59 protein-coding genes (1 of these 59 cut by a window edge) are annotated in these 57671 nt (G+C 49.3%); 26 read left to right on the top strand and 33 right to left on the bottom strand.

Translation table 11 applies throughout. From position 1 onward, the window contains the following. Positions 1–24: 24 nt before the first annotated feature. Genes K3G39_RS07850 through K3G39_RS07840 form a run of 3 tightly spaced genes read right to left on the bottom strand, consistent with a single transcriptional unit; the run spans position 25 to position 3324 of the window. Positions 25–660, bottom strand: a complete 636-nt coding sequence (locus K3G39_RS07850) for a NeuD/PglB/VioB family sugar acetyltransferase (protein ID WP_220625637.1) — start codon at positions 658–660, stop codon at positions 25–27. 40 nt (positions 661–700) lie between these two features. Further along, positions 701–2038, bottom strand: a complete 1338-nt coding sequence (locus K3G39_RS07845) for a hypothetical protein (RefSeq protein WP_220625636.1) — start codon at positions 2036–2038, stop codon at positions 701–703. Between the two features lie 17 nt (positions 2039–2055). Continuing rightward, positions 2056–3324 carry a DUF2851 family protein gene (locus tag K3G39_RS07840; RefSeq protein ID WP_220625635.1) on the bottom strand — a complete coding sequence of 423 codons (1269 nt, stop codon included), beginning with the start codon at positions 3322–3324 and terminating at the stop codon, positions 2056–2058. Positions 3325–3411: 87 nt separating this feature from the next. Between K3G39_RS07840 and K3G39_RS07835 the strand changes: the two genes are divergently transcribed. After that, on the top strand, positions 3412–5055 hold the full coding sequence (locus K3G39_RS07835; RefSeq protein ID WP_220625634.1) for an ABC-F family ATP-binding cassette domain-containing protein: 1644 nt from the start codon (positions 3412–3414) through the stop codon (positions 5053–5055). A gap of 123 nt (positions 5056–5178) precedes the next feature. Here K3G39_RS07835 and K3G39_RS07830 read toward each other — a convergent pair whose 3' ends face one another. Together K3G39_RS07830 and K3G39_RS07825 are read right to left on the bottom strand one after the other, a co-directional pair. Further along, positions 5179–5568, bottom strand: coding sequence for a hypothetical protein (locus tag K3G39_RS07830; RefSeq protein ID WP_220625633.1), 390 nt, complete (start codon positions 5566–5568; stop codon positions 5179–5181). A 78-nt stretch (positions 5569–5646) separates the two neighbouring features. Continuing rightward, positions 5647–6282 carry a bifunctional 2-polyprenyl-6-hydroxyphenol methylase/3-demethylubiquinol 3-O-methyltransferase UbiG gene (locus K3G39_RS07825; RefSeq protein ID WP_220625632.1) on the bottom strand — a complete coding sequence of 212 codons (636 nt, stop codon included), beginning with the start codon at positions 6280–6282 and terminating at the stop codon, positions 5647–5649. Between the two features lie 309 nt (positions 6283–6591). Between K3G39_RS07825 and K3G39_RS07820 the strand changes: the two genes are divergently transcribed. Continuing rightward, on the top strand, positions 6592–7086 hold the full coding sequence (locus tag K3G39_RS07820) for a transposase (RefSeq protein ID WP_220625631.1): 495 nt from the start codon (positions 6592–6594) through the stop codon (positions 7084–7086). A 90-nt stretch (positions 7087–7176) separates the two neighbouring features. Beyond that, positions 7177–7650, top strand: a complete 474-nt coding sequence (locus K3G39_RS07815) for a transposase (protein ID WP_220625630.1) — start codon at positions 7177–7179, stop codon at positions 7648–7650. A 255-nt stretch (positions 7651–7905) separates the two neighbouring features. Here the strand turns inward: K3G39_RS07815 and K3G39_RS07810 are convergent, their stop codons facing one another. Then, positions 7906–8700, bottom strand: coding sequence for an IS5 family transposase (locus tag K3G39_RS07810; RefSeq protein WP_220625629.1), 795 nt, complete (start codon positions 8698–8700; stop codon positions 7906–7908). Positions 8701–9304: 604 nt separating this feature from the next. Further along, positions 9305–10135: an orotidine-5'-phosphate decarboxylase gene (gene pyrF / locus K3G39_RS07805; RefSeq protein WP_220625628.1), complete on the bottom strand. Its 831-nt coding sequence runs from the start codon at positions 10133–10135 to the stop codon at positions 9305–9307. Between the two features lie 172 nt (positions 10136–10307). Between pyrF and K3G39_RS07800 the strand changes: the two genes are divergently transcribed. Next, entirely contained in the window at positions 10308–10706 is a 399-nt protein-coding gene (locus K3G39_RS07800) for a hypothetical protein (RefSeq protein ID WP_220625627.1), read from the top strand. Between the two features lie 77 nt (positions 10707–10783). On the opposite strand, the gene K3G39_RS07795 is transcribed toward K3G39_RS07800, so the two are convergent. The 7 genes from K3G39_RS07795 to xerD form a co-directional block, all read right to left on the bottom strand. Continuing rightward, complete coding sequence (locus K3G39_RS07795; RefSeq protein WP_220625626.1) at positions 10784–11428, bottom strand: outer membrane lipoprotein carrier protein LolA; 645 nt, start codon at positions 11426–11428, stop codon at positions 10784–10786. 30 nt (positions 11429–11458) lie between these two features. Further along, a complete protein-coding gene (locus K3G39_RS07790; RefSeq protein WP_220625625.1) occupies positions 11459–14071 on the bottom strand; it encodes a DNA translocase FtsK in 2613 nt (870 codons plus the stop codon). A gap of 580 nt (positions 14072–14651) precedes the next feature. Continuing rightward, complete coding sequence (locus K3G39_RS07785; protein WP_220625624.1) at positions 14652–15686, bottom strand: quinone-dependent dihydroorotate dehydrogenase; 1035 nt, start codon at positions 15684–15686, stop codon at positions 14652–14654. Positions 15687–15906: 220 nt separating this feature from the next. Then, positions 15907–16932: a M48 family metallopeptidase gene (locus K3G39_RS07780; RefSeq protein WP_220625623.1), complete on the bottom strand. Its 1026-nt coding sequence runs from the start codon at positions 16930–16932 to the stop codon at positions 15907–15909. Positions 16933–16978: 46 nt separating this feature from the next. Beyond that, positions 16979–17953, bottom strand: coding sequence for a YjgN family protein (locus K3G39_RS07775; RefSeq protein WP_220625622.1), 975 nt, complete (start codon positions 17951–17953; stop codon positions 16979–16981). 148 nt (positions 17954–18101) lie between these two features. Further along, the gene (locus K3G39_RS07770; protein ID WP_220625621.1) at positions 18102–19754 is read right to left on the bottom strand and encodes a beta-N-acetylhexosaminidase; all 1653 of its coding nucleotides are present in this window, start codon (positions 19752–19754) and stop codon (positions 18102–18104) included. A gap of 165 nt (positions 19755–19919) precedes the next feature. Then, positions 19920–20819, bottom strand: coding sequence for a site-specific tyrosine recombinase XerD (gene xerD / locus K3G39_RS07765; protein WP_220625620.1), 900 nt, complete (start codon positions 20817–20819; stop codon positions 19920–19922). Positions 20820–20945: 126 nt separating this feature from the next. Here xerD and aroQ point away from each other — a divergent pair, with 126 nt between their 5' ends. From aroQ to K3G39_RS07740, 5 genes are all read left to right on the top strand, one after another. After that, a complete protein-coding gene (gene aroQ / locus K3G39_RS07760) occupies positions 20946–21398 on the top strand; it encodes a type II 3-dehydroquinate dehydratase (RefSeq protein ID WP_220625619.1) in 453 nt (150 codons plus the stop codon). 81 nt (positions 21399–21479) lie between these two features. Continuing rightward, on the top strand, positions 21480–22541 hold the full coding sequence (locus K3G39_RS07755) for an aminotransferase class V-fold PLP-dependent enzyme (protein ID WP_220625618.1): 1062 nt from the start codon (positions 21480–21482) through the stop codon (positions 22539–22541). Positions 22542–22654: 113 nt separating this feature from the next. Further along, the gene (locus K3G39_RS07750; RefSeq protein WP_220625617.1) at positions 22655–23221 is read left to right on the top strand and encodes a MarC family protein; all 567 of its coding nucleotides are present in this window, start codon (positions 22655–22657) and stop codon (positions 23219–23221) included. Positions 23222–23373: 152 nt separating this feature from the next. Beyond that, on the top strand, positions 23374–23838 hold the full coding sequence (gene rnhA / locus K3G39_RS07745) for a ribonuclease HI (RefSeq protein ID WP_188502868.1): 465 nt from the start codon (positions 23374–23376) through the stop codon (positions 23836–23838). Between the two features lie 440 nt (positions 23839–24278). Continuing rightward, positions 24279–24938, top strand: a complete 660-nt coding sequence (locus K3G39_RS07740) for a tRNA1(Val) (adenine(37)-N6)-methyltransferase (RefSeq protein ID WP_255594113.1) — start codon at positions 24279–24281, stop codon at positions 24936–24938. A gap of 35 nt (positions 24939–24973) precedes the next feature. Here K3G39_RS07740 and K3G39_RS07735 read toward each other — a convergent pair whose 3' ends face one another. After that, positions 24974–26308, bottom strand: coding sequence for a saccharopine dehydrogenase family protein (locus K3G39_RS07735; RefSeq protein WP_220625615.1), 1335 nt, complete (start codon positions 26306–26308; stop codon positions 24974–24976). A gap of 127 nt (positions 26309–26435) precedes the next feature. Between K3G39_RS07735 and cdd the strand changes: the two genes are divergently transcribed. The 3 genes from cdd to K3G39_RS07720 all read left to right on the top strand — a co-directional run bounded on the left by cdd (position 26436) and on the right by K3G39_RS07720 (position 29220). Beyond that, positions 26436–26918, top strand: a complete 483-nt coding sequence (cdd, locus tag K3G39_RS07730) for a cytidine deaminase (protein ID WP_220625614.1) — start codon at positions 26436–26438, stop codon at positions 26916–26918. A gap of 97 nt (positions 26919–27015) precedes the next feature. Next, complete coding sequence (locus K3G39_RS07725) at positions 27016–27651, top strand: alpha/beta hydrolase (RefSeq protein WP_220625613.1); 636 nt, start codon at positions 27016–27018, stop codon at positions 27649–27651. Between the two features lie 228 nt (positions 27652–27879). Next, on the top strand, positions 27880–29220 hold the full coding sequence (locus K3G39_RS07720; protein WP_220625612.1) for a hypothetical protein: 1341 nt from the start codon (positions 27880–27882) through the stop codon (positions 29218–29220). 84 nt (positions 29221–29304) lie between these two features. Here the strand turns inward: K3G39_RS07720 and K3G39_RS07715 are convergent, their stop codons facing one another. After that, positions 29305–29700 carry a VOC family protein gene (locus tag K3G39_RS07715; protein ID WP_220625611.1) on the bottom strand — a complete coding sequence of 132 codons (396 nt, stop codon included), beginning with the start codon at positions 29698–29700 and terminating at the stop codon, positions 29305–29307. A gap of 123 nt (positions 29701–29823) precedes the next feature. Here K3G39_RS07715 and K3G39_RS07710 point away from each other — a divergent pair, with 123 nt between their 5' ends. Further along, positions 29824–30669, top strand: a complete 846-nt coding sequence (locus K3G39_RS07710; protein WP_255594112.1) for a hypothetical protein — start codon at positions 29824–29826, stop codon at positions 30667–30669. Positions 30670–30735: 66 nt separating this feature from the next. Here K3G39_RS07710 and lgt read toward each other — a convergent pair whose 3' ends face one another. From lgt to K3G39_RS07685, 5 genes are all read right to left on the bottom strand, one after another. Further along, positions 30736–31578: a prolipoprotein diacylglyceryl transferase gene (gene lgt, locus K3G39_RS07705; protein WP_220625609.1), complete on the bottom strand. Its 843-nt coding sequence runs from the start codon at positions 31576–31578 to the stop codon at positions 30736–30738. Positions 31579–31750: 172 nt separating this feature from the next. After that, complete coding sequence (gene nadE, locus K3G39_RS07700) at positions 31751–33631, bottom strand: NAD(+) synthase (RefSeq protein WP_220625608.1); 1881 nt, start codon at positions 33629–33631, stop codon at positions 31751–31753. Between the two features lie 177 nt (positions 33632–33808). Next, a complete protein-coding gene (gene rnc, locus K3G39_RS07695) occupies positions 33809–34486 on the bottom strand; it encodes a ribonuclease III (RefSeq protein ID WP_370627215.1) in 678 nt (225 codons plus the stop codon). A gap of 66 nt (positions 34487–34552) precedes the next feature. After that, on the bottom strand, positions 34553–35806 hold the full coding sequence (gene fabF, locus K3G39_RS07690) for a beta-ketoacyl-ACP synthase II (RefSeq protein WP_220625606.1): 1254 nt from the start codon (positions 35804–35806) through the stop codon (positions 34553–34555). A 62-nt stretch (positions 35807–35868) separates the two neighbouring features. After that, positions 35869–36105: an acyl carrier protein gene (locus tag K3G39_RS07685; protein WP_007659745.1), complete on the bottom strand. Its 237-nt coding sequence runs from the start codon at positions 36103–36105 to the stop codon at positions 35869–35871. Positions 36106–36264: 159 nt separating this feature from the next. Here K3G39_RS07685 and K3G39_RS07680 point away from each other — a divergent pair, with 159 nt between their 5' ends. Both K3G39_RS07680 and pyk read left to right on the top strand, forming a co-directional pair. After that, positions 36265–36696, top strand: coding sequence for an IPExxxVDY family protein (locus K3G39_RS07680; protein WP_220625605.1), 432 nt, complete (start codon positions 36265–36267; stop codon positions 36694–36696). 3 nt (positions 36697–36699) lie between these two features. Beyond that, positions 36700–38127, top strand: coding sequence for a pyruvate kinase (gene pyk, locus K3G39_RS07675; protein ID WP_220625604.1), 1428 nt, complete (start codon positions 36700–36702; stop codon positions 38125–38127). A gap of 98 nt (positions 38128–38225) precedes the next feature. Here the strand turns inward: pyk and K3G39_RS07670 are convergent, their stop codons facing one another. Together K3G39_RS07670 and rpsT are read right to left on the bottom strand one after the other, a co-directional pair. Beyond that, positions 38226–38417: a hypothetical protein gene (locus K3G39_RS07670; RefSeq protein ID WP_220625603.1), complete on the bottom strand. Its 192-nt coding sequence runs from the start codon at positions 38415–38417 to the stop codon at positions 38226–38228. 564 nt (positions 38418–38981) lie between these two features. Next, positions 38982–39242: a 30S ribosomal protein S20 gene (rpsT, locus tag K3G39_RS07665; RefSeq protein ID WP_220625602.1), complete on the bottom strand. Its 261-nt coding sequence runs from the start codon at positions 39240–39242 to the stop codon at positions 38982–38984. A gap of 193 nt (positions 39243–39435) precedes the next feature. On the opposite strand from rpsT, the gene K3G39_RS07660 reads away from it, so the two are divergent. Genes K3G39_RS07660 through K3G39_RS07650 form a run of 3 tightly spaced genes read left to right on the top strand, consistent with a single transcriptional unit; the run spans position 39436 to position 42367 of the window. Next, positions 39436–40539: a cytochrome-c peroxidase gene (locus tag K3G39_RS07660; protein ID WP_220625601.1), complete on the top strand. Its 1104-nt coding sequence runs from the start codon at positions 39436–39438 to the stop codon at positions 40537–40539. A 5-nt stretch (positions 40540–40544) separates the two neighbouring features. Continuing rightward, positions 40545–41291 (top strand): MbnP family protein, encoded by a 747-nt coding sequence (locus K3G39_RS07655; RefSeq protein WP_220625600.1) that lies wholly within the window; start codon positions 40545–40547, stop codon positions 41289–41291. A gap of 32 nt (positions 41292–41323) precedes the next feature. Beyond that, positions 41324–42367 (top strand): cytochrome-c peroxidase, encoded by a 1044-nt coding sequence (locus K3G39_RS07650; RefSeq protein WP_220625599.1) that lies wholly within the window; start codon positions 41324–41326, stop codon positions 42365–42367. A 63-nt stretch (positions 42368–42430) separates the two neighbouring features. On the opposite strand, the gene K3G39_RS07645 is transcribed toward K3G39_RS07650, so the two are convergent. Both K3G39_RS07645 and K3G39_RS07640 read right to left on the bottom strand, forming a co-directional pair. After that, positions 42431–42841, bottom strand: a complete 411-nt coding sequence (locus K3G39_RS07645) for a hypothetical protein (RefSeq protein ID WP_220625598.1) — start codon at positions 42839–42841, stop codon at positions 42431–42433. Positions 42842–42962: 121 nt separating this feature from the next. After that, positions 42963–43319 (bottom strand): hypothetical protein, encoded by a 357-nt coding sequence (locus K3G39_RS07640; RefSeq protein ID WP_255594109.1) that lies wholly within the window; start codon positions 43317–43319, stop codon positions 42963–42965. Positions 43320–43454: 135 nt separating this feature from the next. Between K3G39_RS07640 and K3G39_RS07635 the strand changes: the two genes are divergently transcribed. Further along, a complete protein-coding gene (locus K3G39_RS07635) occupies positions 43455–44408 on the top strand; it encodes a YheT family hydrolase (RefSeq protein ID WP_220625596.1) in 954 nt (317 codons plus the stop codon). Positions 44409–44411: 3 nt separating this feature from the next. On the opposite strand, the gene rsmG is transcribed toward K3G39_RS07635, so the two are convergent. From rsmG to K3G39_RS07615, 4 genes are all read right to left on the bottom strand, one after another. Further along, positions 44412–45044 (bottom strand): 16S rRNA (guanine(527)-N(7))-methyltransferase RsmG, encoded by a 633-nt coding sequence (rsmG, locus tag K3G39_RS07630; protein ID WP_220625595.1) that lies wholly within the window; start codon positions 45042–45044, stop codon positions 44412–44414. Between the two features lie 78 nt (positions 45045–45122). Then, positions 45123–45335, bottom strand: coding sequence for a hypothetical protein (locus K3G39_RS07625; protein ID WP_220625594.1), 213 nt, complete (start codon positions 45333–45335; stop codon positions 45123–45125). A gap of 245 nt (positions 45336–45580) precedes the next feature. Continuing rightward, entirely contained in the window at positions 45581–46189 is a 609-nt protein-coding gene (locus tag K3G39_RS07620; RefSeq protein ID WP_007659731.1) for an RNA polymerase sigma factor, read from the bottom strand. After that, positions 46180–47283: a glycosyltransferase gene (locus tag K3G39_RS07615; RefSeq protein WP_220625593.1), complete on the bottom strand. Its 1104-nt coding sequence runs from the start codon at positions 47281–47283 to the stop codon at positions 46180–46182. The genes K3G39_RS07620 and K3G39_RS07615 overlap by 10 nt, the downstream gene beginning before the upstream one ends. Positions 47284–47556: 273 nt before the next feature. Here K3G39_RS07615 and tgt point away from each other — a divergent pair, with 273 nt between their 5' ends. The 3 genes from tgt to K3G39_RS07600 all read left to right on the top strand — a co-directional run bounded on the left by tgt (position 47557) and on the right by K3G39_RS07600 (position 50814). Continuing rightward, positions 47557–48687 (top strand): tRNA guanosine(34) transglycosylase Tgt, encoded by a 1131-nt coding sequence (gene tgt / locus K3G39_RS07610; RefSeq protein ID WP_220625592.1) that lies wholly within the window; start codon positions 47557–47559, stop codon positions 48685–48687. A gap of 109 nt (positions 48688–48796) precedes the next feature. Beyond that, the gene (locus K3G39_RS07605) at positions 48797–49873 is read left to right on the top strand and encodes an LptF/LptG family permease (RefSeq protein ID WP_220625591.1); all 1077 of its coding nucleotides are present in this window, start codon (positions 48797–48799) and stop codon (positions 49871–49873) included. Further along, positions 49873–50814: a DMT family transporter gene (locus tag K3G39_RS07600; protein ID WP_220625590.1), complete on the top strand. Its 942-nt coding sequence runs from the start codon at positions 49873–49875 to the stop codon at positions 50812–50814. Before K3G39_RS07605 ends, K3G39_RS07600 begins: the two co-directional genes overlap by 1 nt. Here K3G39_RS07600 and ispE read toward each other — a convergent pair. Both ispE and K3G39_RS07590 read right to left on the bottom strand, forming a co-directional pair. Beyond that, complete coding sequence (gene ispE / locus K3G39_RS07595; RefSeq protein ID WP_220625589.1) at positions 50770–51576, bottom strand: 4-(cytidine 5'-diphospho)-2-C-methyl-D-erythritol kinase; 807 nt, start codon at positions 51574–51576, stop codon at positions 50770–50772. The genes K3G39_RS07600 and ispE overlap by 45 nt on opposite strands. Before the next feature lie 184 nt (positions 51577–51760). After that, positions 51761–52891: a PLP-dependent aspartate aminotransferase family protein gene (locus K3G39_RS07590; RefSeq protein WP_220625588.1), complete on the bottom strand. Its 1131-nt coding sequence runs from the start codon at positions 52889–52891 to the stop codon at positions 51761–51763. A 143-nt stretch (positions 52892–53034) separates the two neighbouring features. Here K3G39_RS07590 and K3G39_RS07585 point away from each other — a divergent pair, with 143 nt between their 5' ends. The 4 genes from K3G39_RS07585 (at position 53035) to K3G39_RS07570 (ending at position 56820) form a co-directional block, all read left to right on the top strand. Next, positions 53035–54102 (top strand): flavin reductase family protein, encoded by a 1068-nt coding sequence (locus tag K3G39_RS07585; RefSeq protein WP_220625587.1) that lies wholly within the window; start codon positions 53035–53037, stop codon positions 54100–54102. Between the two features lie 182 nt (positions 54103–54284). Then, positions 54285–54617, top strand: a complete 333-nt coding sequence (locus K3G39_RS07580) for a hypothetical protein (protein ID WP_220625586.1) — start codon at positions 54285–54287, stop codon at positions 54615–54617. A 22-nt stretch (positions 54618–54639) separates the two neighbouring features. Beyond that, positions 54640–56247: a serine hydrolase gene (locus K3G39_RS07575; RefSeq protein WP_255594108.1), complete on the top strand. Its 1608-nt coding sequence runs from the start codon at positions 54640–54642 to the stop codon at positions 56245–56247. 30 nt (positions 56248–56277) lie between these two features. Further along, positions 56278–56820: a hypothetical protein gene (locus K3G39_RS07570; RefSeq protein WP_220625584.1), complete on the top strand. Its 543-nt coding sequence runs from the start codon at positions 56278–56280 to the stop codon at positions 56818–56820. A gap of 93 nt (positions 56821–56913) precedes the next feature. Here the strand turns inward: K3G39_RS07570 and atpC are convergent, their stop codons facing one another. Then, a complete protein-coding gene (atpC, locus tag K3G39_RS07565) occupies positions 56914–57159 on the bottom strand; it encodes an ATP synthase F1 subunit epsilon (protein WP_220625583.1) in 246 nt (81 codons plus the stop codon). A 92-nt stretch (positions 57160–57251) separates the two neighbouring features. Continuing rightward, positions 57252–57671, bottom strand: partial view of a F0F1 ATP synthase subunit beta gene (atpD, locus tag K3G39_RS07560; protein ID WP_220625582.1) — the final stretch only. Its footprint extends 1086 nt past the window's final position; 420 of the gene's 1506 nt are visible here — the last part of the coding sequence; its start codon lies beyond the right edge, outside the window; the stop codon is at positions 57252–57254.

The raw sequence follows: 57671 nt of genomic DNA, 5'->3' as shown, positions 1-57671 counted from the left end.
TTGGAAAACAGGACAGGTATAAAATTACTTAATCGGAGCTGCCGGGTTGCCGAACACAGTGGCTTTGGCAGGCACGTTGGCTACCACCACAGAGCCGGCACCTATGCGGGCATTTTTACCCACTTTCACACCTGACACGATCACAGCACCTGTACCAATAAAGACACCGTCTTCTACCACCACTTCGGAGTTGATAATGGCACCTGCACCAATCTGCACATTATCCCCGATTTCGGCTTTGGTATCAACCAGCGCACGGGATTCGATGACGTTGTTGTTGCCGATTTTGGCGTTGTTGTTCACGATCGCACCTGCGCCAATCATGTTGCCGTGGCCTAACCAGGCAAATTCTGATACGGCGCTGAATTTATGAATCGCATTGACAGGTACCACTTTGTACTCGTCTTTGAGCATCTTGACAAGTCCTTTGCGTGCGGCTGAGTCCTCTACGGCCACAAACACATCGCATTTTTTGCCAATCAGTTTCAGGAATTCGCCGTCTTCAGTGCCGCTCATCACCGACACATTGTTCAGTTCCTGCTGCTGCAGATCTTTGCTGTCGTCGAGAAAGCAGTACACCACCACGTTGTTGCTGTTGAAAATATCGAGAGCTGCCGTACCCAGTTTCTGGGCACCAAGTATAATTACCGGATTTTGCATAGCCTATGTCAAATAAGGTGCAAAGGTACGAAGATTAGCGCTAATCTGCAGCGATTTGTGCGGGTTCGTCTTCCTCAGGTTGATGCTGACGAACGAGAAACAAGTAGCTGAGCAGGTCGCTGTTGGTTTTGCAGAGCAGCAGCAGGTATACCACAAAAGGCACCACCACCACTCTATACCTGCTCAGCGTACCCAGGTTAGGCATGCTGTAAGCCAGCAGAACGCCCATCGCAAACAGGTATACCAGCACCGCTAACAGCAGGTAACCATAGCGCCACTTTATACGGCCCGCCTCAAAGAGATCGCGTAATAAACCAAAGGCCAGTACCAGCAGCAAGGTATTCTCAAACGCTGCTGCAAAGGTGCGAATGTTGTATGCCTCCCAAATAAAGGGCCGGAACAGCATACCGATGAAAGCCAGTTGCGAGTGTAGTGCAAAGCTCAGGTAGGTGGGTTCCAGAAACGGAAAATCGATGCGTGGCTTGCCCTGCGATGCGATTAAGCTCACCTGATAGTTTTGATAAACCACATCGGGCAGGGCTTCCAGGTGCAGGTTGGGGTTGAGTTGTGTGCCGAGCCAGGCTATACCTGAAAACAAGAACAGAAGCGCCATTCCCTTTAATAACCAATGGATGTGCGCTAGTTTCGCGCTGTAAAAAATCACCCGCACTAACAGGGCCAGGGCTACCAGTAGCACCAGTGCCACCGCCACAAAGTACTTCACGAGCCAGATCAGGTATAGCCCCACTACAGCCAGCAGCAGGTATAGCAACGGTTTGGATTTCCCAAACAGCAGGTATAGACTACTCCCCAGCAGCAGCCCCATCCCGCCCAGCACTACACTTTCTTTAAGCACCCCCGATGACCAGAATACGACCGACGGAAAAAGCAGAAAAGCCACTACGGCAGGTATAGCGGTGTTGGCAAAATAGCGGGCAATCGCATTCACAAAAAAACAAAGCCCCGCAAAACTGAACAGCGACAGGTATAGCGAACTGATATAATAGTTACCGTTGGTGAGCAGCATGGGCACACTCAGCAAACGCGGCATGTTCCAGGCACTTTCATAAAAAGGCTTTTGCAGCGCTTGCAGCGGTGTGCCCGTTGGATCATTAAAAAAAAGATAATGCAGATAGGTGCCTATACCTTGGTCGCGTGCCAGGTCAGTTATCAGGAGGGCGCGTTGGTAGTAGAGTTGCGTATCGCCCTTGTCATACACATAAAAGCTGAGCACCCCGATTAGCAGTCCGCAGGCGAGCTTAAAGAGCAGGGTTGGGAAGAAGAACGGACGTAGTTTTTCATTCCAGTTCTGCTTCCAAAGCCACCACACCAGCCCGACCAACACCAGCAGGTTCAGGCCGTAAATTAGTATACTCACGAAGTTGGTATATTTTGCTACATAATCTTGTTGCCGATGGCGCAGCGCAGGCGGTTTACCAGCTGGCAATAGCGTTTGTAGAGTCCGAGGGCAGCCTGATTGTCGGCGGCCGAGTCGGCTTTCCAGCCCAGCTCCTCGTACTGCCGCGTGATGCGGTTGCTGGCTTCTTTCACCTTTTCGAGCAGGTCTACCGCTTTATCCAGATGCTCCAGTTGACCGGTATGCACAGCATAAGCTGCTAACAAGGGTGCTGCCACATTGTTGGTCAGGTTCTGCGCACTGGACTTGCCTAGTTGCACCTGCACCGCCTTCGACTCTGCCCCAAAGGTATAATGTTTTTGCCAATAAGCCGATACCGGCGTCTGCCACAGCGCATCGTACTGTCTGGCTCCCTCGGTCTGGATGATGGAGGCAAACAGGCTTTTGTGCTTGTGCAGCAGCAGAGCCAGTTGAGCCAGCGGCACGGTCGGGAAATTGGCTGGCCGCATGCGCAGAAAATTCCAGTGATGGCGCTGCATGGCCAAATCCTGCAGGCTGTATTTGCGACTCAGATAAGTATACTCTTTAGCCAATGTGGTACTATAATCGTCTGCAGGTTCAGCCAGAAAGCCAGCCTGTCCAAACAGCAAAGCCTCTAACTGAAACAAGTTGCGCTGATGTTTCCGCACCACCTGCACAGGCAGTGCTCTGGCCAGCCGCTCAAAAGGCTCCTGATTGATCTTGAAGCCAAAGCCTTTGCACAACACATGAAAAGTGGCGGCCTCCCAGTCGTTGCCGAGCTGGCGACATACCTGTAACACTTCTTCTCCTTTCAGTTCGAGCCGTTCGGTCAGGGTTCGACCCAGCATCATGGTTTTGGTGATATCGGGGACGTGTGGCCAGAAGCTGGCGCAAGGTATAGCAAAAGGTGCCCGTCGCAATTGTTCATAGGTATAGAGCAGAGCCGTGTTTACGCGGTTTTTTAACTCGATTGTAGGTATAGCCGTGCCATCAGTCTGCTTCACAGGTTCATCGGCTTCCCAAACCACATGCAGCACCACCTGGTTATACTTAAAGTCGAGCTGATGCTGGTGCCGCCGCCAGTCCGAGCCGCGCAGGTGTATCTCCACACTACCCGACCAATCCACCTCACCTACCCTAATGATGGCCTCTTTAAAGTCTGGTCCGGCATCGGTGTTGTACATACCTACCCGCAGTACCTGCGCCAGCTCCCCCTCTACTGTATACAAATCCGATTTGTCGAAATACTGATGCTGCCAGATGTAGTGCAGGAACTCTTCTTTCATGCGCCTTAGTTGTGGTTGGGAAAGTTTACGAATGCAGAATTGGAGAGTTAAACTTTTGTATCTTTGCCCCCTTAAAATTAAACGATTATGATTTCAGTTGACGCGGTGAGCGTGGAGTTCAATGGTGCGGCCCTTTTCAGCAATGTTTCTTTCAACATCAACGAAAATGACCGCATTGCCCTCATGGGGAAAAATGGAGCAGGTAAGTCTACGCTGCTCAAAATTATAGCGGGTGCCAGCAAACCGACCCGTGGCAAGGTATCGGCACCGAAAGAAGCCGTGATTGCCTACCTGCCGCAGCACCTACTCACCGAAGACAACTGCACCGTGTTCGAGGAAGCTTCCAAAGCTTTTGCCAAAGTGCTCGACATGAAAAAGCAGATGGATGCCCTCAATGCCGAACTGGAAACCCGCACAGACTACGACTCTGACGACTACTACAAGATCATTGAGCAGGTATCGGAGCTGGGCGAAAAATACTATTCCATCGAAGAGATCAATTTTGACGCTGAGGTAGAGGTTACGCTCAAAGGACTTGGCTTTAGCCGTGAAGATTTCACGCGGTCTACCAGCGAGTTTAGCGGTGGTTGGCGCATGCGCATCGAACTGGCCAAAATTCTGCTTCAAAAGCCGGATCTCATCCTACTCGACGAACCGACCAACCACCTTGACATTGAGTCCATCCAATGGCTGGAAGATTTCCTGGTGAACAATGCCAAAGCTGTCATCGTGATCTCGCACGATAAGACTTTTGTGGATAACATCACCAACCGCACCATTGAGGTGACGATGGGTCGTATTTACGATTACAAGGTTACTTACAGCCAATACCTGCAGTTGCGCAAAGAGCGTCGCGAGCAGCAACAGAAGCAGTTCGAGGACCAGCAGAAAGAGATCGCTGATATCCAGACCTTCATTGATCGCTTCAAGGGTACTTACTCGAAAACATTACAGGTACAGTCGCGGGTAAAGATGCTGGAGAAGATGGAGATCGTGGAAGTGGACGAAGTGGATACCTCTGCGCTAAACATCAAATTCCCACCTGCTCCGCGTTCAGGCAATTACCCGGTTATAGTAGATGGCCTCACCAAAAAGTACGGTGATTACACTGTGTTCAAAGACGCTTCCATGACCATCAACCGGGGCGAAAAAGTAGCATTTGTGGGCAAAAACGGCGAAGGTAAGTCCACCATGATCAAGGCCATTATGGGCGAGATCGATTTTGAGGGCAAGCTGCAATTGGGCCACAACTGCATGATCGGTTACTTTGCCCAGAACCAGGCCTCCCTGCTCGATGAAAGCCTGACTGTTTTCCAGACCATCGACGAGATTGCCGTAGGCGATGCCCGTACACGCGTAAAGGACTTGCTGGGTGCCTTCATGTTCAGCGGCGACACCATCGAGAAGAAGGTAAAAGTGCTCTCAGGAGGCGAGAAGACCCGATTGGCCATGATCAAGCTGTTGCTACAGCCCGTGAACTTGCTCATCCTCGACGAACCTACCAACCACCTCGATATCAAAACCAAGGACATCCTGAAAGATGCGCTCAAGGCTTTCGATGGCACCATCATCCTCGTATCGCACGACCGCGACTTCCTCGACGGACTAGCTGATAAGGTGTTTGAGTTTGGAAACAAGCGCGTACGCGAGCACTTCGAGGACATCAACGGCTTCCTCAAAAACAAGAAAATGGAGAACCTGCGGGAGATTGAAAGGTCTGCAGCAAAGTAACAACAGACTATATTGCTAAGTACGAAGAGGGCTACACCTGCAGGTATAGCCCTCTTTATTTTACAGAAAGATAAATAGGCTGATCTTAATACAAAAGCTACTTCTTATTGACTTAGGTTTCACCTATTCGTGTATTCGGTAATAGCCTGATTCTTCCCCCTCGTCTACCGTGCTTACCTGTACTTTGGTAAGTTCGTCGAAGGCTTTCTGTTTCGCCTGTGCGTTAATACCGGGAATAACTAAGGCTGATACCGGGAATTTGAGCTTGTCCATGTGCAGGAGATTATACTCTTGCAGGTGGTATAGTAAAATCCTTGCATCCTCACCCGGGGTTTTATCTTCTTCGATATACCAAATAAAGTCTTGCCGCTCATCGGGGTTCGTGGGGTCATATACAACTGTACCAGCAATGCAGGCCTCATCCTGAAAAATCCATAGAATCTCATATGCACCCAAAGCGCTAAAGAAAGCCTCTAAAAAGATTTGCCTGTTATTAGTCTTTGATTTTTTCAAATTATTGGGGTTTATGCTAATGGCCTCGTGTAAGCGGTGGCAAAGTCTGCGTTTACTCAATATGAGAAACCAGCATTTTTATTCTTCTTGCTTTCTGCAGGTTATCAGCCAGAATTTTTGTGAGCGTCTGTTTCCCATATTCTTGGCAGGTTCAGCTATCTCCTTTGATTCGATTATTCCATACTTGCCAAATTCATTTTCTACAGCATCAGAATCATAGAAGAATAGCTTCACACCGTGCTTCGTTTCAAATCTATCCTTGCTTACTTCTTTTCCATCCCCATACATAGCATCATTTTTTGAAATGGCCACAAAAACCATATACCCATTAGGCTTCAGTTGCGTGTAACAATCACTGGTCAGTTTAATCCGCTCTTTTTCATTTAACAAGTGGATTAAAGCGTAACAAAAAATCCCATCGTATAATTCGTAGTCAAACGGCATCGCACTAACAGAACCGTGATGTACTTTTACATCATCTCCATAGTGCTTATGAGCAAGTTCAATGGCAGTTTCTGAAATCTCTATTCCTGTTACCTTGAAGCCGGCATCGGTAAAGATCTTTGCATTTCGGCCGTAACCAAACCCAGGTATTAAGATTTTATGAAGCCTGTTTACTCTAAATAAGTTTAGAGTTGCAATGGCAGAGTCTGCAGGTTCAAACCCCCACATCGTTTGTTTATCTCTAAAACTTGATTCCCAGAATTCTGCCATACTATTTTCTATAAATTCAAAATGAGAAGATATTTCTCTTTGCGTGCACTTAACGTGCTGGGCTCGTATGTTAGCGGCTGTTTCTTAATTTAGGTATAGGTAAAAGATAGATAAATTATTGATAACTATAAAACCAGGTAGAAGGGATAAAGTGTGCTGGGCCAGACACACATTGATGATGTCGTAGCATAGAATTACTACCCTTTTGCCGACTTTCTTAGAGCTTGAACAGTACCTGGATCCATTTGACGAGATCGAATCAAAAGCGAGCAAAGGCGAAAAGTAAGTCAGGTTTAAAAAAGCATGCCTATGGAACTACAAGTACTAAAGCAGGCGCTGGGAATAGACGTGGCCAAAGACACCCTTTCTCTCTGCCTGGGAACCCTAAATCTAGATCTGGAAAAAGAGTTTACCGCCAGTGCCGATGTAACTAACGATGCAAAGGGTTACCAGAAAATAGAGAAATGGCTCAACAAGCTCAAGGTCCAAAAAGAGAAACTGGTGGTGGTGATGGAGGCGACTGGGGTGTACTACGAAGCCCTGGCCCTCTACCTGCACCAGAGAGGTTACACCATCAGCGTGATGCAGTCAGGCAGAGTGAAGCGCTACGCCCAAAGCCTGAGCCAGCGATCCAAGACGGACGCGCTGGACAGTCGGATGCTGGCCATGCTGGGCTGTGAGCGGAAGCTGCCCCTCTGGTCTCCTCCGGATAAGACCCTGCGGCACTTGAAGGCCCTGAGCAGAGAACGCTCTTTTTTGCTAAAGGAAAAGAACGTAGAGAAGAACCGGCTACACGCCTTCTAGGCCTCGGCCTACAGTAACCCAAGAGAAATAAAGCGCCAGGCAAAGCGGCTTAAACTTCTGGAGTTACAGCTGCTCGAGATTGAACAGGAAATGAAGGAACTGGTCGAGGGAAATCAGCACCTGGCCCAAAAGATACACTACCTGGAGAGCATCCCAGGAGTGTCATTCATCTCGGCGGCAACGGTGGTTGGGGAGACCTGCGGCTTTAATGAGATCAGCAGTGCAAAGCAGCTGGCCAGCTATGCAGGCTATGACGTAGTACTAAAGGAGTCAGGCACCTATAGGGGCAGCACCAAGATAAGCAAGAAAGGCAACAGCCATATCCGAAGCATGCTGCACATGCCTTCCATGACCGCTGTGCGGGTGAATCCGACATTGAAGCTGTTCTATAACCGACTTAAACCAAACAAAGCAAAGCCTATCGTGGCTTTGGTAGCCGTGCAGCGGAAGTTACTGCTGCTCATGTACAGCTTATACAAGAAGAATGAATATTACGACCCAAGGTTTGAAATAAAAAAGCAGCAAGAACCGAAGCCCTTGCTGCACAGAATAGAGGCAATCTGAAGACTAACCTCTTCCTAAATTTCTTAAAATAAACTTGACTTTTGACACAGTACCTATGGTGCGTTTATGCACTATAGGTTTTGTTGTGTGCTTGGTGATTTATGGCTTAATTCCAACTATACCTATATACTTTGCCTTTCCAACAAACTCACTGCATACCTTCTCATTTCCAGTTCCGCACAAGGTGTTGCCACTACAGTCAGTAGGATTTATTGCCACGTCAGCACAATGATTTCCTAACACATAGAGGCTGTTTTAATTTCCTTTATTTAGTTTGTTAAGCATGATGTGAATCATGGCCACTTTTATCATCGTCTCAGACGATTTGGTGGAGTACTCATAGTCCTTGGACAGCCTGCGGTAAAGGTTGAGCCAGCCGAAGGTCCGTTCCACTATCCATCGCTTAGGTAAAGCTTCAAAGGCTTTCTTGTGGATCTTCTTCACAATCTCCAGCCTCCAGTTCAGGTGGCGGAACGTGTTTTTCACCCACTCCCACATGGCAAGCCCGCCGTAGCCCTGGTCAGCGAAGAACAGCCTCAGACGGCCGAAATCCGCCATCTTAGCTGCCGCCCTGCGCAGCAGCCACTGGGCTCCCTGCCGCTCGGCAACGTCTGCCCGGTGGACGATGAGCACGATCAACAGGCCCAGCGTGTCAACCATCAGATGCCGCTTGCGCCCCTTCACCCGCTTGGCCGCGTCATAGCCCCGCTCCCCGCCCTGCTGCACGGTCTTCACGCTCTGCGAGTCGAGGATGCCCACGCTCGGGGAGGCCGCCTTGCCATGGCGGCCCCTGACCTGCTTTGAGAGACAATCGTGGAGCATTTCCCAGCAACCATCCCGCCGCCATTTACGGTAATAGTAGTAGGCCGTCTGCCAGCAGGGCAGGTCTAGCGGCATCATGCGCCACTGAACGCCCCCCTTGACCACGTAGAATATGCCGTCCAGAATGCTGCGAAGCGGCCACTGGCGCTTGCGCTGCAGCATCTGCTCCTCGAATATCTCCGCTATTAAAAGCCATTGGGTGTCGGTTAAACTACTTGGGTAAGTCATAAGTCTGCTAACTTTTCTTACTCAAACAACCGGCACCTGCTTTTTTATTCATTCAAATCAAAACAGCCTCATAGTACTGCTTATTTTGGTACTCATACAGACTCACAAAGTACTTACAGCCTACTTCTTCACCTTTATAGCTGACCATTTCATTTTTTTTCAAGTATGACTCCATACAATCATCAATACATGTCACTTCATCTTTTTTATCGCACCCGAAGCATATGAAGAAAAGGATGGTCACAATGGAGGGAAAGCTAGTTCTGGTTTTCATAAGCGGTTCAAAGTATAGTTCTAATTGATTTCATTACATACAACTAGCAGATAAGCGTAATCACCTGCGTTTATCCGCCTCATGTATGAAGGTTTAGTTTTGGCAAATTCAGTTCTAATCGCTTAATAAAGTTTTAGCATATTATCTGTCTCAAGATAACCTACAAAATCTATCATTACAATTTAATGATTTATCTGCAAATGCAGTATAGTTAACAGGTATAAGCAGGTATACTCAGTGGCGAAGATAAATATGAAACCGCCATACCTCAGCTGCATTGCTGAGGTATGGCGGTTTAAATCGTAAGCAGTCCCTACCTGCTGAACTATATTACAAATGCGTTACATATTGTTCCAGGTATTGTTCCATTTCTTTCTGTACTTCTAAAGCTGCCTCGCGAGCTCTATCGGCGAAGTCGCGGCCAGAGGAGGCGTAGATGATGGCGCGGGAAGAATTGACGAGAAGGCCACACTGCTGGTTCATACCTAAGCGTGAAATCTCTTCGAGACTGCCGCCTTGGGCACCTACACCCGGCACCAGCAGGAAGTGGTTGGGCACAATGGCCCGCACCCGCTCGATGTACTCGCCTTGCGTAGCGCCAACCACATACATCATCTGTCCTACGCTGGCCCAGTTGGCACTCTCGCGCAGCACTTGCTCAAACAGGTACTCTTCGTTGCCGTCTGATAGCTTCAGCATCTGAAAGTCCTTGCTGCCAGGGTTGGAGGTTAGCGCCAGCAAGATCACCCAACGGCCGGGCTGCACCAGGAACGGCTTCACCGAATCAGCACCCATATAAGGCGCTACTGTAATGGAGTCAAAATTCATGGTTTCGAAAAAGGCGCGGGCGTACAGTTCCGAGGTGTTGCCTATGTCGCCGCGCTTGGCGTCCGCTATTGTGAAAATTTCATCCGGTATAACTTCCAGCGTCTTTTCCAGACTCACCCAACCCTTCGGCCCCTGTGCTTCATAAAAAGCAATATTTGGCTTGTAGGCTACACACAAGTCGGCAGTCGCTTCTACGATCTGGCGGTTAAACTCAAACACCGGGTCTTCGTGGTCGAGCAGGTGCTCGGGAAGGCGTTTGGGGTCGGTGTCGAGGCCAATGCACAGGTATGATTTTTTCTGGAGTATCTGCTCAAACAGCTTTTCTCTGGTCATGATAGGTATAGGAGCTAAAGTTCAGGTATAGCAAAGCTAGTTTATTTAGAGGCAGCTACAAATTTTTTATACCTGCTCCAACCACTAATTGAATCGCATTGCTCGATCTACCATGCCTTGCAACCATTTTACCATTAAACGGCTCTACAGAATAGACCTATAGCATAATGAAATGATACGACTCCTGTGCATCTCCGCTTTAATTCTCTTGTTTGCTACCGGCTGCTCTAAGGAGGATGCTGAACCTGCGGTACAGGAGCGACCTGCTCCTATTGTGCGCGTAGAAGCTCCTGCAACAGCACAGGTAGGTGAAAATGTAACTGTTGATGTTTACTTTCAGGTTAACGGTGGTTGTGGTCAGTTCGGCTCTTTTGATGTAAGTTCTTCCAGCAAGGAAACAGTCATACGGGTTGTGGCAAAGTATAAAGGAAACGTCTGCACCGATGATCTGCCTATCCGCAAAGCTACCTATAGCTTTCACCCGACCGAGGCAGGAACTTATACCTTAAGATTCCGCTCCACCCCGCAGGTGGGGTTCATTGTCGCAACCATAGAAGTCAAAGCCTCTTGAGTATCTTTGTAAACCAGCAACAAAAAAAGAGCTGCCCTAACAGAGCAGCTCTTTCCTTTTATCATAAATTGGTTGGGTTATCGTAAGTCTACCACCTGCACGCCTTTGTACTTGGCTTTGTTGAAGCTGAAGGCATCAGAGGCCAGTTCTGGATTGGCCTGGAAGTTATTGATGGTATAGGTATAGCGACTGCCGTTATTACGGAACATCTGCCAGCTCTTAAGCGATTTATCTTTCTGGTTGATGTAGAGGCGTACCTTAAAAATCGGGTTACTGCGGTCTTCCGGAGCCAGCTCGATCACATCAAATGTATCAGCGCCTTGCTTCTCAGTGCCAGCATAAGCGTACTTGTAGCCTTTCTTATACATGTCGAAGATCTTGCTCGGTGCCATGGCCTCAGCTTCCGCGTCGGTTTCTGTGATGGTCACTTCGTTCACCTCTTTCAAATAGGTCCACATTAATTTGCCATCGCTGATGATCTCCTGACCGCTCACAGCCAATCTATATTTCGGGCCGCTAACCAGGATATTGCCCTGCATGGTCTCTTTCATTTTGGAAGAAGGATTCTCCAGTGTCTGTGCAAAAGTCGCTTTAAAAGCTTTCATACTTCTGTACTTCTGGCTCATCTGGTCCAGTATTTTGCCTGCTTTAGGGTCCTGTTGCGCGTGCGCCAGGTTAGCAAACAACATTACGACCAGCAAAAGGGATAATACTCGTTTCATGTCAGTAGTTAAGTGTCTTGGTTTTCTTTCCTAGAGCGTATTCAATAACTGTTCCAAACTGTACTCGTCCGGAATTAAAACTTCGCGGGCCTTGCTTCCCTCAAATGGCCCCACTATACCTGCGGACTCCAATTGGTCGATCAGGCGACCAGCTCGGTTGTAGCCCAGCTTGAGGCGACGCTGCAAGAGCGAGGTACTGCCCTGCTGGTGCTGCACGATAATGCGTGCTGCTTCCTCGAACATCGGGTCTTTGGAGCTGGAGTCGAAATCAGCTTTTTCGTTACCACTCTCGTCACCCACAAACTCCGGCAACAGGTATGCATCGCTATACCCCTGTTGCTCGCCAATAAAGTCGCAAATGCGGTCTACTTCCGGCGTGTCCACAAAGGCGCACTGGATACGGATCATGTCTGAACCAATCGAGAAAAGCATATCGCCCTGACCAATCAGTTGGTCGGCGCCACCAGCATCCAGAATAGTGCGGGAGTCGATTTTCGATGTTACTTTAAAAGAAATACGCGCCGGGAAGTTCGCTTTGATGATACCTGTAATCACGTTCACTGACGGACGCTGCGTGGCGACTACCAGGTGTATACCAATGGCACGGGCCAGTTGCGCCAGACGGGCAATCGGCGTTTCCACCTCTTTACCGGCCGTCATCATTAAGTCAGCCAACTCGTCTATCACCAACACGATGTAGGGCATAAACTTGTGTCCCTTTTTCGGGTTCAGCTTACGCTCCACAAATTTGCGGTTATACTCTTTCAGGTTGCGGCAGCCAGCATCCTTGAGCAAGTCGTAGCGCATGTCCATCTCCATACAGAGCGAGTTGAGCGTATTCACCACCTTTTTGGTATCGGTGATGATCGCCTCATCGGTATCGGGCAGCTTGGCCAGGAAGTGACGTTCAATCTTGTTGAACAGAGACAATTCCACCTTTTTCGGGTCCACGAGTACGAACTTAAGCTGCGAAGGGTGGCGCTTGTAGAGCAGTGAAGTCAGGATGGCGTTGAGGCCAACGGACTTACCCTGACCTGTGGCACCCGCCATAAGTAAGTGCGGCATTTTGGCCAGGTCGGTAATGAATACTTCATTGGTGATGGTTTTACCAAAAGCGATAGGCAGGTCCATTTCGCTCTTCATGAACTTCTCCGTCGAAAGGATCGACTTGATCGACACCATTTCCTTTTTAGTGTTCGGCACTTCTATACCTATCGTGCCCTTGCCAGGTATAGGCGCGATGATACGTATACCCAGGGCAGCTAAGCTCAGAGCGATATCATCTTCCAGGTTCTTGATCTTGGAGATACGCACCCCGGCATCCGGCACAATTTCGTACAGCGTCACAGTCGGGCCGATGGTCGCTTTGATGCTCGCTATACCTATGTTGTAATGGCCGAGTGTGGCCACAATTTTGTCTTTGTTGGCTTCGAGTTCCTCTTTTGTCACCGACACTTTGGTGGCGCCGTAGTCATTGAGCAGGTCGATGGTTGGGTATTGGTAACGAGCCAGGTCCAGGGTCGGGTCATAGTTTTCGGTGGCCAGCACGTCAGCGGCTTCTTCTTCCGGCGTCTTTTCAATCTGCAGGTCCAGCTCTTCTTCTCCCTCGGCGGTGTCAAACTCAGCTTCGGCCAGTTCTTCTTCCAGTTCGGTCTCAATATCGAGCTCCAGCGTTGGCGCTAGTGCCGGTGTAGCAGGTTTTGGCGGCTCTGGCTTAAGCGAACTCAGTTCCATCTCCAGCGCACGGTTAATGGCTTCTTCCTCTTCTTCGGCCAGGTATAGATCCTCCTCTTCCTCAGCATCGAGCGAAGCGGTCGGGTCGGCATTGTGGTTGATGTTGCGGGCCGAGCCGTGCACCACATCGCGCAGCGAAGAAGCGCTTCCACGTTCAATTTCTACATCACCGTCTCCCTCAGCAGCTGGTTTGCTCCAGTTGAAGCTCGTAATGTTAAAGAAGAATACCAGAAAAATAAGTAACAGGAAGCCCAGCAGCAGACCGCTGCCCCAGCCGATCAGGCTACTCAGCCAGGTAGCGGTTTCTATACCTATACCTCCGCCCAAAAAGCCTAGCTTACCTATTGTATTCGTAGTCAGCACGATGTACCCCAGCGTCAAACTCAGCCACAGCATCGAGAAAGTGGAGAGGCCCAGCACGTACGACATAGAGATAGTCTTCCAGCGGAACACAATGCGGCTGCCGGCAAAGAATGCGATCGGGATCAGGAAGAAAGCTCCTATACCTAAAAGGTCATAGATGAAATAATGGGAAACCCAGGCGCCGAACAGTCCCAGCCAGTTCTCCGCCTCCTGCCCCGACTCCTTCAGGCCCGTGCCTTGCACCGACTCCACTACACTTTGGTCGGCCTGCCCAGTGAAGAGGTAGGACACGAATGCAATGGTCATGAAGAAGGCGATCAGCAGAAAAGAAAATCCGATGAACAGCTTAAAGCGCCGATCGGTCAGGAAAGCGGGCGCCTTGAGGTTGAACCGGAAAGACGGCAGCTTAAAAAAAGGCTTCTTTGTTTTTTTCTGTTTGGTTTTTTCAGTGGCAGCAGCAGTACCGCGTGGTTCATTACGGCCACGCACTTCATTCCTCGCCCTTCCCGTGCTCACCGCATCGTTTCTGTAAGTGTTCTTTGCCATACCCTTCAACTAATTAAGATTCCAAATTTACATTATTTCGGCACACGCCGCTCAGCAAATCCGAAGGCTTTTGGAGAAATGTGCTAAAAATTAAGAATAGGAAGTAAGAAGCCGGAAAGTTTGGAAAATATGGAGGTTTTGAAGATAAGGTTGAGGAGAGGAGGAGTTGTGACTGCTTAGATTATTGTCTGAATCACAATTATAGGATTGACAGGATGCTCGTGCACGATTAACATCCCCATGTCCCCTTCAAATGGGGACTTCTACTACTGCCAGTTTCTAGGTATAGCTCCATAGTAAACACCACTGGCAGGTATGGCAAGAGTAACTTGCCCTTTAGGCTATGAAATAAATCACTGAGCCAGGTGCACCTAAATGACTACTCAGTGTTTGAGCGTTCAACGAGTGAGGGTAGGGGCCCTCGATTTGGGAAGTCTTGATTTTTTTGCTAACTTTTTGTGTCAAGATAAAAAGTGAGTGCCCGCCGCACAGGCGAAGCTATAAAACATTACAACCCGCTATATCTGCAAATAGCAGTAGCTATACCTACCAACCATCCCGCTGCAAAGCGAAGAACCACTTATCCCTGCTTCAGCAACTTCTTATTTATACTTGCAACCAGCGTCGGACCTTCATAAATAAAACCAGTATACAGCTGCACCAGATCGGCACCAGCCTCTAACTTTTCAACAGCATCTTCGGCCGTCATAATACCACCCACACCAATAATTTTAATCTGCTGCGGCAGGTGCTGACGCAGGTAGCGGATAATTTCGGTGGCGTGTTTAGTGAGGGGCTTACCGCTCAGGCCGCCAGTTCCTATTTCGGAAACACGACTTCCTGAGGTATGCAGTCCTTCGCGGCTGATGGTGGTGTTGGTGGCAATAATACCACTTAGCTTGGCAGCTATGGCAATCTCGATAATATCATTTAATTGAGCTTTGTTCAGATCCGGAGCGATTTTCAAAAGCAGTGGTTTAGCCTTTGGCATCGAACTGTTCAGCTCCTGCAAGGCCATGAGTAATTGCTGCAACGGCTCTTTTTCCTGCAAGGCGCGCAAGTCGGGGGTGTTGGGCGAGCTCACGTTCACCACAAAATAATCCACCACATCGTACAGCGCTTTGAAGCAGTAGAGGTAGTCGTTGAGCGCCTCTTCATTTGGCGTTACTTTGTTCTTACCGATGTTGCCGCCTACCAGAATGTTGCTTTTTCGCTCCCGCAGACGCTTCACGGCTGCCTCCACGCCTTCGTTGTTAAAGCCCATGCGGTTAATGATGGCCTGGTCTTCCGGCAAACGGAAAAGACGCGGTTTGGGATTGCCTTCCTGTGCTTTTGGGGTGAGCGTACCGATCTCGATAAAGCCAAAACCCAACTCAGCCAGCTCATCAACCAACTTTGCATCTTTATCAAAGCCGGCGGCCAGACCTACCGGATTAGGGAATTTCAAACCAAACAGCTCCCGTTCCAGCCGCTTATCTTCGACCCGGAACATACCACGGCTGACACTCTTCGCAAAAGGCAGACTAAAAGCCGTGCGCAGGGCGTCGGTGGTAAGGTAATGTACTTTCTCAGGGTCTAATTTGAAAAGCAGCGGACGAAGGAGGCTCTTATACACGGCAGCGATTTTGGTTAAGGTTAGCTGCCTGCAAAGATAGAAAGTGAAACCATACAACGCTTAAGAATTCTGAAGCGGGTTCAGATCGACCTCGCGGTGACTTCAGAGCCGCCAGTATAGAGTAGAGACATAGCTGTACCTCTCTTCCGCTGTTATTCCGCATTTGTTCAGACACTCGCGTGAGTCGCGCACATCGCTAGGTCTTTGTGGTATACCTGGCTTAGTGCCTCAACTTTTCCCAGTGCCACTCCAGTTCCGGATTCTTTTTATAAGGTTGCTCTCCCTCTCCTATCATTTCATTCAACACCTTCATACGCTCTCCTGTGTTAGGATGCGTACTTATAAAATCGAGCATCTCTGATTCACTGCCCCTCTGCAGTCGCTCCATGAGCAGGATGACACCTTGCGGGTTTAGCTCATTCCGGTGCAGCAGCTCCAGTCCTTCCCGGTCGGCTTCCAGTTCCAGACTGCGGCTATACTCTAAGTTGCGCAAGGCTGAGGCGTTGTCAACCAGTACGGCGGCTACCCCGCTCACATCACCAAACAGCACCGATGCCAGCATATAGTACGAAAGGCTTCGCGTCAAGGCACGTAGCGAATGACGCTTCTGGACGTGCGCCAGCTCGTGCCCCATCAAAGCGGCTAGCTCTTCATGATGCTCCATTTTGTTGAGTATACCTTCATACACTACCACATAGCCGCCAGGTATAGCAAAGGCATTGACCTCGTCGCTGGTCACGACGGCAGCAGTGATCGGGTAATCCAGATCGGTCTCCAGTTCACTCAGGTACTCATTTAATGCTGCCGTTTTTTCTTCGTTCACCTGGTAGCCCTGCAGCATTTTGGCATAGAGTTGCTCACCTAGCTGGCGTTCGTAGCTTTGAGGGAAATGCATGGCCACCCGATCAGCGAGGGCTGGCACACCCCAGATGACAAAGGCTACCAGCAAGCCCAGCAGACTCAGGGCCATGATGGCTATACCTGAGAAGCCCCAATTTAATACACTGTTGTAGCCGGATTTAAGGAAGGCTGCCCCCTGGTAGTGTTGCTGCAGCGCTTCCTTAAATCCTTTGTCTACAACTGAAATACTTTGTTGCGGGAATTTTCCATAACGCAGCAGCGTGGTCACATCATTGAACTCCGACTGGTGAATACCTGCCAATTCCCAATGCACAGAGCCACATACCTCGTCAGCGCAGTAGTCAATGCGCAGCCCGTCTGCCAGCAAAGCGATCTGAGCCGGCATGCCTTTGGAGCTTTGCCCATTATAGTATTTCCCTTCAAATATCATGTTAGATCACACCAATATCCATCATATCCGTCATGCTCTCGTACGTAGCCGAATCGTAGGCTTCTTCGGTCTGTACCAAGGCGTCAGCATCAAAATGCCCGCTCATCACGGTGTTGTTCATAATGAGCGACATCGTGCGGGTAGTGGTCAGCGGTATACCTAGCCCCAGCGTGAAAATAACGATCAGGAGATTGCCAACCGTCAGCTTCAACACTTCCCAACCCGAAACATGGCACTGCAGGCGGCTGTAAGTACCGTCTTCCTGCAACACCACAATGTTGTTCACATAAAAGTAAAGTAAGTTTTTTGTGTACCAGAAAAAGTAAATGCCCAATGTAAAGATGGAAAAGAAAAATCCTTTCAGATGAATCAGGAATAGGTCGGCACCATCGCCTACGTAGCGCAGCTTTACATTGCCGAAACGCACGTTGTCGATCATCTGCTTGCGTAGCTTCACTACAAACCACGAGCCGTAGATGCCCAATGTGAGGATGGTGAGGAAGAAGCCAACCAGGTATGTTGCATACATGTCGGAGAGTTCGCCCCGGTAGCCCAGGTGGATGCCGCGCCAGCTCGAGCGGGATGTGCGGTAGCGCATCATACCGTGCAGTGCCAAAGGCATCAGCATCAGTAAACCCAGCATAAATATACCATACGTGATCAGAAAGGTACCAGGATCTTCTGAAAAGACACCATACATCAGAATGCCGTAAAGCACTACAAAAATCCCTAATCCTTTGATAAAGCCGATAAACATTTCTTTGCCGGTGCCGTGGAAAACGAAGGGCGTACCGGCCAACTCAGTTTTACGGTACAGATACTGCAGGGACTTGGCCTTTGCCCAGGGGTAATAAAGCCCTAGCGTAAAAACTGTGAGCAGGAGATTTACAATTTCGATGGCAAAGTACTCTGTACCCTTGCCGGTAAAAGAGAAATGGGTAATCTGTTTTTCTTTTTCGAGTAAAGTTGTTGTCATAAATGCTTGGAAATAGGTTGAAAATAATTGTAAAAAATAACACAGGCCATGCATGAGACACAGCCTGTGTTATTACAGCTTTTAAATATAGTAAATTTCAGTAACTGCCTATAACTAACCTGCTTTTTTGACCACAAATATTAGGATTCTATTTCTGCTTCATCGTCCACTTCTCAAAGTGAGGGAAATATTCTGCTCCCCAGAAGGTATAGCGTGGGATAATGCTGGTTTTCAGTCTTCGCTTGAAATCCGTAAAGTCCTTTTTCTCACGCGGCGACCATAGCACCTCGCTCAGGGCGGTCATACGCGGAAAGATCATGTACTCCACTTTGGCGGTGCTGCCGATATACTCGGTCCACAAATTCCCCTGTGCCCCGATAATGTAGTGGTCCAGTTTCTTTTCGCGGAGGGCGGCTGGTACCGGTTCAAAATTGTAAACCGCATCCAACGGATTGTAACCGTGTATGGCCAGGCTGTCGTTCGGGTCTTTGGACTGGTAGTGGTCGAAGTAAAGCGGATGGCCCGGCGACATGATTACCTGATGGCCGCGGGTAGCCGCCGCTATACCTTCCTTTTCTCCGCCCCAGTTCATAATCAGGGTAGAGGTGCTCAGGTCGCCTTCCAGAATCTCATGCCAGCCGATCACTTTCTTGCCCTCTGCGGCCAGGTATTTTGCTACCTGCTCCACGAAATAGGTCTGCAGGCCTTTCTCATCTTTCAGGTTGTGCTCTTTGATGAAAGCCTGCGACACGGGATCTTCTTTCCACCACTTCTTGCTGGTTTCGTCGCCGCCCAGGTGGAAGTACTCATACGGAAACAGGTCGGCTACTTCCTGAAACACAGTCTCCAGAAACTGGAAGGTTGCCGGATTAGGTTGCAGCACGTTGTTCTGGCGGTTGTACATTCCCCAGGTTGTCGCTACGTTCCAGGTGGTGTCGGGACGGGTGCTGAGTTCCGGGTAAGCAGCAATGGCCGCACGACTGTGGCCGGGAATATCGATCTCAGGTATAATGTTAATCCCCCGCACAGAAGCGTAATTGATCACCTCCAGGACTTCATCTTTAGTATAGAAACCGCCGTAACGGGTGCCGTCATACCTGATCGGTTGGTCTTTGAAGTGCCCGATCAGCGTTTCTTTGCGCCACGAGCTGATGGTGTTCAGTTTCGGGTAAGACTCCATTTCGATGCGCCAGCCCTGGTCGTCAGTAAGGTGCCAGTGAAAGGTGTTAAACTTATGAAAGGCAAGGTAGTCGATGTACTTTTTGATGAACTCCAGCGGAAATATGTGCCGCACCACATCCAGGTGCATACCCCGGTAAGCAAATCGCGGATAGTCCTTGATCTGCACATCCGGGATCTTCACTTCCTTTACCTGCTTGAGCGGGAACAACTGCAGCAAAGTCTGGATGCCGTATACCATGCCACCTGTGTCTTTGGCCCGTATCGTCACGTCTTTTCCGGAAACAACTAAGGTATACATTTCCGCTTTGTCGATGGTCTTGTTGTCGGAGACTAGTTGGATGTGGTGACTGGTTTTTGGCTTAGTTTCTGTGTTCGGGTATACGGGCAGATTCAGGCCCGTTTGTGTGGCCAGCATTTCTTTCAGAAAATCAGCCTGCGCTCCAAACTGCTTGTCGAAGACGATCTGGGTTTTCCCGTCAATACTCACATGCCCTCTCGCCTCTTTGATCACCTCAACAGGTATAGGCGTTATGTCATCAACGGATTGAGCAGCGCCCAGAAAAGGTATGGATAAGAAAAGTAGTGCAGCTGTGAGTGTTCGAAAAAGGGTAGTTCGCATGTGGGTTTTTGAAACGGTGTTGTCTATTAACTTATGGCGTAACGCTTGGTTTAATGTGCAGGGGAACGATTCGGACAGGTCGCGATCTGTCTCTACAGGCGGCCATAATTTATGACGGCCCACAATATTGGAAACGACGTCGCGATGTAACGTCGCTACAACCCCCTAGCTCCTCGGGTGGTAATCCTTAATCACCTGTTTCAGGTAATCGCGGTCGAGGTGGGTATAGATTTCGGTGGTGGTGATGGACTCGTGGCCCAGCATTTCCTGCACAGCACGCAGGTCGGCGCCGCCTTCGATCAGGTGTGTAGCGAAAGAGTGGCGAAAGGTATGCGGGCTCACCGTTTTCTGTATACCTGCTTTAGCCGTCAGGTCTTTGATGATCGTGAACACCATAACGCGTGTGAGTTTGGCACCACGGCGGTTGAGGAACACAAAATCTTCGTGTCCTTTTTTGATGGTGAGGTGACAGCGCACGCGATCGCGGTAAAGTTGTATATGTTTCAGCGCATCACGCCCGATCGGCACCAGTCGCTCTTTGTCGCCTTTACCGGCCACTTTCAGAAAGCCCATGTCTTCGTAGAGGTTGCTCAGTTTCAGGTCCAGCAGTTCTGACACACGCAAGCCGGAACTATAGAGCGTCTCCAACATGGCACGGTTACGCGTGCCCTCCGGTGTAGATAAGTCGATGGCAGCCAGCAATTGCTCAATCTCATGGAAGTGCAGCGTGTCGGGCAGTTTGCGGCTCAGTTTTGGAGCTTCAATCGTCTCGGTCGGGTCGGCGGTGATCAGATCCTCCATGATGAGAAATTTATAGAAGGCCCGTATACCTGATAATGTACGTGCCTGCGAGTGTGGCGTCATACCCAGGCCAGCCACCCATTCCAGAAACTCCCGAAGAATAGGCGGTGTCATCTGCTCGGGTTGTACCCTTATACCTTTGATCTCCATAAAATCGGTCAGTTTGCGGATGTCACGCAGGTAAGCCTCCACGGAGTTACCGGAAAGCGACTTTTCGAGGCGCAGGTACTGTTCGAACTGGGTAATGCAAATGGACCACTTCATAAGTTAAGATTTGGGCAAAAGAGGCGCTGACAAAACTTTCTTTTGTCAAAAAAACAAAGCAAAGATAGTTAATCCTTAAATTGCAAACGCTTAATTGAGCTGAAATCACTACGATACCCCAGAACTATGAAAATCCTGATCCTGAACGGCCCAAACCTGAACCTGCTGGGTATTCGCGAGAAATCCGTCTATGGCTCCGAGTCATTCGAATCTTACTTTGAAGATCTCAAGGAGGCATTCCCGGCCATGGAGTTATCCTATTTCCAGTCCAACACGGAAGGTGTGCTCATCGACAAGCTGCACGAAGTAGGTTTCAGCTACAAGGGCATCGTATTCAATGGCGGCGCCTATACCCATACCTCAGTGGCCCTTTCCGATGCCATCAAAGCGATTGAGACACCGGTGATTGAAGTACACATTTCCAATGTATACGCCCGCGACGCCTTCCGCCACAAAAGTATGTTGGCCCCTTTCTGCAAGGGCGTGATCACGGGCTTTGGTTTGGAGAGTTATAGAATGGCCCTGCAGTATTTTGAGCGCATGAAACCAAAGCAAATCGGTTTTGGCTCCAAAAAATAGCGTGATAACAGTAAAGTTCGTTCACTAAATAATTGCACTCGTATATAGTAGGCATACTATACTTTCGTTATATTAACCTCCATGTTGAATTTCTTTCCAGGACCGTCTAAGATTTACCCGGAAGTGCGTAGCTACCTTGTGGATGCGTACGATGAAGGTATATTGGGTGCTCCGCATCGCGGAGAACAATTTGTACAGTTATCGCGCACGGTGGTGGGCTCGCTCAAGCGTCGTCTCAACATTCCGCAGGACTATTCTATTTTCTTTACCTCCTCGGCAACTGAATGCTGGGAAATCTTGATCCAAAGCCTCACCAAGAAGAAGAGCTTCCATATTTACAATGGCTCTTTTGGGGAGAAATGGTACGAGTATGCCAAAAAAATGCGCCCGGAGGCAGCAGGTATCCGTTTCGACATCAACGAAGCCATGCCGGTGGAGGCACTCGATATCAGTAGCGATACCGAACTGATCTGCATTACCCAGAACGAGACTTCCAATGGTACGCAGGTATCGGCTGCGTCCATCCTCAATTTGCACAACCGCTTCCGCGACACGCTCACCGCTGTGGATGCCACCTCTTCCATGGCTGGCCTTAACCTGAAATATATCAAAGCCGATATCTGGTTTGCTTCTGTGCAGAAGTGCTTTGGTCTGCCGCCGGGACTGGGTATACTCATTTGTTCCCCACGTGCCATATTCCGGGCCAAGCAAATGAACGAGCGCAACCATTACAACAGTCTGGTATCGCTCTACGAAAAGATGCTGAATTATCAGACCGTGCACACGCCAAACACACTCAACATATACCTGCTCAAGCGTATGCTCGAGGACAGGCCTTTTATCAAGCAAACCGACATTGACCTGATTGACCGGGCTCACGAGTTGTACGAGTTCTTCGGGCAGTTTACTGATTTTAAGTTGCTGATCGAGAACGAGGAAGTACGTTCTAAAACGGTGCTGGTGCTGGAGGCGAACGAGCGACTGGTGGAGGACATCAAGAAACGGGCTTTGCACCACAACATCCGGCTGGGCAATGGCTACGGGCCGTGGCAGCGCAATACTTTCCGGGTAGCCAATTTCCCGGCCATCGACAACGAAGAATACGAAGAGCTAAAGCGATTTTTCCTGCATTATTACGCCTAAGAACATTACCTTTGCGGTTTGTTAAATGTTTGCACAATGCAATCTGCTGTATACCTGTATCTTACAGTTTGCTGAAAGAACAATTTAACAGTTAACCATCAACAATCTAAAGCATGTTCAGTTTCAAGGAAATCGCGTCAGTTACGCTTATCCTGTTCGCGGTAATCGACATCCTCGGCTCTATCCCCATTATCATCGACCTCCGCAAACGCGAGGGTAAAATAGAGTCTGAGAAAGCAACGATCATTTCGGGTGTCCTGATGATCGTGTTTCTGTTTGTAGGCGATGGCATCCTGAAACTGTTCGGCATCGACTTTGAGTCCTTCGCGATGGCTGGTGCCATCATCATTTTCCTGATCGGTCTGGAGATGATCCTTGGCAAAGACCTTTTCCACTCCGACCCGGAAGTAAAAAGCGGTTCGATCGTGCCACTGGCTTTCCCGCTGATTGTAGGAGCCGGCACCATGACCACACTGCTTTCGTTGCGGGCTGCCTACTCGCTGCCTAATGTTCTGGTAGGTATAGTTCTGAACCTCCTGTTCGTCTACATCGTGCTCAAAGCTTCGGCATGGCTGGAGCGCAAACTCGGCAAAGCAGGCGCCAACGTGCTCCGCAAAGTATTTGGTGTTATCCTGCTGGCCATCGCCATCAAACTATTCAAAACGAACCTACCAATTTAATTAAAGAGTGAATGAGAGATTGCGTGAATAATTTTGAATTTCGAATGGCCTTACAATAAGGTAGAAGTTTTAAAAATCACTCCTTTACTCAATCAATGGCACATCATTTTTATACTTACTCATTCACTCCACCACTCATTCAAAAATAAAATATGATCGAGCTTTTTACAGACGGGGCTTCACGTGGAAATCCGGGTCCGGGTGGGTATGGCACCATCCTGCGCTGGAAAAACCACGAAAAAGAACTGACTGCCGGTTTCCGTAAAACCACCAACAACCGCATGGAACTGCTCGCCGTGATCGTGGGGCTCGAGGCGATTACTAAACCGGGTATACCTGTCACAGTCTACTCTGACTCCAAATATGTAGTGGATGCGGTGGAGAAGCGCTGGGTTTTTGGCTGGCAGAAGAAGGGCTTCGCTGGAAAAGCAAACGGCGACCTGTGGGCTCGTTTCCTGCGGGTATATGCCAAGCATAATGTGCGCTTCGTCTGGATCAGAGGACACGCCGGCCACCCCGAAAACGAGCGCTGCGATGAATTAGCTGTTGCCAGTGCGTTATCGCCGAACTTGTTGATTGACGAGGGGTTTGAGTCAGGGCAGTTTAACTCGAAGTGATTAATAGCAGTTTAACTCGAAGTGATTAAAATTGGTTAGTGGATAAAGATGATTAGCCAAAGAATATGATTGCTTTAGATGGATTAGTCGCGGCAGTATATGTGGCAATTATATTGTTAATAATTGCTCTTTTCATTTACATCATTGTTGGAGTGTTTGTCCTATTGAAGAGACAAACACTAATAAGCACGATCTATTTTTGCAGTACGCCACTGCTATTTCTTATAGGATATGGCTTAACTCATACCTTCAAGAATCCCGACTGTATTTTTATTTCTGCGAGCGCCATTATTCTCTTTAACAGCTCCTTCCTCTTATTCACAAAGCGATTCCAGAAGAGAGCTTAAGAATTATTCATTATTACCCACTACTCATTCCGACCAGTGTCCAATACCTACTTCCAATTCAAGCAGTTCCGTATTAACCAAGATCAGTGTGCGATGAAGGTTTGCACGGACTCCTGTGTGTTTGGGGCTTATGTGGAGGTGCGGCAGACGAAGCGGATACTGGACATCGGCACAGGAACAGGTTTGCTGGCACTGATGGTGTCGCAGCGGTCGGAGGCGCTAGTTGAAGCCGTGGAAATAAACCCGGAGGCGCAGGTACAGGCGGTGCAGAATTTTGCTGTGAGTCCGTGGGCGGATCGGCTGAACCTATACCCAGTGCCCCTGCAGGAGTTTGCCAAAACCTGCACGCAGCAGTACGATGTTATCTTGTCGAACCCGCCCTTTTTTCTGGCTTCGCTCAAATCTGGTAATGCTGCTAAAAACGCAGCCAAACATACCGGCAATTTGCTTTTTGAAGATATCCTGACTTTTGCACAGAAGCACCTGACACAAGACGGCAAGCTATACCTGCTTTTGCCGCCAGCGGAGGCCAGTCACTTTGCTGAACTCGCCAAGGCGCACGCACTATACCTGGCCGAAACGCTGGAGGTCTATACCCGCACGGGGGGCAAGTGCATTCGCCATGTGCAGACCTATAGCTTTGAGCCTACAGAACAGATAACTTACAAAAAGCTGGATATTCGGGAAGAAGATGGTACAACTTATACTGCTGACTTTACAGCACTACTGCGGGATTACTACCTCATTTTCTGAAACTGCCAGCGGCTATACCTGCTAATGCGCCGCTTCTACTTTTCTACCTCCACAAAATCAACGCCATACCCTTTCAGCTCTTCCAACACGGGTTCGTATAGATCCGGGTGAATAGGTATAACTACGCCGCGTCTTTCAATCTTGCCTTGCAGGAGGAGCTTCGCCAGTATACCTACCGGCAAGCCTACGGTTTTGGCCATAGCGGTCTGTACTTCATCGTCGCCGAGCACCACCAAAGAGGAAGTGAGTTCGTGTTGCTCGCCATTCAGTTCGTACTCAAACAGGTGCTGCATTACGATCATATCTTTATCGCCGGGCTCCAGCTTCCATTTGCCAACCAGTATTTTTTCGAGCACCTGCGCCGGTGTGGCGGCCTGCATCTCCAAGGGCGTTTCTTCAAACAAGCCGAGCCATTCCAGTTTTTCCATGATCCCACCTTCAGGCGCTATACCTAAGTAGCGGCACAAGCGCTGTTGCGGCGTTTCATCGGCAGAAGCAGCAGGCGGAAGAAATGCTTCCAGGTAGCTTCGGTACGTCATACCGGCCACACCTTCCAGGTCATAGCTATCGTCAGTGAAACCCAGTTGCACAAACACGTGCCAGGCATCGCAATAACCAACACGGCGCAACGTACCACGCAGCATGGTCGGGATATCCTGTAGGCCATAATGCTCCCGGTAGCTCAGCGAGTCGCGGTTAGCATAACCGTCGAAATGGCCATAGCCCTCCACATACAGCTCATCAGTTCGCTTAAAAAGCTGGTGGTAAGGTATGTACTTATACTCGCCATTCTTGATGTACTTGGCCGTTCCCTGCCCTGCCAGCACCACGTTGCGCGGGTTCCAACTGAACTTGTAGTTCCAGGGGTTGTTATCCGACTCCGGCGCTACCAGTCCGCCCGTATAGGATTTGAAAGACGTGATCTTGCCGCCCATACCTTGCACCCGCTGTATCACGGACATTGCCGACATGTGGTCTATACCTGGGTCAAGGCCGGACTCCATCATAATGGTCAGATTTTTACGCTTCGCTTCTTCGTGCAGCTCCCTGAACTCCGGTGAAACGTAGGACGCCGTGATCAGATGTTTCTCCTGTTTCATACACTCACGGGCTACTTCTATGTGAAAGATTGCCGGCAAAAGCGAAATCACCAGGTCGGCTTTGCTTACCTCTGCTTCGCGTTGCGCATCGTCGTGCACGTTAAAAACAATGGCATCAGCGAAATCCAGTTGCGCGAGTTTATCCCGGAGATGATCCACGTTAATATCGCCGATGGTGATGTGCCAGTTCTCAGTGGGAGCGTGTTGTAACAGGTATGAGATAAGCGAAGAGGCGGAGCGACCGGCCCCGAGTAAAAGTATTTTCTTCATAGTATTCGTATCGTTGCGTTTGAATTTAGCAATTACCCCCTGCAAGGCCAATCTTTTGCATTGTTTTATCAGAATATTCCGTTAAATTTATAGCCCTTTTCTAATTTTTATACCTACAAGGTCTTAAATGGCAAGTGAGCTGAATATACATATCTGCATCGACGTACTCTCGGCAGACGAACTTACCCAACAGGAGCGCGAGGCGATGTCGCTAGCTCAACAAGCGGCAAACGATGCATATGCCCCCTATTCCAACTTTCTGGTAGGCGCTGCCCTCGTGCTTGAAGACAACTCTATGTTCAAAGGAAACAACCAGGAGAATGCGGCTTACCCTTCCGGCCTTTGTGCCGAGCGTACCGCTCTGTTCGCCCTGAGCGCCAACCACCCGAACAAAAAGATAAAGCTGATCGCCGTAACGGCCCGCCGTAGAAGTGAACAGCACTTTCTACCGGCCATGCCTTGCGGCGCCTGTCGCCAGGTGATGGCTGAGTACGAGTACAAACAAGGTGAACCTATACTTGTGCTCTTACAGGGCCCGGAAGACAAGTTCTACCGCCTACGCAGCGTAGCCGACCTCCTGCCCTTCCAGTTCACAAAAGAACACCTTTAATAAATTGAGTGAATGAGTGAGTTAGTGATGGAGTGATTTTTTCTCCATGAACATTATACAATTCACTCATTCATTAACTCACTCACGCAATACCACCATGGAGCATAAGCTGACAGTGCCACGTACGGCACGCTACTATACCTTGGGAACGCCCTCAAAACATACCCGTGATGTTTGGGTAGTTTGCCATGGCTATGGGCAGCTGGCCCGCTACTTCCTCCGCCATTTTGCCGTGCTGGATGATGGCGCAACTTTAGTGGTGGCACCAGAAGGACTTTCCCGCTTTTACCTGGATGGTTTTTCAGGACGGGTAGGTGCTACCTGGATGACGAAGGAAGACCGGCTTTCAGAAATAGAAGACCAGTCGGCTTATCTGAATTTGCTTCTGCAGGAAATCTTGCTGCAAGTCCCAACCGATGTGCGGGTGCATGTCCTGGGTTTTTCGCAGGGAGGCGCTACGGTTTGCCGCTGGCTGGCAACCAGGCAGGTGCCTTACCACCACCTTGTGCTTTGGGCCGCTTCTTTCCCCGAAGATATCTCTTTTGAGTCAGGCAAAAAGGGGTTTGCAGGTATACCGGTGGATGTGGTGTACGGAACGCAGGACGAGTTTATCACGCCGGAAAAGTTGGAGCACCAACATCAGGTCATGAACCGACTCGGCATTTCGCCACAAGTTTATACCTTCGACGGAGGCCATACTATCTCACCTGAGCTGCTGCTAAAGCTAAAATAAACCTAAAATACGTACTTTTCAATGCAGAAATACGTCTCCAGAGGCTTATTTTTCTCCTTCTCATAACACCTGCTACACGTTTATTTATAGCAATTAAAGAGTACCCACTTTTAGGTATTTTCATTGATACACAAATCCTTATATATAAATTTAAATAATTTTAATTAAATTTGCAGTGATAAAACTGCAACCAACCTTTTTTATAATTACTCACTTTACTTATTTCTTATGAGGAGAATTTTCTACTTATCCTTCATTTATTGCCTTCTGGCGTTTTCTTCTTTTGCACAAAGCAAAATTAACATCGCCGCTAACTTCCCCGATGCTAAATTCTTTTTGCTGAACGATGCGGACAATACCCCTGTAACTGAGCTTGGCGTCGGCGGTATCGAGTTGAAGCTGAACAAAGACTCCCGTAACCGCATTGCTGTTGTAAAAGAGGGCTATGAGCCCGTGATCCGTGAGTTCCCCCGCACGATGAAGTGGGATAAAGAGCAAAAAATTGAGCTGGCTAACCGCCTGATCGACATTAGTGTAGAACCTTACGATGCAGAGATTTACATTGACGGTCGCCTGGCTGGTACAAAGCGTATCAACCTGGTTGTGGAGAAAGACAAGTTCCTGAATGTGGAGGTTAAAAAGCCCGGTTTTGCGCCACAAACGAAGGTATACTACAACCAGAAAGATCGTGAAGCACCTCCTGTAAAAGACTTTTTTGAACTGAAAGACCGCCAGGTGCGCCTGGAAGTGATTCCGGCTGATGCCTCTGTAGCGCTGAACGGTGTGGTAAGCGGCCGTGGCAACACAGACGTGAGCGTACCTTTCGGTACTTGCGTAACAGTGACCGTAACAAAGGATGGATTTGCAGAAGTGGTGCAGGTATACTGCAACAAACCAGCCACTGACCCGCTACCTCCGCTTCGTAGCCGCGCCCTGCTCGAGGATCGTCTGGTGAAAATCACGTCCTCTCCGGCTGATGCCAACATCGAGGTAGCCGGCAAAGTAGTAGGTGTGGGCAAATACGACCTGAAAGTGCCTAAGAACGGCTGCGTAGAAGTGCGCGTGACCAAAGACGGTTTCATACGTTATATCAAAAACTATTGCAACCAGGAAAACATGCAGGCTCCGGAGCCAACAGAATTTGTAGAACTTGCCGTAGACGAGGCCTATACCTCTTCTATTTCTTCGGATATGGCCAATGTGCGCATCACTATCCCTATAAACAAAACTGTTGACCCGGCTGATGCCTGGAGAATCCTGAGCTCGATCATTACCAAGCGTTTTGATGTGCTGGAGACGGTAGACTACAACACAGGTTACCTGACCAGTGCCTGGCAGGTGCAGAACTTTAACGGCGCGAACATGATCCGCACCCGTGTGATTGTGAGCAGCGGCGGTAACTCCAACGACCTAACCTATGTGGTGAAGATCGTGAGCCAGCGCCACGAGCGTGAGAACAACACGGCGCGCAACATTAGTGTGAAAGACGATGAAGACTTCAAAGACTGGGGTCGTCTGCTGAAGCGCTACGACGGTCTAATCGAAGAGATTCAGGCACGACTGCAATAAGCATTCCCCGCTTTTGAGATACGACAAAGCCCTGGCCAATACGCCGGGGCTTTGTTTTTACAGGCTATACCTGGGCGTGGTGCATCAGTCTTTCTCCCACATCCCTTCCATTACAACTTCCAGCAAGTGCTGGTCCGGGTCGCGGAAGTAGAACGACAGGAAACCTCGTCCCCAATCATATTCCTGTTCTATAGGTATAGCTGCCTTCTCTATTTTACTTTTCCAGTCACCGTAATTATTCCGGCTAACCTCGAAAGCCAGGTGCAGCTGTCCCGAGCCAAAATGCGGAGGCAGCGTTCCCCCTTTCCTGGAAGCCTCCGGCAGGAAGCAGAGCAGCACCGACTCACCAGCCCTGAAAAAAATATGGCGTTCTTTCACCTCTCCGATCACAGGCAATCCCAATATTCCATGATAAAACTGACGGCTACGTTCCAGATCGTCTATGTAAAGGCAGGTTTCTTTTATCTTCTTTATCTCCATCACCACGGTTTAAAACAGTTTTCCGGTAAAAAAACGGGTATTTACAGGTTGTACGCAACCACAGGGCTTTTGCTTTCCGTTATACCTTAACGTGCCTTTGTTTAAAAGAACCTTATGAAGCTCATGCTGAAAATACTAGCCTTTTTTTTACCTGTGATGGTGGCCCTCTTTTACTTCTTGGGGCGGCCTACCGACAACGTCACCAATCCCGAAGCGGCTACTGGCAAACTGGTCCGGATGGGAACACTACGTTCTCCGATAGGTGAAAGCTCCGGGGTTGAGTTTATACCTGAGCGGGACGCCTACATCACGCACAACGATGCAGGTAACAAACCGCACCTCTACCTGATAGATCGTAAAGGAAAACTAATAGAGACCATTAAACTGAATCTGCCCAATGTGGACTGGGAAGACCTGGCGCTTGACAGCAAAGGGAACATCTACATAGCCGATACGGGCAATAACAACAACAAGCGCAAGGAGCTGGCCATCTACAAACTCCAACTCGACAAGCCAGAGCAGATTGAGGCAATCCGGTATACCTACGAAGACCAGAAAGCATTTCCGCCTTCCAAAAAGGATATGAACTACGATGTGGAGGCCATTTTCTGGCAGGGTGGCAAGCTATACCTGGTGTCGAAGGACAGGGGTAGAAAGGAGACAGCTAAGGTATACGAGTTGCCCGACAGCGGCGGTCAGTACAAGGCCAAATTGCTGGGCAGTCATAAACTGGGTGTACCTGTAACTGGCGCAGCCAGCAACGCTGATGGCAGTAGGGTGGCGCTCGTGAGTGAAGGTGGCTTGCACATTTTCCAAAATGTGGGTGAACCAGCTGCCTTCTACAAAGGCGATTATCAGAAGGTGAATATCAAGGAAGCCGGGCAAACCGAGGCAGTGGCATTCGAAAATGAAAATACCCTCGTGATCACAAGCGAAGACGGCGGCCTGTTCAGGTATAGCCTAGACTAAACCGGATCTTCATAAAAGCAAAACGGCCAGCATACTTGCTGGCCGTTTCTGTTTCTAAACTGAAGTCTACTTTCGGGCTACTTCCCGGGCAGGTTTCCCGCCAGGCAAAGCCGGTTTCGGATTGCGCCATACCCTGAGGAGGATGATCAAACCAATTATGATAAGCGGAATGCTCAGCTGCTGGCCGATGTTCAGTGCCATTGTCGTCTCTTTTTCTACCTGCACCTCTTTCAGGAACTCAACCAGGAAACGGAACGTGAACAGAGCTGTTACGAAAATGCCAAACAGCAAACCTTTTGGCAGGGCTTCTTTGTATTTTTTCCAGAGCCAGTAAAGCAGCACAAACAGCAGGAATACACTGAATGATTCGTACAACTGCGTTGGATGGCGCGGCACGTGCGAGTATTCGCTTTGACGCACAAAGATAAAGCCCCACGGCAGGTCCGTCGGACGACCAAAAATTTCAGAATTCATCAGGTTCCCCAGTCGGATGAGCGCACCGCCCAATGCTACCACAATCACGATCCGGTCCAGCACCCACATATAATCAAAATGATGTTTGCGGCTAAACAGCCACAAAGCCAGCAAGATACCAATAGTAGCACCATGGCTGGCCAGTCCGCCTTCCCAGATTTTAAGAATCTCAATCGGGTTACTCAGGTAATACTCAGGTTGGTAAAACAAGGTATGGCCTAAACGCGCGCCGACAACTGTGCCGATGATCATGTACAGGGTGATCACATCCACATCACCTTCTGTGCGGCCCTCAGCCACATAGATTTTGGTCAGGATGCGTTGTCCGAACACAAAAGCCAGTGCGAACAGGAGGCCGTACCAGCGCACCTCAAAGGAGCCGATAGAAAAGATGGAAGGACTTACATCCCAGGTTATATAGTTCAGAATGCTCATATACAATGGTATGGTTCTGCCAAAGTTACAATATTTAGCAAAGCTAAAAAATCAGCGCCAGACAGGTATAAGTATATTTATCCACAGGTATTGCTGCAAAAGAGAAAGGCACCCTCCTGCCCTGCTCTCACAGGTATAGGATAGTGCCTTTTACAGGTATAAGTTTATGCTCCTATTTCAGCTTGCTGAGTTCCTCCCGAAACCCGCCGCTCAGGATCGGATAACGCAGCCAGCTTCTCGGGTCCAGATTATAGTCATCGAGGTGGAAGCCCGGGGCATAGCGTTCACGTTTCCACTGATTGCGCGACCACAAGGTATAGAACCTATGTACATAGCCCTTCAGTGATTCAATCGGTGCTACGTTCTCTCCTTCGAGTTTATCTACTACCTGCTGCGGTGAGAGTCGGTCGTACCAGGCCAGCCGCTCGATCATGTTCAGGATTTCGTAAGGCATCAGGTCCTTTTCATCCGTCTGGTTTTCAGAAGAAGGGCGCAACTCGGCTGTAGGTTGCAGGTTATTCACATAGTCCAGCCCCAGGTAGCCTAATTCCTCCTGCATCCAGATCAAAAACTGGCGAATGAAGGCTTTGTCTATGCCTGCTATCGGGGAAATACTGCCGGCTGTGTCGCCATCCATGGTAGCATAGCCCACGGCCGCCTCGCTTCGGTTAGAGGTTGCCAGCAACAAGGCATTCTTGATATTGGCCAGCATCCAGATGGCAGGAGCACGTACACGGGCCTGAATGTTCTGCAAAGTCACGTCGTCCTGCTCCCAGGTTAAATCACGCTCCAGCGCACCCTCTATTTTTGAGGTATAGCCCTTCACTTCCTCATCGATGGTCCAGTCGTGGAACACAGCTCCGAGGGACTCAGCCAGCTCTTTGGCTGAGGTATAAGTGGCTTCAGAAGAATTGACAGTGCCCTGGTAAGCACAGGTGAGTATACGACCTACCAACTGCCTTACCACCTGGTCCTGCGGTAATCCCTCAAAATACTCGGCATCTTTAAGCGAAAACATGCGGGCTTTGGTCACAAAACCTGTCACACCCAGGCTGTCGACGCCACGGCGCACCATTTCGGCCACAGCCACAGCGCAGCACGACGAGTCGGCACCACCGCTCAGCGAAAGCACAAAACCACGGCTGCGGCTCTTACGCATGTAGTCGAACAATGCCAGGCTCAGGGCAGCAATCAGTTCGGCATTCTCATCAATGGGCGGCAGGTACTCAATTGTTTCGGCTATTACCGGGCTAGGGCCAAAGCTAACTTCAGCGCACTCCAGGTCTACGTCCTTAAAGCACAGCAGCTCATTACGGCGAATCAACTTTCCGTTTTGGGCAATCAGTACTTCGCCATCAAAGATCACACGACCCGACTCGTTTCCAAGCAGGTTAGCATATAGGTAAGCGCACTGATATTTCTTGGAGGCTTCCACTACGAGGCGATGGCGCAGGTCCGTCTTGCTCAGAGCAAAGTGGCTGGCACTCGGGTTCAGGATCAGTTGCACGCCCTTCTGCATGTGGCGCTCGGCCGGGCGGTTGGCTCGCCAGGCATCCTCGCATATTTCAAAGGCATATTTTACACCATTCTCTTCATATACAATATCGCCGATCGGGTAACGCTTGCCCTTCATCTCAAACTCCTCTACTACATTGGCTGGCCACGGCGTGAACCAGCGGGGCTCGTAGTGTATTCCATCACGGGCAAGAAACTGCTTAGCCGTAAAGCCTATAATCTCTTTGTTTTTGATAACGCAAGCCGTATTAAAAACATCCTGCCCGATGATCACGTGCACACCCAGGCACACCGTCATGTTATCGCACCACTCTTTTACCTGGAGCAGCTTGTCGAATGTCTCATCTGCAAACCAGGGGTGCAGAAACATGTCTTCGCAGCCGTAGCCTGTAATGCAAAGCTCAGGCAGCAACAGGATGTCCACATTGCGGGTGCTGGCTTCAATGATAGCAGATCGGATATTGAGCAGGTTGGCTTCCCAGTCAAGTGGGGTCTGATTCAGGGCAGCCCCCGCCAGTATCAGTTTAGTTTCTTCCATAGTGTGTTTTCTAACGCAACAATACGGAAGCAAGTTAAGCTTTGGCGGCCAAATAAAGAACCATTATACCCTGAACAGGTATAGCCTGACACCTACAGGGGCAATTCAGGTATAAGAAAGCAGAAATGGTTGTGTTAGATGGATGTGGGAACTATGTCCAATAATAGAAATGCAGCCTTAACTGATATTGAGTACTTCCAGCGCCTTTTCAGCAGCAGCCTGATCGGCTTTTTTCTTGGAGAGGCCCACGCCTACGGCAACCGGCTTATCGTTTAGGTAGATCTCGCAGGTAAATTCTGTTGTGTTGCCTTGGTTCTTGCGATTTACAATCTCGAACCGGATTTCGGCATTCTGGCTTTGCGCCCACTCGATGAGTTTACTCTTGAAGTTTGATGTAGTGTTGACCAGTTTGTGCAGGTCTACGTGCGGCTTGATCAACTTGCCTAATATGAACTGTCGGGTTGTTGTATACCCTTTGTCCAGGTATATGGCGCCAACAAGGGCCTCCAGAGCATTGCCATGTACAGATTTATGACGGGCACTCTGCCCACCCGAGGTATCGACCTTTACCAGCAGGTTCAGGCCAATTTTCATGGCGATATGATTGAGTGACTCCCGGTTTACGATCCGTGAGCGCATCTCTGTCATAAAGCCCTCGTCTTCGTAAGGGAATTTTTTGAAAAGCAGTTCAGCCACTACCGTTCCGAGTACCGCATCGCCTAAGAACTCCAGACGCTCATTGGTATCGTGCTTGCTGGCCAGGTTCTGGCGCGCAAAGGACGTGTGTGTGAGCGCCAGTTTGTACAGGCGTATGTTATCGGGCGTGCTGCCAATAATTCCGGAAATGGCGCGCACTATCTCTCTATCCTTGGTAAATAGGCTGTGATAGAAACGCCGTACCGGTTTTATGGGACCAAACACCTAGTCGATAAATTGACGGAATAAAACGGAAGTATTGTGTCCACCGAAGCCGAACGTGTTGCTCAACGCTACTTTCACTTCGCGCTCCTGCGCTTTGTTGAAGGTGAAGTTAAGACCGGAGTCAAAATTTTCATCATCTGTGAAGTGATTGATGGTTGGCGGCACCAGGCTGTTCTTCATCGACATGATAGCTGCAATGGCCTCAATAGCACCAGCCGCGCCCAACAGGTGACCTGTCATAGACTTGGTGGAACTGATATTGAGGTTGTAGGCATGGTCTCCAAACACCGTCTGGATCGCTTTCACCTCGCTGATGTCTCCGAGTGGCGTAGATGTGCCGTGCACGTTGATGTAATCTACCTCCTCCGGCTTGATGTTGGCATCGCGCAGTACGTTCTTCATTACGTTGAGTGCGCCCATACCTTCCGGATGCGGGGCTGTAATGTGATACGCGTCTGCAGACATACCGCCACCGATCACTTCGGCATAGATCTTAGCGCCACGGGCTTTAGCGTGTTCATACTCTTCCAGTATCAATGCGCCTGCACCTTCACCCAACACAAAACCATCGCGGTCTTTGTCGAATGGACGGGAGGCAGTCTCCGGAGAGTCGTTGCGCTCTGAAAGGGCTTTCAGGGCGTTGAAGCCTCCTATACCTGCTTCGGTTACAGCAGCCTCTGAACCACCGGTTACCACCACATCGGCCATACCCAATCGGATATAGTTGAAAGAGTCAATGATAGCGTTGGTAGCAGATGCACAGGCAGAAACCGTTACGAAGTTAGGTCCGCGGAAGCCGTACTTAATGGAAATATGACCGGCACTGATGTCTGCGATCATCTTCGGGATGAAGAATGGGTTGAATCGCGGGGTACCGTCACCGTTGGCAAAGTTCACGCACTCTTCCTGAAAAGTACGCAGGCCGCCAATACCAGATCCCCAGATCACACCTACGCGGTCTGGGTCAAAGTTTCCTTCCACCAGGTTTGCGTCCTGAACCGCCTCGTCAGCCACCACCATGGCGAACTGAGAGAACAGGTCCATCTTACGCGCTTCCTTACGGTCGAAGTATTTTTCAGGATCATATCCCTTTACTTCACAGGCAAACTGGGTCTTAAACTTACTCGCATCAAAGCGTGTAATAGGCGCAGCTCCACTCACACCATTGGCCAGCCCGTTCCAGTACTCTGCAACGTTGTTTCCAAGTGGGGTGAGTGCGCCAAGCCCTGTAACTACAACTCTCTTAAGCTCCATAAGCTGTTAGTAGAGGATAGATAGTAAAAATTACTGAATACAATAAGGTAATCGGGGTTATATTACTTTGCGTGCTCTTCCAGGTAGCTGATCGCCTGACCTACAGTGGCAATGTTTTCAGCCTGGTCATCTGGAATAGAAACATTGAATTCTTTCTCGAATTCCATGATAAGCTCTACTGTATCCAGTGAATCAGCGCCAAGGTCGTTTGTGAAGCTAGCCTCTGGAGTAACTTCTGACTCTTCAACACCAAGCTTATCGATGATGATAGCCTTTACTTTTTCTGCGATTTCTGACATTTTTTCTTATAGTTTATTAAAACACTGTGCAAAGAAATGTAATTAGGCAGACAATGTCAAAAAAAATTGCTGTATTCGGTAAGTGGGAAAAGTTTTTGCCTTAAAGGTCGTTTTCCGTTGCCATGTTTATAAATTTGCAATTACGCTGTTTGTTAGCCCATGAAAACACTGTACCTGGATATCGAGTATGATTTCAGCTTCGCCCTTTTCGGTGTGGTTGCCTCATGCCGTGATTACAAGATGGCCTGGTCGATTAACCGTGTTTTGGGACTCAATCTCACCCGTCAGCAGGACATTTGTTACGAACTCGAAGACCGGCAGAAGATGTACATTTCTCATTTTGAGCACAATGACACACACAGTACGGTACGGCTGTTCCGAAACAAGGCCCTGGGCACCCTTGCTGTTAAAAGGCCTTATATGTTGCCCGACGTAAAAGAGTATGACTACATACTGCAGCTATCAGGGGCACTGCAGCAATATCTTAACCCGCAGGAGCTGTTCAGGAAATTTCAGAGCCTGCCCATGATTCAATACGCAAAACAATTTGATCCACTTACCCTCAAGAACAAAGAACACTTATTATTCTGACATATGAAGATAGTCTTCAATAAGACCAAAGTACTGGCCACTGTTGGCCCTGCCAGCAATACCTTTGAACGTCTGCTAGCACTTGTGCAGGAGGGCGTTGATGCATTCCGACTAAACTTTTCGCACGGGGAGCACGAAGAACATTTGCAAGTAATTGAGCATATCCGCGAATTAAACCGCCGCTTCAACACCAACATCTGTATCGTGCAGGATTTGCAGGGTCCTAAGATCCGCATCGGTGAGGTTGAAAACGGAGGTGTAGAAATAAAAGAAGGACAGCGCGTTTTGCTGCGCTGCGACGGATCGATCAGCAACCACGAGCACCTCGGCACAAGCTATACCGCCCTGGCAAAGGACGTAAACCCAGGCGACACCATTCTGCTCGACGACGGCAAACTGGAACTGAAAGTGGTCACCACAGACAATAACTGCCTGGTGGAAGCGGACGTAAAATACGGCGGTGTAGTAAAACCACGCAAAGGCATCAACCTGCCTGACTCTTCGGTGTCCGCTCCTTCCATGACCGAAAAAGACATCCGCGACCTGCACTTTGGCCTGGATCACAACGTGGAGTGGGTAGCCCTCTCGTTTGTGCGCAAGGTAGAGGACGTGCTGGAGATCAAGCGCATCATCAAAGAGCGTGGCAAGGATACCCGCGTTATTGCCAAAATTGAGAAGCCTGAAGCCATCCGCAACATTGATGAGATTATTGCAGCGTCTGACGCCCTGATGGTTGCCCGCGGCGACTTAGGTGTGGAAACAGGTATGGAGCGCGTGCCAATGCTTCAGAAAATGATCGTGGAGAAGTGTAACAAGGCTGCCAAGCCGGTGATTATCGCCACCCAGATGATGGAAAGCATGATCGTAAACCCAAAGCCCACCCGTGCCGAAACCAACGACGTAGCCAATGCCGTGATTGACGGTGCCGATACCCTCATGCTGAGTGCTGAGACTGCAGTTGGCGCGTACCCGGTAGAGACGATCCGTTCGATGAACTTAACGATCAGCGAGGTGGAGCGCCAGGCCGATATCTTTAACAAGACCTACATCCTGAATCCGCACTCCCAAACTTTTTATAACGACAGCCTGGTAGCCAACGCCTGCAACCTGGCCCGCGACACCAATGCTCGTGCCGTTATAGGGATGACCAAGTCAGGTTACACAGCTTTCCAACTGGCGAAGTACCGCACCAGAGCCGACATTTTTATCTTCACAGAAAATGAGCGTCTACTTACTACCCTTAACCTGGTATGGGGAGTCCGTGGTTTCTACTACGACAAGTTCGAGTCTACTGACGCTACTATTGAAGACATCAAGCAGATGCTCCTCAAAGCCGGCTACCTAAACAAGGGTGACGTGTTCATCAACACAGCGAGTATGCCGATTTATGAGCAGAAGCGTACAAATATGATCAAGCTGAGTATTGCTTAAAATAAGGAATGTTCCATTTAGAGAATCCTGGGGTTGCTGCAACGACCTCAGGATTTTTTGTTTTAATGGAGATCTTTAGTTGAGGTTTTAGCCGCTAGCTACGGGTATAGCGAAGATTGATTTTGTATGGTCAGATTTCGGATGTCAGGGCTTATTACCATGGTGCGAGCGTCCTCACTCGTGTCTGGTATAGTGAGGCACTGGCCTAGGTATAGCATTGTAGCTTTTGCCTTTTGCAGGTATAGCAAAGCGTATTGTTTTATAGATTCGCCTGTGCGGCGGGCACTCACTTTTTTCCTTGATGGGGGTAGGGAGATGTTAATCGTGCACACGCAACTACAATGCCTATACCTGAAGGATTGGCAGTAGCAGAAAATTCCTCTCCTGTTTGGAGATAGGGGCCTCTACAAAAGGAGGGGTTTGGGGAGGTAATTCCTTTCTGAGAGAAGGTATATTCATCTTACTCTTGAAACCGCAGCGACCATGTTTATACCTGTAATGCATCAGGCCCCGAAGTCCCCTTGGAGTAGGAACTTTCAAAATAGTAATGTTAGTGTACCCTCCTCTCCAGCAGAGCATAGTCAAAACTACTGCCTTTCACTTCTTCCAGATAAAACCATCAAGGGTGACAGATGAAAAACCAGTCATTCCCACACATTCAGACATGAAATACCTTAACAAAAGAAGTTGCTATACCTGAGACTTATTCATTGCCTCTGTTTGCAGCAGATTAAAGCATATTCAAAAAAAATACTATCTAGAGGCAAGAACTGCCCTTCAGACAGCGTTTTTTTGAAAACACAAAAAGCCTTACACGAGTGTGTAAGGCTTCAGAATGGTATTCCAGTAAAAACCTAGGCTACAGCCAGACCGTTAACGAACTTAGCCAGTTTTGACTTGTTGTTAGCAGCTTTGTTTTTGTGGATGATGTTTTTCTTTGCCAGACGGTCAAGCATAGAAGAAACTGTTTTGTACAGTTCTTGCGCCTCGGCCTGGTCAGTAGTGCCTTTCAGCTTTTTAATGAAAGTACGAGTAGTTTTCGCCTGATATCTGTTACGAAGACGTTTCGCGTCGTTAGATCTGATTCTCTTTAATGCCGACTTGTGATTAGCCATGTTATTTTATACTAATTAAAATTTCGTTGCGTATCCTAAATGAGTTTGCAAAGATATATTCTTTGAAATTAAATTCCAAAACCTCCCTGTTATAAAAAAGCCTGATCAGGTATTTATTGCAGTTCTGAGATTATTTCGGCACAAATACTTAACTTATGCTGATCCAAAATTACACTTATTTAGCCTGAAAACCATGGCACCCTTGCGTTTCTTTCTATTGGCGGCTCTTCTACCTCTCTTTTTGGCCTGCTCCAGTGATAAAGACGATGGCCAGACCACACCAGCGCCTGAAAAACCGAAGCCTTACGAACTGGCTATACCTGCTACCCTGCCCAGGAATTTTATCATTCCTGCTGATAATCCGATGACGGTAGAAGGCGTGGAAGTTGGGCGCAATCTTTTTTATGAAACAAAGTTGTCGCGCAACAACACGATCTCCTGCGGCAGCTGTCACCAGCAGCAACTGGCCTTTACAGATGGCAAAGCATTCAGTGCCGGAGTGAACGGGGCGGAGGCCAAACGTAGCTCTATGTCGCTGGCCAATATGCTCTGGTTTAGCCAATTCAACTGGGACGGCAGCGCCACGACATTGGAACAGCAAGCTGTAAAACCACTCGAAGACCCGCTAGAGATGCACCAGCCCCTGCCGGAAGCGGTTGCCAAGTTGCAGCAAACTGAGCGCTACCCTCCCCTCTTCGAGAAAGCTTTCGGCTCCCCTACCATCACAAAGGAAAACATTCTCAATGCCCTGGCGCAATTCCAACGTACGCTTATATCAGGCAATTCCCGCTACGACCGCTACCTGCAGAACCAGGAGGTTTTTACACCCGACGAAGTAGAAGGTATGGTGCTGTTCATGACGCATCCTGACCCCAGCACTCACACACGGGGTGGTAACTGCGGGGACTGTCATGGCGGCGTATTGCTCACAACCCGAACTTTCCACAACAACGGGCTGGATGCAGAGCCACAGGATATTGGCCTGGGCGATATCACGGGCAGGGCGAGTGATAAAGGCAGGTTCAAATCGCCTTCGCTGCGCAACATCACGCTTACAGCGCCTTACATGCACGATGGCCGCTTCAAAACGCTGGAAGAAGTTCTGGACCACTACAATGAGCACATCCGCTTCGATACGCCAAACCTCGATCCGTTGATCATGGAGGCGTCTAACATGCCCAACGGAACCAGTCTGGGCCTCACAGCTGAAGAAAAACGCAAGATTATCCTCTTTCTCCATACCTTGACCGACACCACCTTTATCAACGACAAACGATTCTCGAACCCATTTAATTAAGTGCCATGCTCATCCGCTTTCGATCTGCTTTCCTACTTCTTATAGTTCTTTCGCTCCCGTTTGCCTTCAGCGCCTGTTCCGACGACAAGGAAAAAGAACCTGCTACTGCCACCGTTCAAGTTAATGTGCAGTCCTTAGTAGATGGTCAAAACCTACAGCGCGATTACCCTTACCAAAGCCCCGCAGGCGATACCTATACTGTGCAAAAGTTCAGGTTCTACCTGAGTAATGTGAAGCTGATCAGTGAAGATGGGCATACGGTATACACGGAGCCTGACAGTTACCACCTGATTACAATGGATGGCAAATCAGGTTTTAAACTTGAGAATGTACCTGCTGCCAGGTATAATAAAATGGAGTTCGCTATTGGGGTAGATGAGGCCCGCAACCACACCATCGACCAGTTCGGCGACCTCGACCCGAGCAACGATATGGTGTGGGACTGGAATACAGGGTATAAATTTCTGCTGCTGGAAGGTCTTTTTACAGGCGACACCAAAGTGGGCGGTTTAGTCTTTCATGTTGGTGAAGACAGTAACTTCATGCTATTCAACATGGATCTACCGCAGGCCCTGGATCTGCGACAGAAACCTGATGGAAATATCGTGTTGCAGACAGAACTAAGCGATCTGTTCCGCACCCCTCACCTGATAGATTTTGATGAACTTAACACAGCTATGGGTGGCGAGAATGCCCGCAAAATTGTGGAGAACTACGAAAACGGGTTTATAAAAGTGGCTTCCGGCAACTGATGAAAAAGTATGGACGACTCCTATCGGTTTTCTTGATCACAGCACTCGCATTGGTGGGCTGCGACCTTCGGGATGTTGAAGAGGCTGAACCCGACTCTCGTATACCTGAGGTACCCCCCAATCTGGCTGAAGCTATACCTGTACCCAACCACAATCCGCTCACGCCGGAAGGTATAGCACTGGGACGTATGCTGTTTTATGACCCCGGTTTGTCAGCAAACGGCCAGGTATCGTGCGCTAGCTGCCACCAGCAGGACAAAGCTTTTTCAGACGGTCAGGCATTATCGAAGGCTGGTGTATCGGGGAAGCCACTGCTGCGCCATGCGCCAACACTGGTCAACTTGGCTTGGATGGATGGGATGTTCTGGGACGGGGGAGCTAAAAACCTGGAAGCAGTTAGTATGGGGCCGCTTACGCATGCCGATGAGATGGGCCAGAACCTGAATTCCCTTCTGCTCTACCTGCGCCAGCACAGGCATTATCCGGCTCAATTCGAGAAAGCTTTTGACACCGATTCCATCACCAGTCCGCTGGTGTTACGGGCGCTGGCGCAGTTTCAGCGCACCCTTATTTCAGCCAACTCCCGCTACGACAGGTATGTGCGCAAGGAGCCCGGGGGCAAGCTCAGTTCGCTGGAACTACAAGGTATGGCCTTGTTCCGGAGACACTGTGACAGCTGCCATGCCACCGACTTCTTTACCGATAACCGCTACCACAACAACGGACTTGATAGTGATTTTCCGGAAGACCATGAGCAACTGGCTTATGGCAGAGGGCGCATTACAGGTATAGCACAGGATATAGGCAGGTATAAAACCCCTTCGCTGCGCAACATTGCTCTCACGGCACCTTACATGCACGACGGGCGCTTTGGCACACTGCAGGAGGTGTTACAGCACTACAGTTCAGGTATAAAGTCATACGCTACGCTGGCGCCTCAACTGCAGCAAAACGGCTCGACAGGTATAGCACTTAGCCTCCAGGAACAGCAGCAGCTCATTGCCTTCCTACACACCCTTACCGACTCTACTTTCATCAGCAACAATGCCTACGGCAACCCCTGGGAACTACAGTAAATGAAAAAGCCTGAGTCCACAGCAATTGCTGCAGCCCCAGGCTTGATCTTCAACTAAGTAAGATTAGTTGTTATTTCGGTCTACATCCACATCAACATCTATATCGCCGATACGCTTCTGTACTTTGTCTTCAGTACGTTTCCAGCTGTCTTTTACTTCCTGCCACTCACGCTTGGCTTCATCGTCCCAGGTGTCGCTTTTGGCGTCAAGTTCAGCTTCGCGTCTATTGTATTCTGTTTTCATCTCACGCCACTCTTCTTCTGTAGCTGATTCAGCGCGAGAAGACTGATCATTCACCCATACCGCGAATTCATCATATTCACGCTCGGCTTCTACACCGGTTTCGTTTACTTCTACTTGTGCTTCATCAATTTCACTGTTCGTCTCTGTGCGGGTTTCAGAGTTACAGGCAAAGGTAAATGCGCTCACTGTCAACGCTATACCTAGTGATTTAAGATTTGATTTTATATTCATCTTATTATTATCATTGTTTATACTGCTTTATACGTGTTGATAATCCCCACGGAATAGTAATATTCAAAGTAAAGCATATAAATGTATAGCGTTTTTATATATAGCACTGAACAAAAGTTTGTTATTCTCTGTTTTCCGGCCCTGTGTCGAATTCAGGTTCTGCTTCAGATGCCCTGAAGCGTGTTCCAGCCCGGCCAACCGTTTCTTGCCACTGCACCTGTGCCTTTTCCCATTCTGCTTTGGTCTGGTCGTCCCAGTCGGCGCTGCGCTTCTCTATTTCGGTGGCTTTGCGGTTGTACGCTGCCTCCATCTCATTCCATTCTTCTTCAGTAGCCGTTTCGGCACGTTTGCTGTTCTCCTCTATCCAGGTCGAAAACTCCTCTACCTCACGATTGGCACTATGCCGTGTTTCGGAAGTACAGGCCACTACTAAGCCTGCCAGCAGGCAGACCATTATCCATGTTTTTATATGGTTCATAAACTTCATTGTCTTAGGTTCTGTTAATGTTATATAAACGAGTACGTCAAAAGCGGGCCACTGATGTGGCACCAAATATAGAAAGGGCGTAATTTTGAATTTTCCGTATTAATTTACAAAACACCCTTATACCTGATGCCGATCTTATCCTCACAGCATAAACCACCCTTTTACCTCTTCAACGGGCATATCCAGACGATTGTGCCAAGTTTGTTCCGGCAGGTAGCAGGCGTTAACTACCAGCGGGAGCGGCTTATCACCCCCGACGACGATTTTATTGATGCGGACTGGTCGCGCGTTAAATCCCGCTCGCTGGCTATCCTGTCGCATGGACTAGAAGGTGACTCGCACCGGCCCTATATCATGGGTATGGTGAAGGCGCTGAACGAGCATGGCGTAGATGCGCTGGCCTGGAACTACCGCAGCTGCAGCGGTGAGCCCAATAAACTCCTCCGCTCATACCACCTGGGCGCCTCCGATGACCTCGACTTTGTGGTGCGCCATGCTTTAGACAGCGGAAACTACGAAAACGTATACCTGGTCGGGTTTAGTGCTGGCGGCAACATCAGCTTAAAATATTTGGGCGAAGACCCGGAACAAGTGCCCGGCGAAGTAAAACGGGCCTCCGTCTTCTCAGTGCCCATCGACTTGAAAAGTTCTGCCAAACGCATTTCCAAAATCTATACCCAGCGCTTTTTAAAAACCTTAGGCCATAAACTAGAGCAAAAGAAGGAAATGTACCCGGATGCCCTGGATCTCAGCAACTACAGTCTGTTCTGGTCTTTCCCGGAGTTCGATGACAAGTATACGGCACCACTGCACGGCTTTGAAAGTGCAGATGACTACTACAAACGATCCAGCAGCAAGCAATTCCTGAAGCGCATACAGGTACCGACCCTCTTGGTAAATGCGCAAAACGATCCGTTCCTGACAAATTCCTGCTTCCCTTTTGAAGAGGCGGACGAAAACCCATACCTATACCTGGAGACACCTGAAGGAGGCGGCCACGTTGGCTTTGCAGAAGATTTCCGAAATAACATTTACTACTCCGAAGCGAGAGCTGTGCAGTTCTTGTTGGAGGGGGAGTAGCAGCTACGGCATCGGCACTACGACTACTTTCTTCGTCTCGAAGAACTCTTCGGTGAAGTAATCTTTCAGATCGTTTACCTTCGTGATCAGGCCTGATTCGGCTATTTCTTCTTCGAGGTCGCCGCCTTTGAGATAATAGATGCCTTTATCAGGTATAGCCTCTCTCTTAAAGCTGTTCATTACCCAAGGGTAAAAGTTAGCCAGTCGGGTAACAGCACGACTCACCACAAAATCAAACTTTTCGCGCACCTGCTCAGCGCGCATATGAGAGGCGGTTACGTTGTGCAAGTGGAGTTCGCGAGCGATCTCCTGCACTACATGTATCTTTTTGCCAATCGAGTCGACCAGGTGAAACTTGACATCCGGAAACATCACTGCCAGCGGTAGCCCGGGCAACCCTCCACCTGTACCTACATCCAGCACATGGGCCTGCGCCGGGAACTGAATCACCTTGGCTATACCTAGTGAGTGCAGGATGTGGTGTTCGCCAATATGCTCCGTGTCTTTGCGCGAGATCACGTTTATCTTCTCATTCCACTCGCGGTACAGTTCGGCCATGCGCTCATATTTATCGAGCTGGTCCTCGGTGAGCTCCGGAAAATAACCTGACAGAAGTATGCGGATGGAAATGGACATGGTTGAATTTAAGAGTTTAGGAATTTGAGCGTTTAAGAGTTTGAAAGTTGAGAATTAATCACACATCTCGTTCTCTTTCTAACTTGTCATAAGGTATAGCATACCTGCCACAACGGCTACCACTACCACTACGGCCAGGGCCATAAAGAGGTCGAACAAGAGCACCAGGCCGGCGTTGCGGTACTGGCCCTCGTACCTACGATGCAGCTCTTGCTCACCTCTTCCCTTGTATCGCAGGTATAGATGGAGCTTGCCCATTCGTACCAGGATGGCTTCGCTCAGGTTTCGCATGGTCTGTGTTTGCAAGGTATAGCTCTACTACTTATAGCGCCCTGCTGTAGCGACGGGCATCACAAAAATATGAAATAAGTCCGGAAATCAGCCCAAAAATAGAGCCCCTGCCGCACAAAGCAACAGGGGCTCTAAAAACGTAATCAATGTTTTATGAATGGTTAAATAGTTGCATTGTTAAATTGTTAGTCCAAAGAACGATTCCTCATTTCTGAATAACAATTTAATTATCAACAATTTAATAATTAAATCAAGTGCTTCTTATTCTTCACCATGTCATAGAGCAACTCGCGGGCGCGGTGAAGTTGGGCTTTTACTGTACCGAGTGGAGCGTTTAGTTCGGTAGCGATCTCTTCGTACGACAGTTCGTTGAAGTAGCGCAGTGTTACAAGGCGCTGGTACTTTTCTGGCAGCTTAGCTACCACGTACTGCATGATCTCGATTTTCTGGTTTTTGATCGCCTCTTCCTGCGGATTCAGGTTCTTGTCCTTAAAGTCGATCGTGATCTCGTCGCCGTTGTCGATCTTAATGGCCGAGTCGATGCTCATCGTCTTGATGCGGTTCTTGCGGATAAAGTCGATGCAGTTATTGGTGGCGATGCGGAACAACCAGGTACTGAAGGCATATTCTGGGTTGAATTTATGCAGGTTGCGAAAAGCCTTGGCAAAAGCCTCTATGGTCAGGTCTTCAGCGTCGTCGGCGTTGCGCACCATTTTGAGCACCACGTGGTAAACCGGCTTCTTGTATATGCTCATCAACTCAGCATAAGCTTTCTCGTCGTTTTCCTCAACAGCCGCCTGTATCAGCTTGAAATCGTGCTTCGCTTTTGCGGAGAATTGTTTGTTTACTTCCATCTGATTCGTTTGTTCAATACTACGGATACCCCAAGGAGCAGGTAACTAAAAAAATAGGCAATATCGAGCAGTGGCAACAATGGCAAAGAAACGCCTTCGTCTAATCTGCGCGCCACACTTACATAGACCGGAAACACCACCAGGTAGCGGATTCCGACAAGAGCGGCCAATATAGTCAAATGGCTATTTAGAACAAGAAGAATAATTACTAGCGCGTAAAAAAGAATATTGGATGAAATAAATGTCCCTATCCTCCCTCTGTCTGCCGCATTGTACTGCCTGCCGGCGGCCATGTGCCTTCTCTTTTGTATCAGCCATTCCCGAAACGTCTTTTTGGGTATGCTGATTGTTTGCCCTTCCTTGCTGATAACAATGCTTGTCTTACTATTGTTGACGGCATCTCTGACAAATAGGTCATCGTCGCCGCCGGTAGTCTTGATATGAGATGCAAACCCCTTATTTCTAAAGAAACATGTCTTAGTATACGATAAGTTTCGGCCGACGCCCATGTAAGCGTGTCCTTTGTTTGCATGAGACAGATACTGAATTGCGGTCAGTAAGGTTTCATACCTGATCAGATGATTGAGAAATCCTCCTAGTTTTTTATAGGGCGAATAACCGATAACCAGGTCAGCACCAGTAGCATAGCCACTCTGCATTTTTTCAATCCAGTGTTCGCTGCAAGGGCGGCAATCAGCGTCCGTGAACAGCATGTGTTCGTAACGGGCAGCGCGTATACCCAGGGCCAGTGCATATTTTTTCGAGTTCAGGTACTCGGGTGTTTTTTTGATCGTTACTACCCTGAAATTCGGGAACTGGCGCTCCAGCTCATACACGTAGAATTCGGTGTCATCGTCAGAGCGGTCGTTCACCAGGATGATCTCAAATTCGGGGTACTGCTGGTCGAGCAGCGCGGGCAATAGCTCAAACAGATTGTCCTGCTCATTATGAGCCGCCACAATCACCGATACAGGCCGCAGGGTGTCCGGTTCTGGGTCATAATACCTGCTCAACGGCAGAAAGTAGAGTAAAGTATAGTATAGCTGCACCAGCACGCAAAAAGCCAGCACCGCCAGGAGTATAAGTGGAATCAAGTTTATTTACTTGTTGATGGTTGGATTGTTAAACTGCCGCCAGCACGATTTTTCAAAACCAAACGAAGCCAGACCGCCTTTAACAACCAAAAATAGGTATAATTAAGCCATTTAGGAACATCTGCGCGATTTAATAATTATTTATGTTCGTGGCCCTGCGCTTTGTATCTTTGCGGATTATTTTGATAACCATTTAGCAAAAAACAGTAGCCCACAGGCTGCTGAAACAGCTGGCTTGCTTCTTGTAGCATAGCACGCTGACAATCATAGACCATGCAGTTTTCATTAGTAGCAAAAGATATACAGTCGAAAGCCCGCGCCGGGGTGGTGCAGACGGCGCACGGCGCCATCGAAACCCCGATCTTCATGCCCGTAGGTACGGCAGGCACCGTGAAAGCGGTTCACCAGCGCGAACTCAAAGAGGACATCAAGGCCGAGATCATCCTGGGCAACACTTATCACCTATACCTGCGCCCGGGCCTGAATATACTTGAGCAGGCTGGTGGCTTGCATAAATTCAATGGTTGGGACCGTCCGATCCTCACCGACAGCGGCGGCTATCAGGTGTTTTCCCTGGCTGGTACGCGCAAGATCAAAGAAGAAGGTGTGAAATTTAAATCGCACATCGACGGCTCTGCCCTAGATTTCACACCGGAGAACGTGATGGACACGCAGCGCACCATCGGCGCTGATATCATCATGGCATTCGACGAGTGCACGCCCTACCCTTGCGACTATACCTATGCCAAAAACTCGATGGAGCGCACCCATCGCTGGTTGCAACGCTGCGTCGACCGCTTTGACTCTACGGAACCGAAGTATGGTTATGACCAGACACTTTTCCCGATCGTACAGGGCAGTACTTACAAAGACCTGCGCGTGCAGTCAGCCGAAACCATCGCCAGCTTTGGCCGCGAAGGAAACGCCATCGGTGGCCTGTCAGTAGGTGAGCCTGCCGAGATGATGTACGAGATGACCGAAGTGGTTTGCGACATCCTGCCGGCCGACAAGCCGCGCTACCTGATGGGAGTGGGTACGCCAGCTAATATACTGGAGAATATTGCGCTGGGTGTGGATATGTTTGACTGCGTGTTGCCGACCCGCAACGCCCGCAACGGTATGCTGTTTACCACACAGGGCATCGTCAATATACGTAACCTGAAGTGGGCCACTGACCACAGCCCGATCGATGCGGAACTAGGCGGCTATGTAAGCACGTTCTACAGCAAGGCTTATCTTCGCCACCTGGTACACAGTGGCGAATACCTGGCCGGGCAGATCGCCAGCGTACATAACCTGACGTTCTACCTCTGGCTTGTCAAGCAAGCCCGACAGCACATCATCGCCGGCACTTTCCGTGACTGGAAAGACGTGATGGTGAAGAAACTAATGACAAGATTGTAGTTTTAGAGTTGATGAGTTTAGGAGTTAAATATTTCACGCTGAATAAAACTCAATTATCTTTCTCACTTCTAAACTCTCAAACTCCTAAATTCCTAAACTAGACAACGTCTTGAAGCTAATCGACAAATACATCCTGAAGAAGTTCCTGACCACCTATGTGTTCACGGTGCTGATCATGGTCTCCGTGATTCTGGTGATTGATTTCACGGAGAAAAACGACGACTTTATCCAGCACAGCGTACCCATTTCAGAGATCATCTTCGACTATTACATCCACCTGATCCCGTTCTACGCGAACATGCTGAGCCCGATTACGGTGTTCATCGCAACGGTATTTGTGACCTCCAAGATGGCATCGCATACCGAGATCGTGGCCATTTTGAGTGGTGGTGTGAGCTTCAAGCGCTTCCTGGTGCCATACCTGATCGGGGCTACCATAATCGGTGCTTTAATTTTCGGGCTGATCGGCTGGGTAATTCCAAACTCGAACAAGGAGAGTGTGGCCTTTCAGGTGAAGTATGTGAAAAGTCCGTTTACCTACGACAGCCGCAATATCCACCTCAAAATTGCCCCTGACACCTACGTGTACATGGAAAGTTACAACAACACGGCACACGTGGGGTATAACTTTGCCATTGAGGAAATAAAAGGCACCAACCTGAGCAAAAAGCTGACCGCCAGTAGCGTGCAATGGAACCCGGAGAGGCAAAAATGGAGTGTGGAACGCTATACCCTGCGCACCTTCGACGGCGAAAATGAGAGCATCTATTACGGCGGGGCACTGGACACGACGCTCAACATGCTGCCCAAAGACTTTGAGAGTACTTACAAGCTGGAGCAGACCATGACACTGCCGGAGCTCAACCGCTTTATTCAGGAAAAAGTGGACCGGGGTGCTGACGATATTGAGACTTACCTGATCGAGAAATACGAGCGCTACAGTTATCCTTTTGCCATCATCATCCTCACTGTGATCGGGGTGATCGTGAGTGCCCGCAAGGCGCGGGGTGGCGTAGGTATGCAGATCGCGCTGGGATTCTTCCTGGCCTTTGTCTTCATTATTTTTGTGATCACGAGTCGTAGTCTGGCGCAGGTCGGCGACCTTGACCCGATGTATGCGGCCTGGGTGCCAAGTATTATTTTTACAGGTATTGGCTTTCTTCTTTACCGCTATATTCCACGCTAATGCCGCGTCTCAAGGACTTTATCGAGCTCCATTTCATTGTGTTGTTATGGGGCTTCACGGCCATACTGGGCAAACTGATCACGATTCCGGCAGTGGAACTGGTATTCCTCCGCACACTTATTGCAGCACTGGCATTGGGCGCCATCATTTACCGGCGCAAGACCAAGTTCTGGCTCGGGCGCAATAATCTGTTCATTATCATGGGTGTCGGGTTGATGATCTCGGCGCACTGGATCCTGTTTTTTGCCTCGGCCCGCATCTCGTCGGTTTCTCTCTGTCTGGTAGGTATGGCCACTTGTAGTTTGTGGACAGCCCTGCTGGAACCAGCCTTTACAAGCAAAAAGTTAAAATTCCACGAGATCCTGCTGGGGCTTCTTATTTTGTTGGGCCTCTACATTATTTTCCAGGCCGAGACGGAATTTGACAACATGCTGGGGATAGGCATGGCCGTTGCCTCTGCGCTGCTGGGTGCGATCTTTACGATCATCAATGCCCGTCTGGCCAAGAAGCATCCTTCTACGACCATCACGGCTTACGAAATGGCAGGCGCCTGCATTGGCACCGCGCTGTTCTTCCCTTTCTATGCTGAGCTGTTTACAGAGACGGGTACGCTTAGCTTTGCCATGACCGGCATGGATTGGGTATACCTGTTACTGCTGGCAGTGGTATGTACGGTGTACGCCTATACTGCGTCGGTAAGGCTGATGCAGAAAATATCGGCCTATACTGTGAATCTGACCGTGAACATGGAGCCGATCTATGGCATCCTCCTGGCCTGGCTGATCTTCAATGAGAATGAACAGATGACTTCCAACTTTTACATTGGAGCGGCCATCATTCTGGTCAGTGTTTTCATCCACCCGGTGCTGGACACATATAGCGAGCGCCGCAAGAAACTAAAGCAGGCCTTTCCAGAGAAGGTAGTGGCCGGGAAAGACTAGGTTATCAGGCTCGCTCCTGAAAAGGCCGTAAATCGCCGATCCAGAGCCGGTCATGGACGCATAGTCGGCACCTGCGCCGTAGAGCTGCTCTTTTATGCCTGCCAGTTCGGGGTAGCGCGGGAAAAGTGCTTCTTCAAAATCATTTTTGAGTACCTCTTTCCATACCTGCACATCCTGCTTCAGGTACATCTCTATGCCGCAACTCGGCTTTTTTGGGGTAATGTTACCATACGCTTCGGCTGTGGTAATATGAATGCCCGGGTATACGATCACACAGGTATAGCCACTCAGATCCAGCTCCACCGGTTTGAACACGTCTCCCTTTTCAGCTGCTATCACCGGCTTGTTCCGGATAAAAAAAGCGCAATCGCTGCCAAGCTGCCGGGCATAATCTTCGAGCTTTTCTTCGCTTAGGTTGAGCTCGAACAGACTGTTGAGTTGCTTCAGAGCAAAGGCTGCATCGGCAGAGCCACCTCCGAGCCCCGCTCCCATCGGGATGACCTTGTGCAGGTGCATGTGCACAGCCGGCAGCTTAAAGTCCCGCTGCAATAGTTTGTAAGCCTTAAGGCACAGGTTGGTATCCGGATTACCGGGCACAGGCAGGCCACTCATCGTAAAAACCTCTGCCTCAGCTGGTACAATCTCCAGGGCATCGTACCAGCGCACCGGGTAAAAGCACGACTCCAGGTTATGAAATCCGTCCGGGCGCTTCTCCCTCACCAGCAGTCCCAGGTTTATTTTAGCATTCGGAAAATCCAGCATAGGTTCGTTATTTATCTGCCTTGGAGAACTCCTATTGGAAGTTCTTTTGACAAGGGACTTTTAGACAAAGGACGGAAGTCTTGATCATATCATCATACGGCTTCAGAAAACGAATATCCTTACTGACGCAGGTATAGCCCTATCCTTTTCTAATTCCTCAATCACTCATTCACTAAATCACTCACTAAACTTTATCAAGCGCCTGTGCCAGATCTGCTAGCAGTTCTACGGTTTCCTCTATACCTACCGACAGGCGAATAACACCCAGCGTGATGCCCAGCTTCTGTTGCTGATCCGGGCTCAGGCTGCGGTGCGAGGTGCGGAGCGGGTGCGAAATCGAGCTGCTGACACCTGCCAGCGATGGGGCGAACGGAATGTGTTTCAGCGACCGCATAAAAGTATTGACCGTCTCCAGTTCATCTTCAAGACGGAAAGAGAGCATGCCCCCAAACATACCGGAGCCCTGCCCTTTGGCCAGCTTATGCTGCGGATGTTGTGCCAGACCGGGGTACCATACCTGCTTCACTTTCGGATGGCGGGACAAAAATTCGGCTACAGCCATCGCATTAAAGCAGTGTTGCTTCATCCGAACATTCAGCGTCTTCAGGCCACGGGCCGCCAGCCAGCTCTCGAATGGGCTCAAGTTAAGGCCGTATACCCGCATAATCTGTTTGCTGCGCTCCATATCTTCTGCTTTGGCTGCCACCACAGCACCCGCCGTTACGTCGCTATGCCCGGAAAGGTACTTGGTTACACTATGGATCACCATGTCAACCCCAAGGTGGAGCGGTTTGGTTATGGCTGGCGTGGCAAAAGTATTATCAACGAGCAGCTTTATACCTGTGCGTTTGGTTTCGGCAGAGAGTCGCTGGAGATCTGCCACCTGTAGCAGCGGATTGCTCATCGTCTCTGCCAGCAACAGCTTCGTGTTCTCCCGCACATGCCCGTCTAAGGTATAGAGCTCGTCACCCGGCACATAGGTTACGGTTACTCCCATGCGGGTCAGCTCATGCGAGAGCAAAGCAGCCGATCCACCGTAAATTTCCTCAGCACACAAAAGGTGGTCGCCTGACTGGCAATAGGTGAGCACTGCCGTCAGGATGGCTGACATCCCCGACGAAGTGGCCACAGCGCCGGCGCCGCCTTCCAGATTGTTCACCTCATCGGCCAGCTCATCGGAGTTGGGGTTGCCGTAGCGGGTGTACATATACTTCTGCTCCGGTTGGTCAAAGTATAGCTCCAGGTCGTTCAGGTCTTCAAAGGTGAAGACTGAGGTCTGGTAAATAGGCGTGGTTTTCGGGTGGATCTGTGCCATGGTCAGGTATAGCGTATTTCTTCGTTAAAGATAGGCAGTATTTGGAAATAGACCGGTAAACATGCTTATTTTTGAGAAAGGCATCGCCTATACTTTCAACCAGGGCTATTTGCGCGTATAGCCACCAAGTTTCATAGATAACAATGACACACCCTATACCTGACAACAACAGATATTACCGCAACCTGATCATCCGCTACATACAGGAGGAAATACCCGGCGTGAAGACTTTTGCGTTGGAGCCTGAAGATGGTCAGCCCCTTCCGTATAAAGCCGGCCAGTACTTGACTTTGGTGCACCACAGCACGCAGGGCGAGGTCCGCCGCTCTTACTCCATCACCTCCTCGCCCGCCCTGCAGGAGCCGCTTACGATTGGCGTAAAGCGCATTGAAAACGGCCTCTTTTCCCGCATGCTCATCGATAACGCCCGTGTTGGCGACAAACTCATCACCACCGGGGCGGCAGGCTTGTTTACCTTACCGGAGGCAGGCACAGAATATAAGCAGATTTTCTTTCTGGCAGCGGGCGGTGGCATCACGCCCATCTACTCGTTGCTCAAAACGCTGCTGCACGCCCGCCCAGAACTATCTGCTGTACTGCTCTACAGCAACAGTTTACCTGAGAAAGCTATGTTTTTGAAGCCCCTGCAGCAGTTGGCTACTGACTTTCCTGACAGGTTTCATACAGAATTTCTGTTTAGTAACTCGCCCGACTTAAGCCGGGCGCGCCTGTACAAGGACCTGCTCCAGCATTTTATTAGCTCGCTTTCCAGGGCACCACATGATGAATTGCTTTTCTACATTTGTGGCCCCGACAACTACATGCGCCTGATGTCTTTTGCGTTGCGGCAGTTTGGTATACCTGAGAGCAACATCCGCAAGGAAATTTTCAACACCGATATCCGCAAACCGGCCAAAGTAATGCCTCCTGATACCTCAGCGCACCAGGTAACCCTACATATCGGTGGTAGTACGCACCAGATCGTTTCGCGCTATCCCAACAACATCTTACAGAGTGCCCGCCAAGCTGGCATCGCCATACCCTACAGCTGTGAAACCGGCAAATGCGGCAGTTGCCTGGCCAGGGTGCTAAAGGGTAAGGTATGGATGTCTTATAACGAGGTGCTCACGGAACGGGACATGGAGAAGGGTATGACACTCACTTGTGTTGGCTTTCCGGTAGGCGGAGATGTGGAGCTGGAAATTCTATAGCACAACTTTACCAAGTCCTACAATATCTTCTAAAAAGTGCAGTTTGTTTTCTAAATCAAATCAGGATTTAGCTATATTTAGACTGACTTAGCCTGTAAGTCTTATACTTGCTCTGATTCCAGGCTTGAGGCATTTTCAGGTATAGCACCTTTGTAAAACAACATCACGCAACTGCACAAAAGATGAAAACAATCTCCGCTATGATCGGATTGGTACTCCTATCCGTATCAGCACAGGCACAGGATTTCGACCGTCTGAAGCCGCTCAACAACAAACTGGAGCTAAAGCTAAATTATCTTGGTAAAGATTCTTCCACGAGCAAGCTTAGTCTTATTGAAAAGCCAGACAGCAGGTATAGCCTGCTTCTAAAGTTATCTACCAAGAGCAATGAAACAGCAAAAGGCCATGAGACAAGGTATACCATGCATGTGCTGGTTCCTGACTCTACCATTCAGTTTCACATACTGGCCCTAAAACCCGATTCCATGATAGCTTTCCCAAAACCTGTCAAATAACTTTAGCCTATACCTGATGATCATGATAAAATCTACTCCGTTTTTATTTTTAGTTGCGCTTCTTTGGCTGAGTTCTGTTCTCCCGCTTCGTGCGCAGTCCATCTCATCGCAGGAAATTGACAAGCTCGTGGAACGAGCCATGACCAGCTTTCAGGTGCCAGGTATAGCCGTGGCGGTAGTGAAGGATGGCAAAGTGATGCACATGAAGGGTTACGGCGTCAATTCGATCAGTACCGGCGAGAAAACAAATGAACATACCTTATTCGGTGTAGCATCCAACACCAAAGCATTCACGGCGGCGTCGCTGGGTTTGCTGGTTGAGGAAGGAAAGATCAAGTGGGATGATAAAGTGGTGAAATATATACCTGAGTTCCGACTTTACAACGACTACGTTACAGAGGAGTTTACAATCCGCGACCTCCTCACCCACCGCAGCGGACTGGGCCTGGGTGCCGGCGACCTGATGCTGTTCCCCGACGGTAATAATTTTACAGCGGACGACCTGATCCGCAACATGCAGTACCTGAAGTCAGTTTCTGCTTTCCGATCAAAATTTGACTACGACAACCTGCTTTACATCATTGCTGGCGAGGTAGTAGCCCGTGTGACAGGCACCAGCTGGTCAGATTTCACTGAAACACGCATTTTGCAGCCACTCGGTATGGCTCGCAGCGTTACCAGCTACGACCGACTTCAGGACCTCTCTAATTCCATTGATGCTCATGCTATGGTAGAGGGCAAGCTGAAAATAATTGACCGCTACAACTTACCTTTCGGGGCCGCTGCCGGGGGTATGTACACCAGCGTGCACGACCTGAGCAAGTGGCTGATCATGCTGATGCATGGCGGCAGGTATGGTGATGATCTGAAGCAGCGTCTGCTCACGCAAAAAGTCATTCGGGAGCAGTGGACGCCGCAAACCGTTATACCTTATAATGGTAAAAGTCCTTTCAACACACACTTTCAATCTTATGGCCTGGGCTGGTTCCTGAGCGACGTAAAAGGGCACAAAGAAGTAAGCCACACAGGCGGTCTGCCAGGTATGGTGAGCCAGGTAACCATGTTGCCGGAGCTCAACCTGGGCATCATCGTACTTACCAACCAACAAAACGGCCAGGCTTTCCGCTCCATCACCAACACCATCAAGCAGGCCTACTTAGGTATGGAAGCGCACGACTGGGTAACGGAGCTGAAACAGGAAGAAGATAAGTACATGGCAGAAGCCACTGCTTATACCGACAAGATCTGGGACGATGTGAACAAAGTGTTGAAAGAGAAGAAATCGAAAGTAGCATTTGATAACTACGTGGGCACCTTCGAAGACAAGTGGTTTGGCCACATTGAGATCTTTAAGCAGAAAAATAAACTATACTTTAAATCATTCCGCTCACCAAGACTGCAGGGCGAAATGCTCTACTACAAAGACAACACTTTTGTGGTGAAATGGACAGACCGCAGCTTTGAAGCTGATGCCTTCGTGGTGTTTGTGCCGGATCAGGAGGGCAAGCTCTCAGGTATCAACATGAAGGCCGTCTCTCCGCTCACCGACTTCAGCTATGATTTTCATGACCTGGATTTCACCAAAGTGCAGGTTGTGCCGCACAGCTCGGTAGCACCAGTCAGGAAGTAGACTCCGCTATACCTTAACCTTGCGCTCTTTATGACCCGGAAAAGCATTTACCTTATTCTCGTAGCTGCTTTTTTGCTTTGCTCCCATACCTATGCACAGGAAATGGCTCCTGCAGAAGGTAACCAGGGTTATAGGAAGAATGCTATTCTTGCCACAGCCGGCACGGTGGGACTAATGGGTGCTTACAGCCTGAGCTATGAGCGCATGCTACTGGCAAGCAAGGAAGGGTCGATGCAGGGTTTATGGGCTAAGGTCAGCGTTGGCGGCTGGGGCGTCTGGTCATCCGGTGGACCCTATCAGTCGGTGATGCTTGGCACAATGACAGGCAGGAAAAATAACCACTTAGAACTCAATTTCGGACTTGCCCGCACGGTCGACAACAGTGCTTACGACCACGTGAAAAAGTTGAGCGAGCACTTCTCCGAACCACAGCCTCTCAAATCAGATTACATCAATCTCCGGCCTGCCGGCTCTATTGGGTATCGCTACCAAAAACCTGCCAGCCGTTTATTTTTCCGGGCTGGCGCCGGCTACCCCGAAATCTTATACCTAGGTATAGGGGCTGCTTTTTAGGACGATTCTTTTCATACGACCCTCAAAAACAAAAATCCCCTTCCGCTTTTATCAAGCAGAAGGGGATTTTTTTATGCTTTAGCTAATGCTGTACTACACCGTAACGGACTCAGCCAGTACGATGATTTTGTTGTTCAGCACTTCTACCACACCACCATCCACGGTAAAGAACTCCTGTCCTTGCTTGGTAGTGATACGGATTCTGCCACTTTCCATGGTGCTGATAAGGGGAGCGTGCATGTTCAAGACTTCAAACGAACCGTTTGAACCCGGAAACTGAGCTGACTCTACCTCACCGGCAAAAACCTTCTTATCAGGTGTGATTATCTCTAAATACATCCTTTATTTAGTTCTGAGTTCTGAGTTCTGAGTTCTGAGTCAGGTTGAAAGCAACTCGTGACTCAAAACTCGAGACTCAGGACTAATGAAACTTATTTTGCTTCGGCCATCATTTTCTCACCTTTCACTACGGCGTCTTCAATGGTACCAACCAGGTTGAAGGCTGCCTCAGGCAGGTGATCGTATTTACCGTCCATGATCTCGTTAAAGCCACGGATAGTATCTTTGATGTCTACAAGAACACCGGCAAGGCCAGTGAACTGCTCTGCTACGTGGAAAGGCTGAGACAGGAAACGCTGCACACGGCGCGCTCTGTGTACTACCTGCTTATCTTCTTCAGAAAGTTCGTCCATACCAAGGATGGCGATGATGTCCTGAAGTTCTTTGTAGCGCTGCAGAATTTCTTTCACACGCTGTGCTGTACCGTAGTGATCATCACCCAGTACGTCAGCAGAAAGGATGCGCGAAGTAGAGTCAAGTGGATCCACCGCAGGGTAGATACCAAGCTCGGC

This window comes from Pontibacter sp. HSC-14F20 (genome assembly GCF_019599265.1).
Taxonomy (GTDB): domain Bacteria; phylum Bacteroidota; class Bacteroidia; order Cytophagales; family Hymenobacteraceae; genus Pontibacter.
This window is presented reverse-complemented; position numbering and strand designations above follow the sequence as displayed.

Coding starts and splice junctions, on each gene's coding strand:
- K3G39_RS07740 (WP_255594113.1), top strand. CDS start 24,279: ATGAAGGTTTGCACGGACTCCTGTGTGTTTGGGGCTTATGTGGAGGTG.
- fabF (WP_220625606.1), bottom strand. CDS start 35,806: ATGGAGCTTAAGAGAGTTGTAGTTACAGGGCTTGGCGCACTCACCCCA.
- atpC (WP_220625583.1), bottom strand. CDS start 57,159: ATGTATTTAGAGATAATCACACCTGATAAGAAGGTTTTTGCCGGTGAG.
- pyk (WP_220625604.1), top strand. CDS start 36,700: ATGAAGATAGTCTTCAATAAGACCAAAGTACTGGCCACTGTTGGCCCT.
- K3G39_RS07635 (WP_220625596.1), top strand. CDS start 43,455: ATGCCGATCTTATCCTCACAGCATAAACCACCCTTTTACCTCTTCAAC.
- K3G39_RS07600 (WP_220625590.1), top strand. CDS start 49,873: ATGCCGCGTCTCAAGGACTTTATCGAGCTCCATTTCATTGTGTTGTTA.
- ispE (WP_220625589.1), bottom strand. CDS start 51,576: ATGCTGGATTTTCCGAATGCTAAAATAAACCTGGGACTGCTGGTGAGG.
- K3G39_RS07835 (WP_220625634.1), top strand. CDS start 3,412: ATGATTTCAGTTGACGCGGTGAGCGTGGAGTTCAATGGTGCGGCCCTT.
- K3G39_RS07680 (WP_220625605.1), top strand. CDS start 36,265: ATGAAAACACTGTACCTGGATATCGAGTATGATTTCAGCTTCGCCCTT.
- K3G39_RS07800 (WP_220625627.1), top strand. CDS start 10,308: ATGATACGACTCCTGTGCATCTCCGCTTTAATTCTCTTGTTTGCTACC.
- K3G39_RS07660 (WP_220625601.1), top strand. CDS start 39,436: ATGGCACCCTTGCGTTTCTTTCTATTGGCGGCTCTTCTACCTCTCTTT.
- K3G39_RS07810 (WP_220625629.1), bottom strand. CDS start 8,700: ATGACTTACCCAAGTAGTTTAACCGACACCCAATGGCTTTTAATAGCG.
- K3G39_RS07815 (WP_220625630.1), top strand. CDS start 7,177: ATGAAGGAACTGGTCGAGGGAAATCAGCACCTGGCCCAAAAGATACAC.
- lgt (WP_220625609.1), bottom strand. CDS start 31,578: ATGAGCATTCTGAACTATATAACCTGGGATGTAAGTCCTTCCATCTTT.
- K3G39_RS07685 (WP_007659745.1), bottom strand. CDS start 36,105: ATGTCAGAAATCGCAGAAAAAGTAAAGGCTATCATCATCGATAAGCTT.
- K3G39_RS07570 (WP_220625584.1), top strand. CDS start 56,278: ATGACCCGGAAAAGCATTTACCTTATTCTCGTAGCTGCTTTTTTGCTT.
- K3G39_RS07770 (WP_220625621.1), bottom strand. CDS start 19,754: ATGCGAACTACCCTTTTTCGAACACTCACAGCTGCACTACTTTTCTTA.
- K3G39_RS07840 (WP_220625635.1), bottom strand. CDS start 3,324: ATGAAAGAAGAGTTCCTGCACTACATCTGGCAGCATCAGTATTTCGAC.
- K3G39_RS07620 (WP_007659731.1), bottom strand. CDS start 46,189: ATGGAAGTAAACAAACAATTCTCCGCAAAAGCGAAGCACGATTTCAAG.
- nadE (WP_220625608.1), bottom strand. CDS start 33,631: ATGGAAGAAACTAAACTGATACTGGCGGGGGCTGCCCTGAATCAGACC.
- K3G39_RS07655 (WP_220625600.1), top strand. CDS start 40,545: ATGCTCATCCGCTTTCGATCTGCTTTCCTACTTCTTATAGTTCTTTCG.
- K3G39_RS07825 (WP_220625632.1), bottom strand. CDS start 6,282: ATGGCAGAATTCTGGGAATCAAGTTTTAGAGATAAACAAACGATGTGG.
- K3G39_RS07790 (WP_220625625.1), bottom strand. CDS start 14,071: ATGGCAAAGAACACTTACAGAAACGATGCGGTGAGCACGGGAAGGGCG.
- K3G39_RS07725 (WP_220625613.1), top strand. CDS start 27,016: ATGGAGCATAAGCTGACAGTGCCACGTACGGCACGCTACTATACCTTG.
- cdd (WP_220625614.1), top strand. CDS start 26,436: ATGGCAAGTGAGCTGAATATACATATCTGCATCGACGTACTCTCGGCA.
- xerD (WP_220625620.1), bottom strand. CDS start 20,819: ATGAAGTGGTCCATTTGCATTACCCAGTTCGAACAGTACCTGCGCCTC.
- K3G39_RS07755 (WP_220625618.1), top strand. CDS start 21,480: ATGTTGAATTTCTTTCCAGGACCGTCTAAGATTTACCCGGAAGTGCGT.
- rpsT (WP_220625602.1), bottom strand. CDS start 39,242: ATGGCTAATCACAAGTCGGCATTAAAGAGAATCAGATCTAACGACGCG.
- K3G39_RS07780 (WP_220625623.1), bottom strand. CDS start 16,932: ATGCCGGCTCAGATCGCTTTGCTGGCAGACGGGCTGCGCATTGACTAC.
- K3G39_RS07640 (WP_255594109.1), bottom strand. CDS start 43,319: ATGAACCATATAAAAACATGGATAATGGTCTGCCTGCTGGCAGGCTTA.
- tgt (WP_220625592.1), top strand. CDS start 47,557: ATGCAGTTTTCATTAGTAGCAAAAGATATACAGTCGAAAGCCCGCGCC.
- pyrF (WP_220625628.1), bottom strand. CDS start 10,135: ATGACCAGAGAAAAGCTGTTTGAGCAGATACTCCAGAAAAAATCATAC.
- K3G39_RS07850 (WP_220625637.1), bottom strand. CDS start 660: ATGCAAAATCCGGTAATTATACTTGGTGCCCAGAAACTGGGTACGGCA.
- K3G39_RS07795 (WP_220625626.1), bottom strand. CDS start 11,428: ATGAAACGAGTATTATCCCTTTTGCTGGTCGTAATGTTGTTTGCTAAC.
- K3G39_RS07750 (WP_220625617.1), top strand. CDS start 22,655: ATGTTCAGTTTCAAGGAAATCGCGTCAGTTACGCTTATCCTGTTCGCG.
- K3G39_RS07720 (WP_220625612.1), top strand. CDS start 27,880: ATGAGGAGAATTTTCTACTTATCCTTCATTTATTGCCTTCTGGCGTTT.
- K3G39_RS07775 (WP_220625622.1), bottom strand. CDS start 17,953: ATGACAACAACTTTACTCGAAAAAGAAAAACAGATTACCCATTTCTCT.
- K3G39_RS07715 (WP_220625611.1), bottom strand. CDS start 29,700: ATGGAGATAAAGAAGATAAAAGAAACCTGCCTTTACATAGACGATCTG.
- K3G39_RS07575 (WP_255594108.1), top strand. CDS start 54,640: ATGATAAAATCTACTCCGTTTTTATTTTTAGTTGCGCTTCTTTGGCTG.
- rnhA (WP_188502868.1), top strand. CDS start 23,374: ATGATCGAGCTTTTTACAGACGGGGCTTCACGTGGAAATCCGGGTCCG.
- K3G39_RS07645 (WP_220625598.1), bottom strand. CDS start 42,841: ATGAATATAAAATCAAATCTTAAATCACTAGGTATAGCGTTGACAGTG.
- K3G39_RS07820 (WP_220625631.1), top strand. CDS start 6,592: ATGGAACTACAAGTACTAAAGCAGGCGCTGGGAATAGACGTGGCCAAA.
- K3G39_RS07735 (WP_220625615.1), bottom strand. CDS start 26,308: ATGAAGAAAATACTTTTACTCGGGGCCGGTCGCTCCGCCTCTTCGCTT.
- K3G39_RS07580 (WP_220625586.1), top strand. CDS start 54,285: ATGAAAACAATCTCCGCTATGATCGGATTGGTACTCCTATCCGTATCA.
- rsmG (WP_220625595.1), bottom strand. CDS start 45,044: ATGTCCATTTCCATCCGCATACTTCTGTCAGGTTATTTTCCGGAGCTC.
- K3G39_RS07710 (WP_255594112.1), top strand. CDS start 29,824: ATGCTGAAAATACTAGCCTTTTTTTTACCTGTGATGGTGGCCCTCTTT.
- K3G39_RS07590 (WP_220625588.1), bottom strand. CDS start 52,891: ATGGCACAGATCCACCCGAAAACCACGCCTATTTACCAGACCTCAGTC.
- K3G39_RS07585 (WP_220625587.1), top strand. CDS start 53,035: ATGACACACCCTATACCTGACAACAACAGATATTACCGCAACCTGATC.
- aroQ (WP_220625619.1), top strand. CDS start 20,946: ATGAAAATCCTGATCCTGAACGGCCCAAACCTGAACCTGCTGGGTATT.
- K3G39_RS07625 (WP_220625594.1), bottom strand. CDS start 45,335: ATGCGAAACCTGAGCGAAGCCATCCTGGTACGAATGGGCAAGCTCCAT.